Source organism: Brucella pseudogrignonensis, assembly GCF_031454375.1.
Taxonomy (GTDB): domain Bacteria; phylum Pseudomonadota; class Alphaproteobacteria; order Rhizobiales; family Rhizobiaceae; genus Brucella; species Brucella pseudogrignonensis_A.
Window position 1 is genome coordinate 57,672 of record NZ_JAVDQT010000004.1, and the last position, 57,671, is coordinate 115,342.

The window sequence follows — 57,671 nt, forward strand, 5'->3', positions numbered from 1 at the left end:
CACCAACTGGTATCACTCGCGCCGGGCAATTGCGAGTTTTCGCGCGGCCTGTCCGCAAATGCATTTTATCTCTGCCCCTATTGGCGACGATCAGGGGCAAGCGAGTTTTCCAACAACACGCGCGGATGTTGAGCTTGTCGCAAAAGAATATGTGAAACTCGGTTGGTATCTGGCTTCGGGTCGCATCTCCCCATCAAACCTTCTGAAGGATGCGACACCGCCTGATGCATCCAGTGTTTGCACACTCTCGGGAGTGAGCCGATGAACGTCTCTCTTACATGGATTTTTGTCGGGCTGGTTGCATGGTTTCTGGCGGGTGGATTGCTGTTTCGCGCAGAGCGCATGTATCAGTTTCCATTTCTGGCAGGCGTAATGACATTCGGCTTTCTGCTGCCACAGATCCCAGCTTTGATGTACGATCAATTTTTGCCATCAGGCGCTTATGCCAAGACGATGTTCATGGGCATTCTTTCGCTCTCGATGCTGGCACTTGGCTGGCGCATGACAAAACGTCCAATCGGTTTTCTCAGCATGAGTTTCAGCGAGCGGCGACTGTTGTGGGCCGCGGCAGGATTGTCGGTCTTTGGCGCTTTTTTCTATTTTTTACTGAGCCGTTTGCCCGGTGACGTGTCAATCGGCACGCAGATGACAGGTATGCCGGTGGTCTATCTGTTCTTTGCACAGCTCATGCCCTATGGCCTTGCCATTGCGCTCCTTTGCTTCACACGCCGCCCGTCGTGGCTTGCGCTGGCCATCATCATTTTCGACCTTGTCTTCTATCTCGACCGCATTCTTGTTACTGGAAAACGCGCCGAAGCCATTCAGCTTGTGCTGATGATTTTGCTTCCCTTGTGGTTTTATCGCCGTCTGGTCGTGCCACGTATTCTTATGGCGGTGGGCATTTTAGGCGGGACATTTCTCATGACCAGCATGGGCGACTATCGGCAGATTACCCGTGCGGCATCTGGCTTCGTTCTCGATGACATCATGCAGATTGATTATGCAGCAAACTTTAATGAAACACTTGAACGCGGTGGTCTTGAAATGCGCAATGCCGTGTTGCGACTGGATGAAATCGACCGGCGGCTGGAATTTGATTATGGCAAGTTTCACTGGAACCGCGTGATCTTCACCTTCGTTCCGGCACAACTGGTCGGCTCAAAATTAAAAGAAGCGCTTCAGTTCGATACGCCCAAACCAAGCCGCGACTATAATCCGCTAACCGGCACGACAGAAACCGGACTGGTCGATGCATTTGGATCTTTCTGGTATTTCGGTGCTTTCAAGTTTCTGCTGCTTGCATGGATCATGCGACGGCTTTGGGAAACTGCCATGGCAGGCGAAATGCTTGGGCAACTTGTTTACATGCTTTCAATTGTGCCAGCTATGCATGCCATTTCCCACCAGACAGACTGGGTTATTCCGGTCTGGATTCACATGGCAATCTTCCTAATCCCGGTTTTATGGCTTTGCCGCCTACGCAACCGCTCTGTTGGCCTTCCAACCACTTTGCAGCGCGGCCCGACAGTTCCACAATTTTTGTAAAAGGATAAGATCAATGGCCACTGTATCACGATCAGATCCACGCATTGCAATAAGCGGCCGCAAGGAATCCTCCCGCCCGATGGAAGGCGGTGCAACCTTCACACTCAGCCATCGCATTCAGCGCCTTTGCTGGCAGATGACTTGGCTTTTGCTGGCCGCATGGACACCATCATTTCTCTGGCGCTGGCGTGGCACAGTCTTGCGGGCATTTGGCGCATCGATCCATAAAACCGCTATTGTGCGTGCGAGTGCACGCATCTGGTGGCCTGCAAATCTGGTGATGGATGCACATTCATCGCTGGGACCGGGGGCGCTTTGTTACAATGTAGCACCCGTGACGCTTGCGCCTTATGCGATTGTTTCGCAACGCGCGCACCTCTGCACAGCCGGACATAATATCGATCATCATGACTTCCCATTGATCGCAGCACCCATTCTAATCGGCCCCCACGCATGGATCGCAGCGGAAGCTTTTGTAGGACCGGGCGTCACGATAGGTGAAGGCGCCGTATTGGGCGCAAGAGGAGTGAGCTTCCGCGACATGGAGCCATGGATGGTCTATGCTGGCAATCCCGCAAAACAAATTCGCGCAAGACGCAGAACGGTCAGTTAAGCCGTCGCCGCGATGCTGAGGCCTTTTTGGCCAGAGACTGTTCCAGCTTTTGGTAGCTGCGCTTTTTGATAGGCGTCGATTGTCTGAAGAGCAATGCGCGGCCAGGTATAATTCTCACGCACAAGAGAGCTTCCAGCCGCACCCATCTTTGCTGCACGATCGCGGTTTTCCAAAACTTCGATCAACCCCGCTGCGACAGCTTGAGCAGAAACCACAGACACGACGCCTGCACCCGCTTGGGCTACTTCCGGGAAATGGCAGGCATCGGTGATAACCACAGGCACGCCACAAGCCAGCGCTTCTGTGATGGCAACACTGAACCCTTCCTGGCGGCTTGGCAGACAAAAGCAGGCGGCATTTTTCAGCGCTGCAATCTTTGCTGGACCATAGAGCCCGCCCACCATATGCACACGGCTTTCAAGACCGGCCTGAGCAATGCTTTGCCGAAAGCCAGCTTCGGCACCGCCATCCGGCCCCGCAACCACAAGGTCGATTTCAGGAAACAGGGGCGCGATTTTGCGAAACGCATCCGCCAGAATATCGAGGCCCTTTTTATAGTGCAGTCGCGATAGAAAAAGCACGAAAGAGCGTTCGGGCAATCCAGCCCGGTTATCTTCGCCACCCTCAACCTCATTCAAGAAAATTCCATTGGGGATGATGATCGACGGCGGTTTCAATCCTAGCGGTTGCATCAACTCGATCTCGTCCTGATTGAGCGCCTGAATAAAAGCTGCGCCGTTAAGCATTTTGCGAAAGCCAAGCTTGAGAGCGAGCTGCTTTTTCCAAGCTTTTTGCTGCATGCTCCACTGATCGAGCATCCCACAACAACATATGCAATAAGCCACATGATAGCGCCGGCAGAGCATGGATGCTCTTAACAGGTTGGTTTCCCACACGCCATGCATATGCACAAAATCCGCGTTACAAATAAGCGGCGCCATCGCCGCTGATGCGCGGCTACCCAGTAGCTTTTCACGCAAATCTGGCATTGGCAGCAAAAACGTCCTGACCTTATCAAAGTCAGGGATTTCTGCTGTTGCTTTACCCGCACGATGATTAACTTCATCGTCGCTGTAACTGACAATCGTTACATCATGTCCGAACGATGCCTGCGCCGCAGCAAGACGCACAACGACCGCCTGCGGGCCACCTTTGGCGGGATCAAAAGACCCAATCACATGAACGATGTTCATATAGCAGCCCCTGATGAATATTGCGCCAAAGCCTCAACCAATCGCTCACCATAACGTGCAACCGTAAAATCACGCGCTCTTTCGCGTGCATTTTCGCTCATGCGCGCAAGCGTGCCGGGACTGCCGGAAAACTCGCGCAGAATTTGAACTGTCTCATCAACATCGCGGATGGGAACGATATAGCCATCAATTCCGTGGCGCACGACACTGCCGGTATTGTCGGTGCAAATAACCGGAAGGCCAGCAGCCAGCGCTTCATAACAAGCGGTGGCCGAACCCTCGCACAAAGACGGCAACAAAAACACATCCGCCCATTCAAATTGCGCACGCATTTCGCTGCGCGGAACAGGCCCAGTCAGATCGACACATTTGCTCAGTTTGTCCTGCGCCTGAGGCTGAATATCGATTGGCCCGACCATACGAAACTGCGCTTGACCAGCGAGTTTGCGCGCGACCTCGCCGACATAGGGCGAACCTTTTCGCAACCCTACAGCACCAACTGTCAGAACCCGCAAAGGCCCAGGAGTGCGTCGACGCTCACCGATCTGAAAACGATCATCCACACCATAGGGAACGACGACCACTTTTTCGGCCGCACAACCTGCTTCAATGACGTGATCCGCCACAAATTCTGACGGGCAGATCACGGCATCGGCAATCGCCCACTCGGCTTTTTCTCTGGCCGCGAAAGCATCTGCATTCTCATCATTCGCGGCAGATAGCTGCCAGCCCGGATTGAGTATCTCTTCTTCGCAAGCCAATTGATCAACCACACCACGCGGCGCAATCATTTGCTCAACAGCCGTCCATAGCCCCTCCTTTTTTGCAGCGCTCAAAACTTCAAAAGCTTCACCACTAAAAGCATAGACTCCACTCGCACCATGAAATCCACACGATGCAACAAGTTTACCAAATGTCTCGCCAGCCCAAATCGCATTAGCGGTCGATTTTGGTCCGGTCTGGTGCGATAGTCTGCGAGCCGCTGAATGAAGGCCAAAGGCAGGAAATGTGGTCATTCTGTCTTGCGGAATATCCTGTGGCCTGCGCCCAACAAGCCTACGCACAGAAGCGGGTAACATTGATGAAGGCAAAGCATTTAGCAGCCGCGGCCAGCCTTGCTGCGCACAAATATCGGTATAAAAATGCGCCAGCCTTTTATGACTGGCGAAGATGCGTGGCACCGCATAATGCATCCGCGCGCCCAATTGACTAACGACAAACGAACCCGTCATGACATTGTTTGCAGCCATCACATTTTCTCCGCATGGAACTGCCTGTCGAGGACCGGCATGACGCTCAACACACTTTTCTTGCCTATGCGTCCAACTGCTGACTGCCAGACCGCAGCCCCTATTTCTTTTGAATAGGCCGTCTCCATAAGATAGCGGGCATTGTTGCCCATGGTATTGCGGTTAATCTGCGAGTTTTTAAGCAACATTACCGAACTTACCAGCATCTCAACCTCGCCCGGACACAGTGACAAACCGCAGTGGAAATCACGCACCACATTTGCGATTTCGCCATCAGGGTCACCGATGAAAATCGTCGGGCGGGCCGCAGCGAGAACGCCATAAAATTTGCTCGGAACGATGCAATGTTCAAGCTCAGGCTTGAGCGACACCAAATGCACATCGGCTGCGCCAAGGCTCTCGGAAAGCTGCTCCACAGGCTGAAAAGGCTTCATGACGACATTGGTTAGTCGACGGCGTTTTATCTCGCGTTCGACATATCCGCGCTGCTGCCCTTCCCCAATCATCAGGAAGACAACATCCGGAATGCTCTGAAGCTGTTCTGCTGCATCGAGCACGGTCGTAAATTCATGCGCACGGCCAAAATTCCCCGAATAGCCAATGACAAATTTATCGCTCAAGCCCCATGCATGGCGCAACGCGTTCTCTTCGACGTCAATGGGTAAGATTTCGTTCTTATCGGCCCAGTGATGTACAACCGCCAGATTTTCCGGCGGAATCCCCTTGTCCTGTAAGAAGCTAGCCATACGCTCAATAGGGCAAATGGTCAGCGCTGCCTGACGCATCGACCAGTTGCGCAATGCTACCGCCAACCTGCCTGACGCGGCCTGATGTTTCATCAGCCCAAGCTCAATGGCTGTTTCGGGAAACAAGTCCATAACCCAGTTTACCAGACGTGCACGGCGAAACCGGATGGGCAGAGCCGCAGAAACCGAAAGCAAAGGCGGGTCTGTGCAGACCACGCAAATGTCATCTTTTCTCACATGGGCAGCAAACCATGCCGCAGCGGAGAGGTGGAATGTGGCGTAATCAACTGCGCGTCCAACAAGCTTTCCGCGACCAAAACCCGATGTCCAGATACGCTGCACATCGACACCGTCAATTATCTCACGCGCAGGCAGTGCCTCGCGGCCTTTCTCGTGATAGCTGCGGCTGGCAAGAACTGTTGTTTCGATACCTTCGCGCACAAGCTCATGCGCAAGGCTTGTCACCATCCGGCTCGTCGCTGACTGATCGGGATAGAAATACCGGTTTGCAAGCACAACACGCATGATCTTTGGCTCCCCGTAGCTTTGGTTACTAACAGCATGGCGGTACCTGCTCCCATACTGCAAGAAGCCCAATGGCATAGGGAACGCAGACAGCGGGCGAGATGCCTACCTCTTTGGGTGAAACAGCGCATATCACGCGCGTTCTCATTCTCATCCTAAGTAGAATAAAACGCGCGATGCTTACCGTTTTGAAGCCGTTCTGTTGCGCGCTCAAATCGCTATCATGAGCCTATCGAATTCTGGCCGGAGGCAAGACCTTGCAGGAAAAGACAGCTCTCATCATTGGCGTGACAGGACAGGACGGCGCCTATCTCAGCGAGCTACTGCTCAACAAAGGCTACCGCGTACATGGGCTTAAACGGCGTTCCTCTTCGTTCAATACCTCGCGTATCGACCATCTCTATCAAGACCCGCATGATGAAGACATAAGGTTCAAGTTGCACTTTGGTGATCTGACCGATGCCACCAATCTTTGCAGGGTTATTCAGGAAGTCCGCCCCGACGAGATTTATAATCTCGGTGCGCAAAGCCATGTTCAGGTAAGTTTTGAGACACCGGAATATACGGCCAACACCGACGCACTCGGCACCCTTCGACTGCTTGAATCCATGCGCATTCTGGGCCTCGGCGATAAATGTCGTTTCTATCAGGCCTCAACCTCAGAACTGTTTGGCAATAGTTCGCCGCATGCGCAAAGCGAGCAAACGCCATTTGCGCCTCAAAGCCCTTATGCAACAGCTAAGCTCTATGCTTATTGGACCACGGTGAACTATCGTCAGGCCTATAATTTCCATGCTTCAAACGGCATTTTGTTCAATCATGAAAGCCCGCTACGTGGCGAAACATTCGTAACGCGCAAAATCACCCGCGCGGTAGCAGCCATTGAAAGAGGACTGCAAGACAAGCTACGGCTGGGCAATCTCAATGCACGGCGCGATTGGGGCCACGCACGCGATTATGTCGAGGGCATGTGGCGCATTTTGCAAGACGATGTTGCCGACGATTATGTACTTGCTACCGGTGAAACCCATACGGTTCGCGAATTTGTCGAGCATGCTTTCAAAGCTGTCGACAAACAGATTGAATGGCACCGCGATGGCGTCGATGAAGTCGGTCTTGACCGAAAATCCGGCCAGTGTCTGATTGAAATAGACCCGCGTTATTTCCGCCCCAATGAAGTGGATTTCCTTTTGGGCGATGCTTCCAAGGCAAAGAAGCGGCTTGGCTGGCAGCACACGACTGGCTTTGAAAACCTTGTCACCGAAATGGTCGATTGGGATATGCGAAACATCATGCGAGAGGCAGGACGCAATGATTTCTATGGCTGATGCAATGCCTGCGCCTGTTTATTCGTTATCCGGCAAGAAAATATTCGTTGCAGGTCATACCGGCATGGTGGGATCAGCGATTATAAGACGGCTTCAATCCGAGGATTGTGCCCTCATCACCAGTTCGCATCGTGATCTCGATCTGACACGTCAGAGCGAAACCGAGGAGTTTATCGCGCAGCACAAACCCGACGTGATTATTGTTGCGGCCGCCCGCGTCGGAGGCATTCTTGCCAATTCGCAATATCCGGCAGACTTCCTTTACGACAATCTCGCTATCGGCATGAATATTATTCGTGCGGCGTATCTGTCGAATACAGAACGCCTGCTCTGGCTGGGTTCCAGCTGTATTTATCCACGCGATGCCGCTCAGCCGCTTAGTGAACCCGCACTCCTCACAGGACCGCTGGAACTCACCAATGAAGCCTATGCCATTGCGAAAATTGCAGCGCTCAAATACGCGCAAGCCTGTTCACGGCAGTATGGCAATCACTTCATGACAGCAATGCCGACAAACCTTTACGGCCCGAATGATAATTTCAATCCGGATACATCGCATGTTTTGCCTGCATTAATGCGTCGTATTCACGAGGCCAAACTCAACGGCTCTGACCACATCACGCTTTGGGGCAGCGGCAAACCATTGCGCGAGTTTCTGCATGTCGATGATCTTGCCGATGCCTGCGTGCACCTATTGCGTTTCAACGATAGTATTGAACCCGTTAATATCGGTTCTGGCGAAGAGATTTCGATCCGTGACCTTGCTTTGACAATAGCCGATGTCGTTGGCTTTGAGGGCTGGTTGGAATATGACCTGAGCAAGCCGGATGGAACGCCACGCAAACTTCTCGACACATCAAAAATGCGCGCACTGGGCTGGAAACCTAACATTCGTCTTAAAGATGGAATTGCAGAGGTTTACAGTGTTTGGGCCAACGAAAATGCTAACTCCGTGGCCGCTTAGAAGCTAAATTTCCTTATAAAAAAGGCGCTTCATCAACTGAAGCGCCTTTTGGTTAAGTTGAATTAAAATCACATGCTTATGATGGCGATCCGGTTAATTTACTCATATCCAGCTCAACGCGCAGAATGTCACCGGGTTTAATTTCGGTGCGTTCGTTGGCGACAATCTCCTCAAACGTTCCTTTGACATTGCGACTGATGGTAAAAACCAGCTTTTGACGCATATCAGAAGACGAAATATTGCCTGAAGACTTGGCAATTTCTGCCATAGTCTGAAGCTGCGCATTGGCGCGCAGTTCCATGCGCGCAATATTCAGATCCAGTTCCTGCAAACTCGTTGCCGCTTCGCTTTTGCGAACTTCCTCCAGATTGGCGATGCGCTGTTGAACAGCCAATTGGTTTTGCCTTGCGCGCGCCAGAAACGATGCCAGTTCCAATGCATCACGGCGAGTTGCGGAAAGATCGCGTTCCATATCACGAAGGTTGGATTTTGCAGCTAAACCACGATCCACCAGTGACTTACTTGAATCGACATTTTCTTGTAGCAGCTGAATTTCGGCGTCATGAAGCTTCATACTCTGCTGAAGCGTCTGAATTTCATCGCCATAACTGGCCGCTTGTGCTTCCAGCGCCTGCCGTTCTGCGGCCAGATTATTGCGACGCACATTGAACAGCGTCTTTTCACCTTCCAGCATATGCTGGCTTAGGGCATTGGCCTGTTTATTGGCGGCGGGCTGATCCGGCAGGTCATATTTAAACTCCGTGCCGTTCAACTCTGCCTGCAACCGAACACGCCGAATATTAGTAGTTGTGATCTGCATTTGCAGATCAGCATATTCCTGTTGAGCCGTGATCAACTGCATTCCTGCGGTTACGGCTGGCGCCTCGCCTTTGCCTGCGCCTCCACCTAATGCCATGAGTTCGAGCGCGACCATTCCCGGACGAAACTCGTATTTACCCGGCGCTTTTACATCGCCAACAATGAAAACCGGCGCATATTGATTGATTGCAGCCGTCACGGTTAGTCCTGGAATATGCTGGGAAAGCGAGGCCGCAATCTTTTCACTGATCTGCGGCGTCGTGAGGCCGCTGACGTTGATATTGCCAACCACCGGATAGCCGATATTGCCGTCCACATCAACCGGATAAAGCCCCGTCAAAGATGGCTGACCATAAACTGTGACCTGCAAGACATCATTCGGACTGATGCGATAGGCCTGAGTTTGAGCCGGTATTTGTTGTTGTGCAATTGCTCCATGGCCTGCACCAAACATAATGAAGCCCGATAGCATCGCCGTCCTGAAGCGCGACATCAAATGAGAGTGCTTTGATTGTTCTGACATTTTGCCCTCTCATGCCTGATCTTCTGCGTTGGCCGCAGACCGATTGCGCAGATTCAATTTTGAACGCAGGAATGCTTTGCTCTTTCTCGCCATAGGCCTGCAATAAGCCAAAGCAATATTGAGCCAGCTACGATAAGAGGTTGAAAACTGGTTGACGACAGCAAGTGCTGGTTTGCGTCCCATTAAAGCCATCGTCTGGATAAGCGCATGGTTTGCATAATGGTCTTTCTGGTCGGGCTGCACGACCAGAAGTGTCGTGTCAGTCGCACGCGACAGCAGAACGGTCCGCTTGTCCTCCATAGCTGCCGGCAGATCGACGAGAATGATCTTATGATCGACGCGAAGCTGAACAATCAGATCCAAAAGCCACTCACCTTCCTGACGCTGATCACCCGGCGTTATAATATCGATACCCGAACCATGATCATGGATAAGCGTCGCGCCTGAAAGCTGACGGTCAGGTAGCGCAAAGCCATCCTCATTCACCGGCAACCCGAACGCTTCTGATAATCTGGAATGCCGGTTGGTCGCGTCGATGACGGCGACTGCAACGCCGGAAGCTGCAAATTGTTGCGCAAGCGCTGTAATCAGCAGCGTTTTTCCCTCATTTTCAGTGAGTGACACCACCGAGAGGGCGAGTGAATCGCGGCCCCGCGTGAGCACGCGCAAACGATCATAAACCGACTTGATTGCGCGCCCAAAAGGGCTGGTTGGATCGAGCCCACGATTAACAAGCAGCGGCACAGTCAGGTGATTTGATAGTGGGAGCAATGTTGCCGCCGGAATCCCCGGCAGTGCAAAAGAAGCAGTTTGTGCCGGGCGGATTTTGTCGAAAGTTTCTCTCAGGACAGTGCCTAACAGTGAAACCATGGCGCCCAAACCCAAACCAAGCAACAGCCAGTTTGCAAGATTAGGACTGGCTTTTGCCGTCGCAGGTTCTGCGGCCGAAATCATTTGCGCTTCTGGCACAGCAATACCGTCCTGCTCTATCAATTGCTTGTAGCGCGTGAGATAGCTTTCATACACCGTGCGGCTGGCATTGGCTTCACGGTCAAGCTGCACAGCACTTACCTGTGCCTGATTGGCATCCCCCAATTCAGCCTCAGCACTTTTCAGCGCAGCTTCAAGACCTGTGCGTCGTTGCAAAGCAATCTGAATTTCATTGCTGAGACTTTTGATGATTTCGTCAACCTGTGCGGTAATCTGCTGTTTAAGAGCCTCACTTTCGGCCATGAGCACGGGAATTTCAGCACTCTTCAAAGCACCATTAGATCGCAACTCATCAAGTTGACGCTCAACGCGTGCCTGCTCGTTTTTCAGCGATTGTATGGCAGGCGAAGCGAGCACTTCCGTCAATGCTGGTGCTTCATTATTGGTTTTTAGCTGCTCAGCAGTGCGCAACCGCGCTTCTGCAAGTGACACTGCGCCCGTTGCAGCAACAATTTCAGTATTCAGAGCCGCAACACGTTGCGCCTGAAAACTGACCTGCCCTGGATCACCTGCAAGGCGCGACTTTTGCCGGAAATCTTCGGCGGCTCGTTCAGCATCTTCAAGGTTCTTGCGCAGAGTAACAAGCTTTTCGCCGAGCCACTCGCTGACACGGCGGGCCGCCGATTGCTGCACATCGATCTGATGGTCAAGATAGGCCGTAACGAAGGCATTGGCGACTTTTGCCGCATAAACCGGATCGGAAGCACGATAAGAAATGAATATCGTATAGGACCGGCCATCATTATTTACGCGAAGACGCGAAAGCAAAAGATCGATGCGCTGCCGTTCGCGCGCTTCAGCATCCACCCCACGATCGCCGCGTTGCTGTGCGGCTGTATCAGAAGCAGATGACAGAACTGTACGCGACCGGAACTCGGTCGGAACAAAGATATTCTCGGCCTGCAAAATGTCGATCACCTTGCGCGCCATCATACGCGAACTAATGATATCAAGTTCGGAGCGCAGGACCGGGCTATCCTGTGGCAAAGGCGTTATAGCGCTTTCATTGGGCAGCGCCTGAACACGGCGCATATCCAGCACGAGCACAGATTCAGAAACATAACTGACGGGCGCGGTAAGATAGCCCGCAAAACCAATGCAAGCTCCTGCAACCACTGGCACAATCAGTAGCATCCGTCTTCGCCTGATCGTTTCGAGCAGATCAGCCAGCGGCTGCCGCGCGTTTGCTGATGAAACGTCGGAGATAATCACTGAAAGTCTCCTTCAGAGCACATCCCGAAACGTGTGAAACGACTTTCGATATAGATGTGCGTTAGACAAGGATTTGTAACGTCGATCTCACCATGCAGACCAAAACGCGCGCTCAAGCATTTTCAGAGACAGAACCATTGTGTGGCCGTCTTACTGAATGTCGGAAAACGACGTTTCCGAAGGGAACAACTCATTGATAATACAAGCAACTTCTGTTCGGTTGGACGCCTTGAGCTTTTTCATAATGTTTCGGATATGAACCTTCACAGTGCTTTCACGCAGCTTCAGTTCATAAGCAATGATCTTGTTGGCTTTGCCGCGACGCAACGCATTAACTACTTCCGCCTGACGCTGGGTGAACATGCCCCCCAAGGGCTGAAGCCTGTGCGAATTGGGATCAGTGGCATGACGCAGCGCCAGCACACTGCTTGCCGGAACAAAGGTTCCACCCGCCATAGCAAGGCGTAATGCTTCCACGCATACATTCACATTCACCGATGTCGGGATATAGCCTTTGACACCGTAATCAAGTGCTTTGAGCACCTGCGAAATGTCTTCTTTATCTGCAAGGATAATAACCGGAGCCGGCGCACAATCATTAACAATGCGATTGAGGTAATTCCCCACCGCAGGGTCCGAAACCTTCTGTCCGCCGATATTGAACAGGACCGCGCCAACGGTTCGGCCGCGACGCTGATGTTGCCATTGTTCAAAGGAACTGAAGGTTGCAATCGACATCTCAACACTGTGATTTGTCAGCCCATGCGCAAGACATTCACGATCCAACGCACGATTATCGATAATAACAAGTAATGGCAACAGACTGTCGAAAGAATCCTCTGATTTGAAAGATGCATCTTTCGGCATAACGTGACTATTATTTTTTATTTCACTTGTTCTGCTGTTAAAATGCGGAGAAAAGTTCATTTTTTCGCCCTCGAAACCGATTTATGCGCATGATTCATTGCCTTCAATTCTCAACAATGAAGCGCGGCGGTTGCCTGTTTTCTAATTTTTCTGAGATATATTTATAACCCCGTAATCAATTCTTGTTTTTGCTTTTATTGATTAAAAGATTGCCCGAATTTTAGTGCAGTGTCATTAACCTAGATTAGGCAGTTATGTGAAATATGGTTTAGTAAAATACGAGAAACATACGCAATTAGTGGTAGAAATTACTACCTTGCCAAAATATCCACGCTCACTGACACTTATTAAGCGTGCAGACTTCTCCAAAACTTCAAAAAAATGAAGCGCCATAGAATCAGTCTCCAGATACTGTTCAGGCAGCGGCAGGGTAAGTGCCCATGATGGTGAATACTGACGATTCAAAAACGCTGCGCCACTTTCTGGAGAGCCCACCTATCCGTGCGGCCTTTGAGGAAAGCGATTATGCTATTCTCGGTGCACTTCCAGTTTCCGTAAAAACCTATGCACCCCATAGTGTCGTCAGCAGTCAGGGCGACTGGGCAAACTCACTCCATATCGTTAAAGCGGGGTGGGGCTGTATCTATCGTGATCTGGTTGATGGCGATCGCCAAATTCTGGACTTCCCAATGAAAGGCGATTTTCTTGGCTTCCGGACTGGAATCGGATTTAATTATTATACATTTCTATCCGTGACAGAACTCTCCGTCTTCGAGCTTTCTCTTGATCACCTGACCGAGTGTTTGGTGAAATCGCCCCGACTAGCAATGACCTTCATCGAACTTATGGCGCGACAACGCGCTATTCTTGTCGAGCATGTCATCAGCATTGGGCGACGCAGTGCGCTTGTTCGGGTCGCACATCTGTTGCTGGAACTAGGCCATCGTGCGCGTTTAAACGGCACCGGCAATGATGTATCTTTTTACTGCCCTCTCACCCAAACGGAATTGGGTGACGCATTGGGGCTAACATCTATTCATATCAATAGAATGCTACGCGAATTACGCAGCAATCACCTGCTGAGCTTCCGTAACAATATGGTCGAGTTTTTAAACAAGCCAGTTCTTACGCAAGTTGCAAGCTTTGACGAAGACTATCTGAGTATGGAAATTTTCCAGCGTTTTCATATGAACAGTCCGCCACATTGGTAAAAATAGCGGGATATTTTAGGGTCGAAAAAACGCCCAGAATGTTTGACAATAATAGTTAGTCGACAAGAGCGGGCGACTGGCTATGCTCGTCGCTGCGCCGAAGCTCGGATAACATCTGACCGTGGTTGATTAAATTACGCAGATCGCAATCAAGACAAGCAAGCCGCCCATCGCTCGTCTCAATACTCAAGTCAGCAATAGTGAAGTCATCAAAGGCCGCCACAAAAGAGCGCATTGCAGCTTGCAGCAGCATTCCGAAAGCCGAATTGGAACCAGCTTGCTCTGATGCCTGCGCATGATCTTCAAAACCGGGCTGTACCAATCGCAACACCGTGCCAACATTGATTGTATGCGCTGGCCGGGCCAGACGAATGCCGCCCCCACGCCCCCGTGTTCCAACCAAAAAGCCGTGGTGAATCAAGTCCGACACGATCTGCGCTGCGTGATCTTTTGTCGTTCCGGTCGCTTCTGCTGCATCGCGGGTTGTCACCGCATTATCGCCAGCGGCTCTTGCACAAAGCACGAGAAGTTCAATCGAAAGCTCAGCTTGTCTGGTAAATCGCATTGCAACAATCTTTACTTCATATCGTCGTTGATCTCAAAGCTCTGCGCGCCCCGGAGCCGCATCACCGATAAAGAAAACCATTCGCAACCAATGCCGACACAGTGAACCCTGGATTATGCTTCTGGTTTCCTGAAATGGATACGCCCATCCATCATCGCCGCAGCAAGGTCAAATCAGATCGCGGAAACCTTCGCGCACCAAGGCATGAACGCGGCGAAAGGCTGCTTCTGCACCGGCAACAACGCGTTCTTCTTCGGCATGGGTGAGGTCAATTGAATCAAGCGCTGCTGTGAAACTGCGCCAATGAAGGCCACGACCTTCTGGCGCTCCAGCGAGATGTCGGGCTCCAAATTCTTCAGAAAGGTCGAGCTTCAGCGCTTCTTTGAGCAAAAACGCTGCCCCAAGGTTTGAACCTTCGGCAACATAGAGCCAACCAAGAGCCGTTGGCAGATCGACTTCACTGGCTGCTGCGAAAGCCGGCTCACCATCATCAGCAGGAAAATCAAACCCAAGATCGCGCAAGTCCTGAGCAACCAGTTCAAAACGGCGGCGCCCCTTCAAATCTGGAAGCACTGCGTCGAGCTGCAAATCATCATAAAGCGCATCAATATCGCGGTGAAACTGGTATTGCACTTTTACAAACAGGGAATAGCGTTCACGGCTTGCGAAGGGATCACAGGCCATGATGCTCTGATCGAGACGCTCGTGAGTGCCAGTTGTGCGCGCCTTTAAGCGCTTGGAACGTGAAAGCACAATTGGCTTCTCTAATGTCGTAACGTCAGTCATATTTAGTCATTCCTGTTCTCGGGAAGATTTGCAGGCTGTTATGAGCCGACAACGCATCTCTAATTAGTAAGACGTTTGGGAGCAGCTTTTTTTGCATAATCAGAGCAAAAAAATCACTCTTTGACAAAATGTCGCACCTCCAGGTTAAATCCAATGATACTAAAGTGTCAGAGGTGCGAGGTCTTAAATCCAAAACGACGGTATTTTCGGTCTCAAACAAATCAAATGCGCCCGTCATAGAACCGCATTTTGGCTGGCATATTTGCCCTGTTGAAAGTCCGCTGCCGAAACCGGATAGCCAAACAGCCACCCTTGTCCAACTGCATCTGAATGCAGCTTGAGCACATAGGCCAATTGCTCGGGCTTTTCTATCCCTTCGACCACCAGCTTCAAATCGAGACGCCGTGCAATATTGCAGATATTCTCAACAATCTCGGCGCTGACCGCCTCGGTTCCAATGGCCTGTGTAAACATCCTATCCACTTTGATACCGTCGATAGGCAACTTTGCCAGATAAGCCAAGTTGGAATAACCCGTACCAAAATCATCAATGAAGAACTTATAATCAAGCCGGTTAAACGATGTCATTCCCTCGATGAGATGATTGTGGTGGGCTGTTGAGCGTTCCGTTATTTCTAATATGATTTGATGCGCCGACAGATCATGACGCTTCACCTCTTCATCAAGAAAATTACGCAATGACATATCCAACACGTCTTCAGCAGATACATTAATGCTGAGATAAAAATCCTCATTCGTTTTGAGCAAAGACTGCATCTCATTGAGCGCATTTCGTATAACCAGACGTGTCACATCGCCAATAATACCCATCTCCTCCGCAACTGGAATAAACACCTCTGGAGAGATCGGATTTTTGAGATCATCATATAAACGCGCAAGCACCTCAGCGCCCACGATTTTCTCGTCGCGCAATCGAACAAGAGGCTGATAGACGACATTAAATCGCTCAAGGGCGATTGATCTTTTGATCTGTTGCGGCAACGATGAATGCCCGCGCCGCCAGCGCACCGCAGCGATACCAAGCACGCCACCAACCACGGCACCCAGCCCCCCTATCGTCAACAACACGCCAATCGGTTGTTGCAACATGCTCACGCCAGACCGCCCAACAATAACGCATATATCGACATCATCAGAACAACTGGACACAAGCCGACGCGAACGCAAATCGTACCAAGCCAGTTTGTTGGGCTTAAAGGTCTGCAAGATACTTGCATCGCCAAATGAGCGATAGATATGCTGGCCATCATGGCTGATAACATAAGCACTTAAATTATCTTTCAGACGCTCGGAGTTCTCAAAGGCAAATGGCGATGTGAAGGTGATAGAAGATCCCTTCGCCAGCATGTCAACGCCATTGGAATGTTGGCCGATATTTGTAGCATTCACCCATAGTTGATGCCCATCCTTCACAATTTTATCAGAAGGCGGCAAAGGTTCAGGCTGCAAAAGCCGCCCCCACAAAGCGGTACATAACAGGTGATTGTCTTGTACGCGCCCGACATCACTCATAAAATGAGAGTTAAACGCAATGCGACGCATTGCTGTTAAATCATCATCAGAGCATATTTTGCTATCATGATTATTGAGGGCGGATAGTGTATTCTTACCGTCATTAGCAACGTCGATTGCATGCGAGAGAAGAGTATCGCGATATTCGTTTAACTGGGCATAGGAAAGGCGAACCAATTCAAGCTGCCCCAAGAAAATGGAAAACAATGCACCAATAATGACAGCCAGCGTAATAAACAGCCTGTTATTGCCATTACGAATGCTTAACATTAGAGCTAATTCCCTCAAGGTCAGGCTTACATCTCTTACATATACAAGTATCCAAATATTTAACCGGCGTCCTTAGTATTTTTCCTATTTATAAAAATATTTATCAGCGTGGAAAACATAGTAAATTCTGCGAAAAAATTCACCACACAAAGTAACCTTTTAACCACGGTTAAACAGTCGAAATAATGAATTTCTCACGGCTAACATATGCTCGCAACAGCGTTTGAAGTTGGCACCAAACACCCCAAATTTTGTTTTAAGACACATCCTCATCCCAAGTCTGTTGATATTTTTGAGGATACTAATCGCGCGATAATGGCAGCTTGCTACCAGCAAGATGCCGCTCAGTCAGTGCCCGCTCCTCAACAATCGAATAACGAAACCGGAAAAGCTTGGCGGGACGCCCACCAGTTTCACTATCGCTTTCACCCGTTTCCTCAACCAAATCCTGTTGCTCGATCAACCGACGAAAATTCTGTTTGTGAAGACGTAAACCCGCCAGCGCTTCAACCGTTCTCTGAAGTTGCAGAAGCGTAAAATTGTCAGGCATCAACTCAAAAACAACAGGGCGATATTTGATCTTGGCACGAAGCCGCGCAATAGCCGTTGCCAGAATACGACGGTGATCGGCAAACATATGTTGCCCATTTTCTGCACTCGCGATACCCGCCTCGCTTACAAGGCCAGCCTCATAAAGAAGCTCATAGCGCTGAAGCACAAGATCTTCATTCCAGCGCTCGCCGTTAAGCCCAAACGAAAATGCTGCACGCCTTAGCCTCTGCGATACAACTTCAGCAGATTTGGCTGTATGCGCCCATGCAGTGAGACGATCACTCAATTGATGCACGCCATCCGGCACGCCCTGCCTGTGATCTTCCCATGGCAAATAATCGTACCAGCCCCGCCAGCTCGCCTGATGAGAAGCCACATCCACCTCCCGAACAAGTCCGAGATAGCTGATTGAGATTATGCGCTCCCCCTGTCGATGGCGATCACGATCCGCAAATGTATAGAGCTGTTCAAGATAACCTACAGGATGCGCCGTTTCGGCCTGCACCCAGGCACGCAATCCAGATTGCAGAGATCTGTGCTCAGATTCAAACGGACCGGAAGGAAGAGCAATGCCTTGCCGAACAGTCATAATACGAGGCTGTTCGCCGGTAACTGCGGAAAGTGCTGCAATCAACTCCGTATGAGCAAAATCATCAGTCAATCAAGCGCTGCTTTCGTCAAAACTCTCTTATGTATAGTCTCCCAAACAATAAGGTATAGTTTTTCAATACGCTACCGCAGATAGCCATTCGAAACGCGGTTTTCGGCGAACCAGTGGTCAAAACTGATGGTCATGGTGTCACATCAAACCCAAACCATTTCATCGATAGTCGTTTAATTGTGCCATCCGCTTTTGCGCTATCAATCGCTTCGTTAAAATCCTTCAGCAATTGCGTATCGCTTTTTCTGATACCAACACCCACGCCCCGGCCAAGAACGCTGCCGAGATAGAATGGACCTGTAAGTGCAAGTTTTTCATACCCTGGAATTTTGGCTGTCGCGCTCAAAAATGCTCTGGAATTGACAACAGCATCTATCCTGCCACTCATCAAATCCAGAAGACCTTCTTCACCGGACCTGTATTCACGCACGGTAAATGCATCGCGAAAGTATGCTTGGACCAACGCATCATCGACAGTCCCTTTGGTTACGCCCACGATGGCACCAGCCAAAGCTGCGCGTACTTCTTTCACCGTGTTTTTAGCAATGCTGGGGTCTTGCGAGAGAAACAGGGTTTGGTTGGTTTGCGGTAAGTTCTGATAACGCCCCCCCTTGAGCGTGGCAAAAACCTGCGGGGTAAGGCTATAAGACGTTGAAAAATCGATAATCTGTTCGCGTGCAGCTGTCGCCGTCAGCCCAGCCATAATGACATCAAATTTGCCCGCATTCAGCCCCGTTATCAGGCCATCAAACGGCTGCGCTACAAACGTGCATTCAACTTTCATGTGCTGGCAAAGATATTTGCCAAGTTCGATTTCATAGCCGTCCAAGGTGCCATCTGGCCGCGTAAAATTGTAGGGACGCAGATAACCTTCCGTGGCAATAGATAGTTGCGCCGCAGCAAAGGTCTGCCCAGTCAGAACCAAAGACATAAGGCCAGTAACAACCGTAGAAGATAAAAGCTGAAAAAGTCTCATCACAAACCTGAAATAAATAAGGAATATATTTCAGATGTTTAGGTGATTTTTACAAACGCAATTTCTAGGGTACAAAATAAAACGCCGCCCAATGGGCGGCGTTTCAATAAGTTTACATCATTCAGATTATGGCGTTACGTCGAAGCCGAACCACTTTTCGGAAAGCTTCTTGATCGTGCCATCAGCCTTGGCGGCTTCAATGGCTTCGTTAAACATCGCCTGAAGTTCTGGCTCGTTTTTACGAATGCCGACAGCAACACCACGTCCAAGAATGCCGCCCTTGAAGAATGGGCCAGTCATAACGAGGTCTTCATTGCCCGGCTTCTTGGCAGCATCTGAAAGGTAAGCAAGCGAAGCAACAACCAGATCAACGCGACCGGACTTCAGGTCGAGATCGTGCTGGTCGGTGGTCTTGTATTCGCGGATGTCAGCCGAATCCTTGAAGTACTTGTCGAGAAGCGAAAGGCCAAGCGAAGCGGTCTGAACGCCAACAGTGCGGCCCTTGATTTCAGCAGCAACGTCGTCGATTGCCTTCTGAGAGGCAGCCTCATCCTTAGCAAGATAAAGCGTTTCGCCCGTGTGTGGCAGCTTCGCAAATGGGCTATCTTTCAGCGTGGCGAAAGTCTGCGGCGTCAGGCCATAGGAGACGGTGAAGTCAATGGTTTCTTCGCGCTTTGGCGTAGCGGTAAGGCCAGCCATGATCGCGTCGAACTTGCCAGCATTGAGTGCTGGAATGATGCCGTCAAAAGGCTGTGCAACCAGCGTGCACTCAACCTTCATACGTGCGCAAAGATCTTTGTAGAGATCAACTTCGTAACCGTCCAGCGTGCCGTCTGGCTTGGTGAAGTTATACGGACGGAAAGCGCCTTCGGTCGCAATCGTGATCTTGTCCCACTTCTTGCCCTCTGCATGAGCAGAAGCGGTTGTGAGAACCAGTGCCGAAACGAACAGGGCTTTGAACAATCCTGTGGTCTTCATTTGACTTACCTTATGACAGTTATTTGCTGACCCGCCTTTTGGCATAGATCAGCAATGTTTGAAATAATCAGGCTGCATTTTCGTGGCTGATAAACTTGCGGAAACGCTCGGACTTTGAATTTCCGAAAACCTCTTCAGGCGCGCCGTCTTCTTCGACCAATCCCTGATGCACGAAGACCACGCGATTGGACACATCTCGGGCAAAGCTCATTTCGTGCGTGACGACCAACATAGTACGGCCTTCTTCAGCAAGTCCCCGCATAACGCGCAATACTTCGCCAACCAGTTCCGGATCAAGCGCCGAGGTCGGTTCGTCAAACAGCATAACCTTCGGCTTCATGGCGAGTGCACGCGCGATTGCTGCGCGCTGCTGCTGGCCACCAGACAAATGTGCCGGATAGAAATCGCGCTTGTCTGCAATGCCAACCTTGGCAAGCAAAGCTTCCGCTTCTTCGACACATTCGGCACGCGAACGGCCCTGCACATAGATCGGTGCTTCAATGATATTTTCGAGAATGGTCTTATGCGACCAGAGATTGAAGCTCTGGAATACCATGCCGAGTTCAGAGCGGATGCGCGAGACCTGCTTTTTGTCTGCCGGGTAGGCTTCTCCCTTCGAGTTCTTCGCCATTCGAATGGTCTCACCCGAAACAGTCACGGTACCAGATGTTGGTGTTTCCAGCAGATTGATGCAACGCAGGAACGTCGATTTGCCGGAGCCGGAAGAACCAAGGATCGAAATCACTTCGCCTTCACGCGCTTCCAGGGAGATGCCCTTGAGCACTTCATTAGCACCGAAGCTCTTGCGCAGATTTTCGACTTTCAAAGCCACGTTCGACGTCACCGGGGATGTTGGAGACACAAGTTTACTCACGATGATTTTCCTTCGGTAGCGGTTTTGACAACGGGCTGGCGCAGATATGGCGTAAGCTTGTATTCAGCGAACATAAGTACGCGCGTCAGAACGAAGTTGATGGTGAGATAGATCGCGCCCGCAATCACGAACACTTCAATCGCACGATAAGATTCCGCGATCAGCTTGGCCGCAATGCCTGTAACTTCCATCAAGGTAATGATGGAGGCCAGCGACGTCGCCTTGACCATAGAGATCATTTCATTGCCATAGCCCGGCAGCGCCTGACGAATAGCGAGCGGCATCACGATGCGTCGGAAGCTGGTAAAGCGAGACATGCCGCAGGCTTTAGCCGCTTCGATTTGGCCACTTGGCACGGACAAAAGGCCGCCGCGGATGATTTCACTGGCATAGGCTGCATTGTTCAACGTCAGCGCAATGATTGCGCACCAGTATGGCTCACGCAGGATTGGCCACAGGAACGAATAGCGCACTGCCGGAAACTGGCTGAGGCCATAATAGATAATGAATATCTGAACCAGAAGTGGCGTACCGCGAAATACAAAAACATAAAGACGGGCGATCCAGTCGAGAACGGTAATCCCCGACAGACGCATCAGCGCAAAAAGCAAAGCCAGTATAGCGCCAAAGACAATTGAGCTTGCTGCAAGCTGAAGGGTCAGCGGCACGCCGCTGATCATCTGCATGAAGGATTCGGTATAGAACTGAAAGTTCATGATGCCCTCCGGACGCCGCGCGAAAAGTGGCGCTCAGCTTTTTGCAGAATGGTGCCGGAAACCGACGAAATCAGCAGATAAAGCGCACCGGCAATCAAGTAGAAATTAAACGGCAAGCCCGTCGAGCCTGCACCTATCTGAGCCTGACGCAGAATATCAACAACGCCGACAACGGAAATCAGCGCGGATTCTTTAAGTGCAACCTGCCAGACATTGCCAAGGCCCGGCAGCGCATGGCGAAGTGCCAACGGCGCAATGATGCGGCGGAATTTAAGCGCCTGTCCCATGCCACAAGCGGAGGCTGCTTCAAGCTCGCCCTTTGAAACGGCACGGAAGGCGCCACGGAAAACTTCCGTATGATGCGCACCGCACGAAATGCCAATTGCAAGCACACCAGCGAGAAATGCCGGAAAGCCGACAAAGCCCTGCGCGCCGAAGAAACGGCCAATCGCCGTTACCGCAGCACTGCCGCCAAAATAAAACAGATAGATCACCAGAAGGTCGGGAATGCCGCGAATGATCGTGGTGTATGCATCTGCAACACCGCGCAGCGTGCGCCCGCCGGAGATTTTGGCCCATGCTGCGAATACGCCAATGATCGCGCCAAGCAGATAGCCCAAAACGGACAGCGCCACAGTAACGAGCACCGCCATCATCAGCACATAGCCCCAGCCATCAGGCCCAAAGCTCAGAATATCGAGAAAAGCCTTCATGATGCCTCAGGCCGTGTGGGGGATAGGGAAATAAACGTCATCTTGTTTTCCGGGTATCTCTTTAGGCTGGTGCTTACTTATCAGAAACAGGCAAGGCTGGTTGAACATTATCCGGAATCGGATTCACAAAAACAGCACCATTCAACGTCTTTACATGATCTTGCTTGGCTTTATCGATCTGCTCCGGGTTGCGGAACAACTCTATCGCTGTGCTGCCCATAATTTTCGCCGCATGGGCCATGCCCTTATGCGCCGCAGGCAATTTACCCTGCGCCACCATCTGCCATGAATGAAGCGGCGTACCGATTGCGCAGGTTGCACCGCGCATCTGAACCGTTGGAACGACCCAGCTGACGCTCCCCACATCTGTGGAGCCAACAAGCGAGTTGTCGCCCTTATAAGGCTCATAGACACCTTCGCAAAGTGCAATTTCAGCATTTGGTTGAACACCGAAACGGCGAAATGCATCGGAGATGTCTTCTTTGGTCAGCGTTGCCTGAAAGCGCTTTGCGGTTTCGCGATCCTGATCATCAAAAACCGGCGGACCGAGACGATCCAGCTCTCGCTGCATCAATTGTTCCAGGGCTGGATTGCCAATGAGATTGGCATCACCGCTGACAATCTCGCTTTTGACCGTGGTTTCAGTCATCAGAGCCGCACCGTCGGCGATCTTTTTGACGCGCTCCAGTAGAACCTGCATCTGCGGCAAGTCGAGCGCGCGGATCAGATAGCGCACGCTGGCTTTCGCCTGCACGACATTGGGTGCAAAGCCACCCGTATCAGTGACAGCATAATGAATGCGTGCGGATGATGGCATATGCTCGCGCATATAGTTCACACCGACATTCATCAGTTCCACAGCATCGAGCGCACTTCGCCCCAGATGCGGAGCTGATGCGGCATGCGCTGCGCGGCCTGTGAAGTTGAAATTGATTTCGTTGCAAGCCAGTGAAACCGGGTCATTCACGCCCGCAAAAGGTGCCGGATGCCAGCAGAAGGCAATATCGACATCGTCGAATAGGCCTTCGCGCACCATAAAGCCCTTGGCTGAGCCACCTTCTTCGGCAGGGCAGCCATAATAGCGGACCCTACCCTTGATGCCATTGGCTTCGAGATAATCCTTGACCGCTGCCGCTGCCAGAAGCGAACCGGAGCCAAGCAGGTTGTGGCCACAACCATGCCCATTGCCACCCGCTTCAATCGGCTGCTCTTCCGCCACACCTGCAAACTGGCTCAAACCGGGAAGCGCATCAAATTCCCCAAGAATAGCGATGACCGGGCCATCTTCACCCGCCTCACCCATCACTGCTGTGGGTAGCCCTGCGATCCCACGCTGAACACGGAAGCCTTCGGCTTCAAGCTGCGCCGCATGCGCGTCGCTCGATTTATATTCTTCGTAATTCGTTTCCGGGTTATCCCAAACCGTATCGCTCAGTTCGAAATATGCAGCGCTTTTCGCGTCAACAATGTCCCAAATGTCGTGGTGATTTTTCAACTTGGCTCTATCGCTCGCGGCTCATGTTTTCGGACTTGCGGGAGAAAAGGCAGGTCAAGGACAGTAAGAGGACCAGGATCTAAATCCCCATTTCGCCGGATTTTTATGGCTGAAATGTCTGGTCTGACTTCCGTCAAAGAAGAGAGCGCTCCTCCCGAGCTGTACCTAGAGGTACTCCATATGAATGGCAACAGATATAAGTGAAATTGAACAAAACACACAGCTCAACCAACATTTTGGTTAGCAAAATTATCCATATTGATAAGAAGTCGCTGGCATAGCCGGAATCGGCTTTATCAAAAAAACCGTATGACGGTGTCATACGGCTTTCCAGGTTTAACTAGATCGGGCTTAGAAATCCCAGTCTTCGTCTTCGGTCGCAACAGCCTTCCCGATCACGTAGGAAGAACCGGAGCCGGAGAAGAAGTCATGGTTCTCATCGGCATTTGGCGATAGCGCCGAGAGGATTGCCGGGTTGACCTTGCAGGCTTCTGCAGGAAACAAAGCTTCGTAACCCAGATTCATCAGCGCCTTGTTTGCATTGTAATGCAGGAATTTTTTGACGTCTTCGGTCAGACCGACGCCGTCATAAAGCGCTTCGGTATAACGCACTTCATTGTCATAAAGCTCCAGCAACAGATCAAAGGCAAAATCCTTGATCTCCTGCTTCTTGGCTTCATCCAGCTTCTCAAGCGCGCGCTGATATTTATAGCCGATATAATAACCATGAACGGCTTCATCCCGGATGATCAGACGGATGAGGTCAGCCGTATTGGTAAGCTTTGCGCGGCTCGACCAGTACATCGGCAGATAGAAGCCCGAATAGAACAGGAAGCTTTCCAGAAACACGCTGGCAATCTTCTTTTTCAGCGGATCTTCGGCGTTGTAATTCTCAAGGATCAGCTGCGACTTCCTTTGCAGGAATTCGTTTTCCTCCGACCAGCGATAGGCATCGTCTACGTCAGGCGTCAGGCACAGCGTCGAGAAGATCGACGAGTAAGACCGCGCATGAACGGCTTCCATGAAGGAAATGTTCGATAGAACAGCTTCTTCGTGTGGAGTAGAAGCGTCATCCATCAGTGTCACGGCGCCAACCGCGTTCTGGATCGTATCCAGAAGCGTCAGGCCCGTAAACACACGGATGGTGAGCTGCTTTTCTTCCGCCTTCAGCGTTTCCCACGACTGGATATCGTTGGACAGCGGTACTTTTTCCGGCAGCCAGAAATTGCCGGTCAGACGGTTCCAGACTTCAAGGTCCTTATCGTCTTCTATCCGGTTCCAGTTGATGGCGCGCACAACCGCCGGCTTTTTGGCATTGTCTTTTTTAAACTGCATATTCATTTGTCTCTACCTTGATTGGGATCGGCGTGAGATTCTGGCTTTGGCGTGCCGAAAATGGTGGGGTTCGAGAACCGGAGCGCAGCGTACATAAAGTACGTGAGCACCGGCTCGCAGAACAACGCCATTTACAGGCCGCCTGAGCCTGAATATCAGCGATCCTAAAGGGCGCAGGAAACGCAGCCTTCTACCTGCGTACCTTCAAGCGCCATCTGGCGCAGGCGGATGTAGTAAATCGTTTTGATGCCCTTCTTCCAAGCGTAAATCTGCGCCTTGTTGATATCGCGTGTCGTCGCGGTATCACGGAAGAACAGCGTCAACGACAGACCCTGATCGACGTGCTGCGTTGCCGCTGCATAGGTGTCGATGATCTTTTCTGCGCCGATCTCATAGGCATCCTGATAATATTCAAGATTGTCATTCGTCATAAAGGCAGCCGGGTAATAAACGCGGCCAATCTTGCCTTCTTTACGAATTTCGATCTTGGAAACGATCGGATGGATCGAAGAGGTCGAGTGGTTGATGTAAGAGATCGATCCTGTTGGTGGCACGGCTTGCAGGTTTTGGTTATAAAGTCCGCCTTCCATGACGGCCTTTTTCAGTTCCTGCCAGTCTTCCTGCGTCGGGATTGCAATACCGGCATCTTCAAAGAGCTGACGCACCTTGTCCGTTGCTGGTTCCCAGACCTGATCGGTATATTTGTCGAAATATTCACCTGTCGCATATTTCGATTTCTCAAAGCCCTTAAACGAGCTGCTCTGTTCGACCGCAATGCGGTTGGAAGCGCGGACAGCGTGATAAGCCACCGTGTAGAAATAGATATTGGTGAAATCGACGCCTTCTTCCGAACCGTAGAAAATACGTTCGCGAGCGAGATAGCCGTGCAGGTTCATCTGGCCAAGGCCAATCGCATGGCTTTCGTCATTGCCACGGGCAATCGAAGGCACCGATCCGATATGGCTCATATCTGCAACGGCCGTCAGTGCACGGATCGAGGTTTCAATGGTCTTGCCGAAATCCGGGCTATCCATGGCAGCGGCAATATTAAGCGAACCAAGGTTACAGGAAATATCCTTGCCGAGATGCTCATAAGACAGATCATCATTGAAGATGCTGGCTTCGCTGACCTGAAGAATTTCTGAGCAGAGATTGCTCATGGTGATGCGGCCATCGATCGGATTGGCGCGGTTCACCGTGTCTTCAAACATGATATAAGGATAGCCGGACTCAAACTGGATTTCCGCCAGCACCTGGAAGAAATCACGCGCATTGATCTTCTTCTTGCGGATACGGCCGTCATCGACCATTTCGCGATATTTTTCAGTGATCGAAATTTCGGTCATCGGCACGCCATAGACGCGTTCAACGTCATAAGGCGAGAAGAGGTACATGTCTTCGTCGTTCTTCGCGAGTTCGAACGTGATGTCCGGGATTACAACGCCAAGCGACAGCGTCTTAATGCGGATTTTTTCGTCCGCATTTTCGCGCTTGGTATCGAGGAAGCGCATAATATCCGGGTGATGGGCATGCAGATAAACCGCGCCCGCGCCCTGACGCGCACCAAGCTGGTTGGCGTAAGAGAATGAATCCTCAAGCAGCTTCATCACTGGAATGATGCCGGAAGACTGGTTCTGGATCTGCTTGATCGGCGCGCCGGATTCACGGATGTTCGTCAGGCTGAGCGCCACGCCGCCGCCGCGCTTTGAAAGCTGGAGTGCTGAATTGATCGAGCGACCAATCGATTCCATGTTGTCTTCAACGCGCAGAAGGAAGCACGAGACGAGTTCGCCGCGCTGCTTTTTGCCTGCATTGAGGAAGGTCGGCGTTGCTGGCTGATAACGACCTGAAATGATCTCATCGACCATTTCGCGCGCATGCTGTTCATTGCCGCGTGCAAGAGCCAACGCCACCATGCAGACGCGATCTTCGTAGCGCTCGAGATAGCGCTTACCGTCAAACGTCTTCAGCGTATAGCTGGTGTAATATTTGAAAGCGCCGAGGAAGGTCGGGAAACGGAATTTCTTGTCATAGGCATGATCGAAAAGATCACGCACAAAATTGAAGGAATACTGGTCCAGCACTTCCCTCTCGTAATAGCCTTCATCGACCAGATAACCGAGCTTTTCACGCAGATTGTGAAAGAACACCGTGTTCTGATTAACGTGCTGAAGAAAATATTGCTGTGCTGCCTGTCGGTCACGATACAGCTGGATCTTGCCGTCATCGTCATAGAGGTTCAGCATGGCATTCAGCGCATGATAATCCAGCGATGTCTCCGTGGGCTTCTGCGGCTTACTGCCCGATGCAGCACCCGATGCCTGGGATGACTCTTGCTTTTCCGAAGCGGCGACCGTCTCGCGCTCACGGGTCAGGGTTGTGTCTGCCGTGTCCAAAATCGTTCCATCCCGTCTTTAACATTGCCAATGTCTTCATCCGTTCCCAACAGCTCAAAGCGATAGAGGTAGGGAACCTGACATTTTTCCGAAATTATTCGGCCTGCAAGGCCAAAGCCTTCGCCGAAATTACTGTTCCCGGCGGCGATAACACCGCGAATGAGGGATCGGTTATCCGCATCGTTAAGAAAGCGGATAACCGGCTTGGGAACAGCGCCTTTCGCTCCACCGCCGCCATAGGTTGGGGTCACAAGCACATAAGGCTCGTTCACCCGCAACAGGCCAGCATCGTCTTCATGGCTTTCCAGCGGAATGCGCTTTGAACGCATCCCAAGACGCATCACAAAGCGATGCGTGTTCTCGGAACGGCTGGAAAAATAAACGATCTGGCCCATGGCAAACCCTGACAGCGATTGGGCTTAAGCGAGCGAGCTGATCATATCCGGACGGAAACCAGCCCAGTGGGATTCACCAGCAACAACAACCGGCACCTGACGATAGCCAAGCCCCTGAACCAGATCATATGCATCACTGTCTGCAGAAATGTCGATGACAGCATATTCAATGCCCTGACGATCAAGTGCGCGGGTGGTGGCGGTGCACTGGACGCAGGCTGGCTTGCTATAGACGGTGACGTTCATTTTTTCCTCACTGGGGATAAGGGTTTTTCAGCAACAATCCGAAGCCGCATTGCACCGGATCATGGTTAAAAACTGAGATTTTATTGACTGCGTTTTACTGGAATGAACACGCAAAAAAACATCCACGCATTGCGGAATGCGTGTGACAAACACAAAACCGAGAGGCAAAACGCTCTTTGAGAGCGCGTGTCCTGTAAACTAGCCCGTACCGGGCGGACCGGAAATATTCGGCTCTAAATCAATCGACATGCTTTTCACCCCGAAGCTTTTGAGGGGATATCCAGGGCGGCAAAAGACGTGGCAAAACTTTGCCAACATTCTATCACGCACCAACCGACACCCCGCCCGTTGACGTTCTTGTTCAAGGCAGGTCTCCTGGCTCACGACTTAACGCCTTTGCCCACCTTCCCGGTTTAACCCAGTGGCATTCGGACATCGGCTAACCGCTTACAGTTGCGGGGGCAGCTACGGCTTAGCCACATCCATCATGGATATGGTGCACCGTATTCCCATCTTCGCTTTCAATTCTCACGAATCGCAAGAACCTTGAACACTAGATATAGTATCTGAAGTTAAAAACTCGTCAACGGATAGACGGATCAAATTTATTTAATCTTGGCTAAATTGAGACTTGCCTGTGAATAGCAGGGATAATGCCAGAGAAGTCTCGCCCATGCGCGATAAGCCGAGTCGCACAGATTTATAGCGGCTATCGACCTCAATGTCTGGCGACTGCTTGGTTCGTCCACATTTAAGAACGCTATAGAGAGATCGAATAAAACAAACCCGAAATTGCCTCTTCAATAATATTCATATAAATTGGAGTTAAATATCGGCACGTGTGAGCCATTCACCCTATTGATTGCCGTTATTTCAAATCAATTTGGAGTAAAAATTGCATAGTGAACAATCTATTTTAAAAACATCCATAGCGGTTACAATTTTTATTGCCGGTTTTGGCGTCGTCTTTGGCCTTTTGTCTGGTTCATTTTCAATTGTTTTTGACGGTGTTTATATGCTGGCCGATGCAGCGATGAGCGGACTTGCGCTTATGGTGGCTCGACTGATTACCTTGTCTGCACTTGCTGAACCGCCAAGCGGTAAATTGCGTGATCGTTTCACCATGGGTTTCTGGCATCTGGAGCCAATGGTTCTCGGCCTCAATGGTATTATGCTAACCGGCGTGGCGATTTACGCACTTATCAATGCAATTGGCAGCTTAATGGATGGCGGGCGCAGTCTCGAATTCAGCTATGCGATTTTTTATGCAGTGGTTGCACTCATCGCCTGCCTTGGTATGGCTTGGTTAGAGACGCGAGCCAACCGGAAACTTAAGTCAGATTTCATCGCTCTGGACGCCAAGGCATGGATCATGTCCGGCGGCATTACGGCAGCACTCCTCATCGCCTTCACGGTGGGCTATGCCATTCAAGGCACTCATCTTGACTGGATAACACCTTATATCGATCCGGCAGTTCTCGCGCTGGTTTGTATTGTGATTATCCCGATGCCTATCGGAACGATCAAACAGGCATTGGCCGATATGCTGCTCGTCACACCCCTCGATCTGAAGGAACACGTTGATACCGTTGCGCGGCAAGTGGTCGAACGACACGGTTTTAAATCCTATCGCGCCTATGTCGCGAAAGTGGGCCGAGGCAAGCAAATGGAACTCTATTTCATCGTGCCTCGTGACCAGCCCGCAAGGAAGCTTGAGGAATGGGATGCTCTGCGTGATGAAATCGGTAACGCGCTTGGCGGTGAAGGCCCGGATCGCTGGCTGACCATTGCCTTTACCACCGATGTGGAATGGGCTGTTTAAAAACGAATCCATTAGCGCCCGTCGTTTTTGCGAGGATTGTTGAACCGATTATCGTGCTTTTGGGGCCACAACAGCATGAGATCGTTCAATAACCACAACTACGCCGTTCCAATTCGCTAAAACAATTCAACGGTTTAAAAAATGTTTCAGTTTTACCACCGAAACGTGATCGCAGATTGCGTTGACTATTAACACTTCGTTAACCACAATTTGTTGCAATCTGTTACATAGCGTTATCGGCAAGGTGGTTACGAATTGAAGGCATTCCGGCAGACACAACAGCAATCCCTGAACACAGGGCATCGCACTGCCATGTCTCAAATGACGTCATTCTGGGGTCTGATGCGCGCCTATTGGGTGTCGGATCGCTGGAAAGAAGCCTGGGCTCTGACTGCTGCGATTTTCATCTTCACTGCCTTTATCAGTAAGACGACAGTTTGGGTGGCAGAGGCCTCCGGCCATCTGATGAATTCCATCGTCAACGTAAAAAGCGCGCCGGTTCAAAATCCTTTAATGGCCATTGCGCTCAATGCTGGCGTGTTGATCCTGCTTATGCTGGGCAAGGATGTGATCCTTGTTGGCTTCCGGCATCTTCTGTCCACCACCTTGCATCGCAAATGGCGTAAGTGGCTCAATGACAGCTTTTCTGACGCAATGCTTGATCGAAACCACACGCATTTTCATCTCCAGCAAGGCAAAGGTTCGAACCTTCCCGACAACGTAGACCAGCGCTTGCAGGAATCTATTAAGGGCATGACGGGTGGTGCCATCGGTCTTGTTATGGGCATTGTCGGCGTTGTGCTCTCGGCATTCTTTATCGGCCAGAAACTGCTCGAAATCTCAACCGAAGTCAGCGGCCTTGAGTTTCTCGGTTCTTATGGCGGTGCCGCCTTAGCGTTTGTTGCCATTATTGTTTATGTGCCAATTGGAACCTTCATCGCTGTAAAAATCGGCAGGAAGCTGGAGCAACTCAATCTCGGCATGCAAAAAGCGGAAGGCTCTTATCGTGGCGAATGGACAACGCTGCTACGCCGCAGTTTCCAGATTTCCGCATCAGACGGCGAAAGGGTTCAACGTTCGGTCAATAGGCGCCTTTACAAAGATGTAGACGGAACATGGAACCGCCTTAACCGCTTCGATGCCGCCTATCTCGCATTCTCTCAAGCCTATGGCTTCCTGTCCAATCGCATCATCGCCTATATACCGGGCATCGTGCCGTATATGAGCGGTGCTGTCAGTTTCCGCAATTACGTGACAGGCGCTGAACTGGTCGCCGCCATGATCAATGATTGCTCATGGTTTATTCAGGTTATGCCTGCAATCGCAAATCTGCGTGCGAATGCGGGTCGTGTCATGGGGCTGGCGCAGTCAATCGAAGCTGTTCAGGAACCGAGCGCATTCTATGCCAAGTCTGGCGTCAATCGCTTTAGCTTTGCAACGCAACATCAGCGTTTTGGCCTTTCAGTGCGCAATCTTGCGCTCATGCAAGGCCCGGATACGGAAACACCATTTCTACGCTCTGGCGTGATCAATATCCGGGCGGGCGACTGGGTCTATATGCGTGGTGAATCCGGTTCCGGCAAAACATCTTTCATCAAAGCGCTGAACGGCCTTTGGGCTTACGGAGCTGGTGAAATCACCTATCCTGAGAGTCAGAAAACTATTTACACACCACAGGAAGCCAAATTTCCGAACGTGTCATTAAAGCAGCTCATCTGCCTTCCTGAAGCTGAGAGCGAATTCAATGATCTTACGGTCGCTTCCGTCTTGCATGAGGCAGGACTTGGCGAGTTTATTCTACGGATGAATGACGAGAATGCTGACGGCTCAGCATGGGACATGGTGCTTTCAGGTGGCCAGAAGCAGAAAATCATGCTGGCGCGCCTCTTGCTGCACAAGCCGTCGGTTATCTTTCTCGATGAAGCAACGGGCGCACTCGATCCTGCATCAAAACTGCGCTTCCACACCGCGCTCAAGACACATTGCTCGAAAGCAATCGTCATCTCGATCATGCATGAGGAAAAGCTGCCAACGCTCGAAACCGGCGAAAGCGTCTATTCCCATGTTCTCGAGATACAAAATGGTTATGTATCGCTGAAGCCTGCTGATACAGCATATGAACCGCAAGCAGCACTGATAGCGGCGGAATAGACCTGCTCATCGCGCCATAAATATACCCAAAAATAGCTGCCTATTAGAATGATAGCTACTTTCAGCACGCTCTATAAACTGTAACATACTCAAAACACTATTTTCCGAATCCTGCCGATTTCTCTGACGGACAATTCAATGACCTATATTCCTGATGCTCGCCGATACGATTCCGCAACCTTTCGCCGCGTCGGCAAGAGGGGGTTGAAATTACCTCCTATTTCTCTTGGTCTGTGGCACAATTTCGGTGATACAACGACGCTCGATCGGCAGCGCGAAATTCTGTTTAAGGCGTTCGATCTCGGCATCACTCATTTCGATCTCGCCAATAATTACGGACCACCGGCGGGTTCTGCTGAAATCAATTTCGGACAAATTCTGAAACATGAGCTCGCAGCCTATCGCGACGAGCTGATCATTTCGACCAAAGCGGGCTGGGATATGTGGCCGGGACCATATGGTGCGGGCGGCGGATCACGCAAGGCGCTGCTTTCAAGCCTTGATCAGAGTCTGAAACGTCTCGGCGTTGATTATGTAGACATTTTCTACTCTCACCGCTTTGACGCAAATACACCGCTTGAGGAAACAGCCGATGCATTGGCATCGGCTGTTCGTCAGGGCAAAGCGCTTTATGTCGGCATATCATCCTATTCCGGCAATAAGACCCGCGAAATCGCGAAACTGCTTGAGGAGCGTCAGGTGCCGTTGCTGATCAATCAGCCGTCTTACAATCTGTTTAATCGCTGGATTGAAAAAGATCTGCTGGTCGCAAGTGATGAAGTCGGATCCGGCATCATTGCTTTCACACCGCTGGCGCAGGGCTTGCTAACCAACAAATATCTCAACGGCGTGCCAGAAGATTCGCGCGTCAATCGTCCGGGTGGTCATTTCCTGCATCAGGAACATCTTGCACCAGAAAACATCGAACGCGCCAAAGCTTTGAACGAGATTGCAAAGCGTCGCGGACAATCGCTGGCACAGCTCGCTCTTGCGTGGGTGTTACGCGATCAACGCGTTACTTCTGCACTGATTGGTGCAAGCTCCGCAAAGCAGGTTGAAGAGAACGTTGCAGCACTCAACAACCTTGCATTCACTGCGGAAGAACTCACCGAAATTGATCGCTATGCGGTGGAAGGTGGCGTCAACCTTTGGGAAAAACCATCTCACGACGAAGCGGTTTAAACAACGCTTCTACACCCTTCTTCGATGATAAAGCCCGAATGCAGATCCTGCATTCGGGCTTTATTTATAGCGCTATCGTGGTTCCCAATTGCGGGAACATGCACTCGACAAAGCGCGCCGCAGTTGGCTGTGGTTCGTGATTGGCAAGGCCCGGACGCTCATTGGCTTCGATGAAAACATAGTCGGGCTTTTCCGGTGACTTCACCATGAAATCAATACCAACCACCGGAATGCCGATTGCGCTTGCAGCCTTGCAGGCGGCATCGACCAGCGTTGGATGCACCGTGGCCGTCACATCATGGATAGTGCCGCCAGTATGAAGGTTCGCAGCCTTGCGCACTGTAATTTCGCGTCGGTCGTCAAGCACATCGTCAAGTGTAAGGCTTTGCTGCTCGAGACAGCGTTTGGTCTCAGCATCAATTGGGATGCGGCTTTCACCACCTGTTGCAGCCATACGGCGGCGTGACTGAACTTCGATAAGACGGCGGATGGTTGATTTGCCGTCACCGATCACCCGTGGCGGACGACGCACAGCGGCAGCAACCAGCTTGTAATCAATAATCACCAGTCGCAGATCTTCGCCTTCAAAACAGGCCTCAAGCAGTACCTGATTGCAGAGTTCGCGTGCCTGCTTGATGGCCGCGCGCAGGTCTTTCATGGTGGTGATACCCACTGAAATCCCGCGGCCCTGTTCACCACGTGCCGGTTTTATGACCAGCGTCTTGTGCTTTGTAAGAAAAGCTTCCAGCGTTTTATCATCTGCATCAGCCGCGATCTGCTCAGGTACGCTCAAACCGGCTTTTGCGACAGTGCGGCGGGTGACGGCCTTGTCGTCACAAATCGACATGGCGACACCGGATGTCATTTCAGAGAGGCTTTCACGGCAATGGATAGAGCGTCCGCCATGGGAGAGACGGAAGAAGCCGCCTTCCGCATCCGTGATATCAACATGCACGCCACGGCGAAGCGCTTCGTCAACGATGATACGCGCATAAGGGTTGAGCGCATCAAGTGAGTTGATCGGCTGGGCGAAAAACTTCTCATTGATCGCATTTTTGCGTTTGATAGCAAAAAGCGGCACGCGGCGAAATTTCAGCTTTTCATAAAGCCGGATTGCATTGTCATTGTCGTAAAGCACCGAGAGATCAACATGATTTAAACCACGCGCCTGAAAATGCTCGGCAAGCTTACGCACGAGCTTTTCACCAATGCCCGGCTGACGTGCTTGGGGATGCACGGCCAAGCACCAGAGCGAACCGCCCTGAGCAGGGTCATTGAACAGGCGTTGGTGATTGATACCCGTGACTGTACCAACAATTTCGCCTGTCGCATCATCCTGGGCCACGAAATAGGTAACAGCGCGGTTGTCACGCTCGCAAGAAAAGAAGTCAGCGCGCAACTGCACCATGCCACAGGCCGCATAGACGGCATTGATGCCGTCGGCATCGATCTCAGATATAGCACGGCGAATGGTGATGCCGCGCGTGCTGCGGTTACTCGCCCGATAGTTGGAAAGCTCCAGCCGATAGGTGTGCGACGGATCGAGGAAGATCTCCTGGGGCGCAAGCGACAGCAGCACATGCGGATCACTAACATAAAACAGGATATCGCGGCTTAGCGGCGCTTCTGCGCGCAACGCTTCAATGATCGCTTCGTTGCTTTCAAAAGTCTGCGCGAAAAGCAGGCGCCCCCAACCGCAATCAAGTACTGTATTGCGGTTGGCGTCGCGTTCGCCCTGTTGCGTCTGACCGGGCAGGTGTTCCTGATAAAAGCCAGCGCTTTCGGGTGTACGCAGCCGCGTCAGCCGGTGCGAGAAAGCGTTTCTGCCCCTTGCTTTCTGCCGCGCCATTTCAGTCCCACCTGTCTTTTTCATCTGAGGTTTATTCATCTCAGGCCGCCTCTTGTGTCTGAAGCCACATTTCAAGCAGTCCGACCTGCCAAAGCTCGGAACCACGAAGCGGCGTGATGTGCTCGGAAGGATTCGCGAACAACCGGTCGAGATAGTCGCGCTGGAAAAGTCCGCGTTCGCGCGCCTGTTGCGATGAAAGCGCATCACGCAGCATATCGAGATAGGGACCAGCGATATATTTAAGCTGCGGCACCGGGAAGTAGCCCTTCTTACGGTCGATTACCTCGCTTGGTATAACCTTTCGGGCCACATCCTTCAGAATGCCCTTGCCGCCATCGCGCAGCTTTTCTTCAGGCGGTATACGAGCGGCCAGTTCAACAAGTTCATGATCGAGAAACGGCACACGGGCTTCCAGTCCCCACGCCATCGTCATGTTGTCCACGCGTTTGACCGGATCATCGACCAGCATAATATTGCTGTCGAGGCGAAGTGCTGCGTCAACTGGCGTATCTGCACCATCGCGCAGCAGATGCTCGGCAATCAGTTCGCGGCTATAATCGCGTTCCGGCATCCATTCGGATGCAAGCTGCGTGGCGAGCACATCATGCGAGCGGTCACAGAACGCTTTTGCATAATCGCTGACCACATCTTTGGAGCCAACCAGCGGCGGATACCAGTGGTAGCCAGCAAAGACCTCGTCGGCACCCTGACCGGATTGCACGACCTTGATATGCTTGGAAACTTCCTTCGACAGGAGATAAAAGCCAACATTGTCATAGGAAACCATCGGTTCCGACATGGCGGCAATGGTGCCGGGAAGCGCATCCATCAGATCAGATGACGGCACGAAAATCTTATGATGATCAGTGCCAAAATGCTTAGCAATCAGGTCGGAATAGACAAATTCATCACCCTTTTCGCCATTGGCCTCCTCAAAGCCAACCGAGAAGCTCATGAGGCCGGCTTGTCCGGCTTCGGCAAGAAGACCAACAATCAGGCTTGAATCCACACCACCTGAAAGCAAAACACCAACCGGCACGTCCGAGATCATGCGGCGTTTGACGGCAACACGCAGCATATCAAGAAGCTGTTCCTGCCATTCTTCGCGGCTGATAGCACTGTCGCCAGCCAGACGGCTATGTGGCGGTTGCCAATAGATGCGGTCGCGAAACTCGCCATTAGCCTGATAAACGCGGATGGTGGCGGCAGGCAGTTTGCGCACGCCATTGTATATTGTGCGCGGAGCCGGAACCACGGCGTGGAAGCTCATATAATTATGCAGCGCTGCACGGTCGATTGACGTATCGACACCGCCCGCCTTTACGAGTGCAGGAAGGGTGGAGGCAAAACGCAGCGCGCCGCTTACTTCTGCCAGATAAAGCGGCTTGATGCCAAAACGGTCGCGGGCAAAAATCACACGGCCAGTATCGCGCTCATGGATGCCAAAGGCGAACATGCCGTAAAAGCGAGAAACGCATTCTTCGCCCCAGGCGTGCCATGCCTTGATAATGACTTCCGTGTCGCCATCGGAAAAGAAGCGGTAGCCTTTGGCTTCGAGTTCAGCGCGCAATTCGCGGAAATTGTAAATGCAGCCGTTGAAAACAACGCTGATGCCGAGATCTGCATCAATCATCGGCTGCTGTGATTTTTCCGACAGATCGAGAATTCTCAACCGCCGGTGTCCAAAGCCAACATTGCCACGTACAATAATGCCAGCTGCATCAGGCCCTCTGGGGGCGAGAACGTCTGCCATTTTCGAGATTGCCGAAACCGACGGTGTCGCACCGTCGAACCTGACTTCTCCGCAAATTCCACACATAAAAAGGGTCGAAACCTCCATTGTAATCTATAAAAAAGGAGGCCGTCGCGTGAGTTTTGGCGGCGGCCTGCATAGTTGCTAATGCATGTGCGCCGGTATGGTTCCGAAATTTATGTGTTTTGTGGATTGTCGCCCGGCTTGAGTTCCTGCTCGGCTGTTTCCGATGTTTGATGGGTGAAGCCCTTCACACCCCTGGTTGTTTCTTCAGCGTCGCGTTTAATCTCAACGTCACTCATCGCATAATGAACGGTCAGTTTGGCGATGGACGTCAGAGCACTTGCATGAATGCGCTCATAACCATGTGAAGCATCAACACCAAAGGTCAACAGCGCTGTGCGAACGTCGTGACCAGCCTCAACCGCCGATGCTGCATCGGAACGATAATAGCGGAAGACGTCTTTCTGCACCGGAATGTCGTGCTCACCACAAAGCGCGTAAAGCTTCTTGGTCAGATGATAATCGAACGGGCCGGTCTGATCAGCCATGGCGAGAGTTACGCCGAACTCAGACGAGTTCTGGCCGGGAGCGGTTGTACCGTTATCGATCGCCACCAGCGAGGCAATATCCGGCACGATTGCCGCAGATGCGCCAACGCCCACTTCCTCAGCGATTGTGAAAATCCAGTAGGTATCAACTGGCGTTTCCACTTTCAGCCGCTGCATGGCTTCAAGAGAAGCCAGCATGATTGCAACGCCTGCCTTGTCATCCAGATGACGCGAAACGATGAATCCGTTATCGATGAATTCAGGCATAGGGTCGATTGCAACAATATCGCCTACATCGATGCCCAGCTCAATCAGGTCTTCCTTGTTACGCGCCAGCGCATCAACACGCAGCTCGATGTAATTCCAGCCAACCGGCAGCGTATCTACTTCTTCATTGAACGTATGGCCGGAGGCTTTCAATGGCAGAATAGACCCGCGATAGGTGCCTTTGGATGAGAAGATCGAAACGCGGGCACCTTCAGCAAAGCGTGCCGACCAGTTGCCGATTGAAACAAGCTCAAGCCGACCATTGGGTTTGAGATATTTGACCTGCGCGCCGAGTGTATCAAGATGAGAAACGATAGCACGCGCTGGCTTTCTGGACTTGCCGCTGCGTCGTGCGCGAATTGCGCCGCGCCGGGTCAGCACCACTTCAAGGCCGAGCCGCTCGAGTTCGCGTGCAACAAAATGCACCGCTTCATCCGTAAAACCTGTAGGGCTTGGAATTGCCAGTAGGGCTGATAGTTTTTCAAGAAGATAATTCTGATCAATCGCTATTTGGGTCATGCGCAACAATCTATTGTCGCGTTTCTGTGCGTCAACCGCTGCAATTCATTTATAATAGTTACCAATATTTTTTTAATATAATTTACTTATTCTAAATATAAACTTCAATTAATTTTGTTATTTTTTAATGGAAATAGGTCTATACTGTAAATGAAGTTTCATATTTTAAGGATTGTAAAATGAAATTTGAAACATTGTTTTCAAGAAGGTCATTTCTAAAAACTGGAGTTGCTTTAACAGCAAGTTATCCGACATTATCGATGGCCTGCGCCTGCGAAAAGAATACGGCTTATGCGAGTGAAGAAGTTACAGACGCTGTGACCACTCTTGATTGTTCAATTGTGCCGGGCGAATATCTAAGCAAGGGCAAACGATATCGTATGCTGGTCTCCGACAATCCTTGGCCAATTATCGTGCGAGAAGACCTTGCCGCCGCGAAAGATGGTCGCGATACACGTCGAAAGCCATTAGCGGCTTTTGCTCATTTGACAGACCTGCATGTCATTGATGCGGCATCACCAAGTCATGCAGCATTCATCCGTCAATATGGCGGCCTTAATGGCGTGATCGACGGAGCGCCGCTATCAAATGCCTGGCGCCCTCAGGATACACTGACATTGCAAGTGCTCGATGCTATGGTCCGGCGCATCAATAGTGTCCGGAAGGGGCCTGTCTGCGGACGCGATTTTGACTTTGCAATTTCCACTGGAGACAATGCCGATACCCGAGCAAAGCATGAGTTACATGCTGTGGTCACCACTTTAAATGGCGGCGTAACCTCAATGTCAGCTACGGATGCGCCTTATATCGGCATTCAGGACAATGTCGCTACCTCACCCGAAGTATATGACGCTTATTGGCATCCTGAACCCGTTACCGGCAACCAAACAGATGATCTTTGGAAACGCGCTTACGGCTATCCTGTCATTGAAGGCTTTCTGGGGCATATTAGCCAGCCTATCACTACACAGGGGCTGAACATGCCCTGGTACACAGGGTTCGGCAATCATGATGAGCTGGACTTTGGCGTGTTCTCCAGCGGGAATTTTAGCGCGTTCGTTGCGGCAATGGCGGTTAGTGATCGCATCCCTGTTGCACTACCCAGCGGAATGCAAGTCATTGATTTCATGGGTGAGCTGGTTCAGGGCGATAAAGCCCAACTCAGCCAGATGCTTTCGAAATTACCGTCACGACCAGTGAAATCATCCCCACTGCGTAACCCTTTTACGAAGTCTGAATTCATTCAGATGCATCTTGATAATGATGGTCCACACGGCCCGGCTGGGCATGGCTTTTCTCAAGACAATCTGGACAAGAAAAATGCTTATTACCGCTTCCAAATGGCAGATGGCGTAACCGGGATTATGCTGGATACGACCAATACGAATGGTGGCCCTGACGGTTCGCTGGACATTGATCAAGCCAAGTGGCTGGAAGACCAATTACAATCTGTTTCATCAAGTTATTATGCTGCCGACGGCACGCGCGTAGAAACGAAAAACCGCAATCAACTCGTTACGCTTTTCTCACATCACAACTCGATCACTTTCGACAATCTTAAACGCGCTCCAGCAGGACAGCCAGATGTGGAGCGATTGGGGTCTGACGCATTCATAGCGCTTGTCTCACGCTACCCAAATGTCATTCTCTGGGTTAATGGCCATACGCATTGCAACCGTATATGGAACCACTACAATCCACATAATCCGATGAACGGCCTATGGGAAATCAATACAGCTTCCCACATTGATTACCCGCAACAATCACGCACAATCGAAATTGTCGATAATGCAGATGGAACTCTGTCGATCTTCGGGATCGTGATCGACCACTCTTCACCGGAATCCATTGTTCGGAGCGGACCTCAAACACAGGCATCACTTGCCGCTTTGAGTTTGGAATTAGCACTCAATGATCCCGCTCTTGATCGGGCATTCCGACTAGGCGTACCGGAAGACCTGAATGTGGAATTGGTGATCAACAAGCCGTTCAGTTAACCAAATCTGCCAGCTAAAGCCCATCAGGTTTGGGCTTTAGCACCTTGCCAGCCTCACCCCCGGGGCTGGCAAAAAAACAAAAGAGAATGTGAACCGTTCATCCTAGCTTTCTTCATCAACCGCTTTCACCAATTCGGACAAGACGCACGGGCCATTTCATAGCGGTTCGTGGCATTTTTGCTCGTTTAGCTCGCACAATAATTATTACATAAAACGCAATATAATCACAATTATTGTAGCAATTGTTATCAATTATCAATCCGGCTAATTTGGGTTCAACGAGATCACAGGGCACAACCAAACGATCTCAGCCAACAACAGACAAACCCAAATCAAACGGAGATAACCATGTCCAACAAGCTCGAAGTTCTCACCCCATCCAACAGCCAGATCATTTTCATCGATCATCAGCCGCAGATGGCTTTCGGCGTACAGTCCATCGATCGTCAGGTTTTGAAGAATAATACTGTTGGACTGGCAAAGGCCGCCAAGGTTTTCAATATTCCGACCGTTATCACCACCGTTGAAACCGACAGTTTCTCAGGCCAGACCTATCCGGAACTGCTCGATGTTTTCCCGGACGCACCACTTCTCGAACGCACATCGATGAACTCGTGGGACGATCTGAAAGTCCGCGAAGCGCTCGCAAAGGGTGCAGCTGAAGGCCGCAAGAAGATCGTGGTTTCCGGTCTCTGGACCGAAGTTTGCAACACCACTTTCGCGCTCTCTGCTCTCAACGACACCGATTACGAAATCTATATGGTCGCCGATGCATCGGGCGGCACCTCACTGGAAGCCCATAATTACGCGATGGATCGCATGGTTCAGGCCGGTGTTGTTCCTGTAACCTGGCAGCAGGTGCTGCTTGAATGGCAGCGCGACTGGGCACACCGTGAAACCTATGATGCCGTGATGAACATCGTGCGTGAACATTCAGGTGCTTATGGCATGGGCGTCGATTATGCCTACACGATGGTGCACGGTGCAAAATCTCGTAGCCAGCACACAGGCCCACGCCTCGAGCCAAAGCCAGCCCTTTAATTCAAGAACGGCCCGGCACAAAAGCCGGGCCATCTTGAAGCCGGTATGAATGTACAATCATCCATACACGGCGCATGATATTTGCAGCCAAGCTGCACACCCAAATCCATCCCCCTTTCAAAGCATCTGAATTCTGAAAAGGAAACAAGATGACCGCCGCCACTCCCCCCAAACAGGATAATGCATCCGGCCCATTGAGCTTCCGCGTTTTCAGAGCGCTTTGGATCGCAACCATCATCTCCAATATCGGCACATGGATGAACGATGTTGGCTCTGCATGGCTGATGACTTCCCTCTCGCCAAGCCCAATGTTTGTGGCGCTCGTACAGGCCGCAACAACATTGCCGATGTTCCTGCTGGCATTGCCCGCCGGTGCCATGGCCGACATTGTTGATCGCCGCAAACTGCTTCTCGGCGCACAGATTTTGGGTCTTCTCGGCGCTGCAACACTTGCAATGCTCACCCTCGCTGGCCTCACAACTCCGTGGGTATTGCTTGGTGTGACCTTCGTGCTTGGCATATCGGCAGCACTCAGCGCCCCTGTGTTTCAGGCGATTGTTCCAGAACTCGTTGACAAGCAGGCTTTGCCTGATGCAGTTGCGCTTAACAGTCTCGGTGTCAATATTTCCCGTGCCATCGGCCCTGCATTAGGCGGCGTCATTGTTGCACTGGCAGGCATTCCAGCCGTCTTCGCACTCAACGCTGTCTCCGTCATCGCAGTTCTCGGCGTGATCTTCTTCTGGAAACGCAAGCCGACCGAATCTGCTCTTCCGCCTGAACATTTCTTCGGTGCTCTTCGCGCAGGCTATCGCTATGCACGTCACTCGGCTGCAATGCGTCTTGTTCTGATCCGTTCAGCTGGTTTCTTCCTGTTCGGCAGCGCGTTGTGGGCCATGCTTCCTCTGGTTGGCCGCCGCGAGCTTGGTCTTGATGCCGCTGGCTATGGTGCTCTTCTTGGCTGTATGGGTGCAGGTGCCGTACTTGGTGCGCTTATTCTGAAGAAACTGCGCAAGAACGTTGCTGCAAACACTATTTCCGTCTGGGCAACTCTCCTGTTTGCCTTTGCAACCCTCACACTGGCACTCGTACCGAATGCATGGATCGGTGGCGTTGTCATGTTCCTTGCTGGCCTTGCATGGATCGGCATGCTGACCTCGCTCAACGTCGCAGCACAGATGGCTGCACCGGGCTGGGTCAAGGCTCGTGCCCTCGCTGTTTATCTTCTGGTGTTCCAGGGCGCCATGACCGGCGGCAGCATCATCTGGGGAACGATCGCATCACGCTTCAATGTCACAACCGCACTTGTCGTTGCAGCCGTTGCTTTGGTTATCTCTCTGGTATTGGCTCGCATCTGGCAGCTACCAAAGGACTCGACCACCGATCTCGCACCTTCAAACCATTGGGCAGAACCAGTTGTTGCTGTTCGTCCTGAAGGTGATCGCGGTCCTGTCCTGATCGAAATCGAATACAAGATCGAACCACAGCGTCTTGCGGAATTCACCGCAGCTCTGCGCAAGTTCAGTGCAGTGCGGTACCGTGATGGCGCAATCCGCTGGGATGTGTGGGAAGATGTGGCAGAACCCGGTCGTGTGGTCGAAGCCTTCATCGTTGAAAGCTGGATCGAACACCAGCGCCAGCATGCCCGTGTCACCCATTCAGATCAGCTTGATCAAAAGACGTTGAACAAATTCCACCTGGGTGACACACCACCAGTCGTAAGGCACATGCTCAAGCCAGTTTAAAGATATACTGTTGTGAACTGCATGTTTTCTTAAAAAGATATCCAAATGAAATTGGAATATGCAAGACTAGCTGTCATCTTGATCATAGACTGAGCGGATAGAGTATAGAAAACCTGTCCGCTCTGTTCAGAAACTACCACTACGACTTTCTGCCTCCCGACCCATCAAACACAGTCACGCATGAAAGGACCATCATTATGACCGATAATGTCAAATCCCGCCGCTCCGCCTCACTCAAAACACCAAGTGGTTTCCCAGAAGAAGCCGTGAAGGAAATTTCCGGCGGCATCAGCGCACTTCTTGCGGATGTGTTTGCCATTTATCTCAAGACGAAGAATTTCCATTGGCATATGTCTGGCGCACATTTCCGGGATTACCACCTGCTTCTGGATGAACAGGGTGATCAGATCTTTGCAATTACCGACGATCTGGCCGAACGCGCGCGCAAGCTTGGTGGCAACACACTTCGCTCCATCGGCGACATTGCGCGTCACCAGCGCATCCTCGATAATGATGCGGAATTCGTACATCCACACGAAATGCTTGCTGAACTGCGCGATGATAACAAAGCTCTGGTCGAGAGCATGCGTATTCTGCACGAATTGTGTGACGAATATGGTGATGTGGGAACCGCAAGCCTGCTCGAAAACTGGATTGATGAAGGCGAACGCCGCGTCTGGTTCCTGTTCGAGACCCTGCGTGGGACGAACGGCTGATCAAAACTATCGACACTTTTAAGAAAGGGGCCATTGGCCCCTTTTTTTGAACCGCCGATCCGTGCGCTCTAAAGCTAACCCTATACTCAGGTATAGAACATCGAAACTCAGGTGTATGGTTTTGCACTTATAGTACGGTTACGAACAGCGCCCCATCATCGCAATATCCTCCCATCACCAACACTGTTCAACGATTTTACGGGAGATCGATGATGTCAACATTCGCAGCTAACGCTCACCACTATCAGCCAAACCTTCCGCTTGATGCTTTCGCAAACGAAACATCAATAAAAGTATCTGCCCTGCTGTTGAATGCTGTAAAACTTCTCGAAAAAGATGAGACCATCGCGATTGATCTGCTTCATCAAGCATCAAGCCTGCTTGGCAATTCTTCAACGCATGGCAAAGACGTAGAAGACAGGATTGTTGTTGGTGGACTGGCACCATGGCAGATCAAACGCGTGCGCCGTTTTATTGATGAACGCATTTCTTACACGGTATCTCTCGATGATATGGCGAGCCAGGTTAAGCTCAGCACCAGCTATTTCTCAGCCGCGTTTAAGAACAGTTTTGGTGTCTCGCCACATAATTATGTGATCCAGCGCCGCGTCGAGTTTGCCAAGGATAAAATGCTCAACAGCAAAGCGCCACTGTGTGAGATCGCTCTCGATTGCGGCCTTTCTGATCAGGCACACCTATCACGTGTTTTCCGTCGCATGACCGGCACAACCCCAAGTGCATGGCGCCGTTTTCAGACCCGCCCAGAAATTACCTCCAATCTCGCAGTTGCTGAGATTTACTAAAGCATGTTTCGATCAAAATGGATCAGATACCTCCCATCCTCAGATGTGAACAAGAGCCGTCAAATGGACACTCAAAACGATACCGCACAAACAACAAGTACGGGCCTTAAAAAGCTTTCTTTATTCGCAATGGCAGTTGCGGGCGGGATAGCGGTCGCAAATATCTATTACAACCAACCGATGTTGGGGATCATAGAAGCCGACTTCCCCAACGACCCCATGACAGGTCTCGTTCCAACCGCCACACAATTGGGCTATGCAATAGGCTTATTCTTTCTGTTGCCACTTGGCGACATCCTCGAAAGGCGCAAGCTGATCATTGGTCAGTTTATTCTTTTAGCAGTCGCACTGCTTTTAGCGGCGATGGCACCATCAGCGTCTGCATTGGTCATTACTTCACTTATCGTAGGGGCATGCTCAACTGTTGCGCAACAGATTGTCCCTTTCGCAGCATCGCTTGCATTGCCTGAAAAGCGTGGTGCAACCATCGGCACTGTTATGGCTGGTGTTCTTTCGGGCATATTATTCAGCCGGGCGCTATCAGGCTTTGTCGGACAACATGCTGGCTGGCGCGAGATGTTCTGGATTGGCGTGCCGTTAGCGCTTTTCGCTGGCGCTTTAATGTTCTTCACATTACCAAAACACCATAAAAGCTCCGGGCTTCGCTACAAAACGGCAATCCGCTCCCTTGCGACGATATGGAATGAACACAGTGCCTTGCGTATCGCGGCACTCACTCAAGCTGCACTTTTTGCGGCTTTTTCTGCATTCTGGACCATTCTCGCACTTTATCTGCAAACGCCAGAATTTAACATGGGCGCGGGAGTTGCCGGGCTTTTCGGTGTCGTTGGCGCTGTGGGCGTATTTGCAGCCCCTTATGCGGGGCGCATTGCTGATAACAAAGGCCCCGCTTTTGTCGTGTTAATGGGTACCATTCTCACACTGATTTCCTGGGCAATCTTTGGTCTCTGGTCATCGATTATCGCCCTGATAGTTGGCGTCATTGTGCTCGACTTCGGCATTCAGAGCGCACTTGTTTCAAACCAGCATATTATTTATGCGCTTGATCAGGAAGCAAGAAGCCGCCTCAACACGATCTTCATGACCGCAATGTTTTTTGGTGGAGCGATAGGCGCTGCACTTTCCACATGGGCATGGAAACACGGCGGCTGGTTCGACGTATGCTTGCTTGGCGGTGCACTTGCATTGGCAGCACTTGTGATTCAAATCTCCACATTTCGCAAACGATAAGCCAGCACCCAACGAATAAGAAAACAACAACAAGAAACGCCGATCAGTTCAGAACTGATCGGCGTTTTTATATGAGCGTCTTTAGTCTTTAAGAGTTTAATGCATCTTCGAGATGCGCAAGCAGTTTGACGACATCGACAGGCTTCCCGAGAAAAGCAAAAGCACCACCATCCATCGCCGCATTGCGTGTGCGCTCGTCTTCATAGGAAGTCATGAAAATCATAGGAGGGCGTGCGGCGTGCTTGTTAAGAACGGCCTGCAACTCAATCCCCGTCAGTCCGGGCATCTTCACATCAACCAGCATACAGTCAATGTCTGACTTTGCGTCATACGCAAGGTAATCTTCAGCAGACAAAAAGAGACGGCTTTCATAGCCGCAACTCTTAACGAGATCGTCGAGAGCCTCACGAATACCGTGATCGTCATCAACAATTGCAATGGTATGAATATGCGATGCGGACAAGATATTGGACCTTGATATACTAAATCTGGTTTATGCTAACTCTGGCGCACAATCCCGAAAAGTTTACCCATTCATATGCGCTCTATGAAAACTTATGCGCCCGCGGAAAGCAGAAATATACCATACTTAGATACAGGTCACCTTAGCGTTTCGCCAATCAATTCGGCCTTGCGAACCAGGTCGGCAAGCGATCGAACGTCCATTTTGCGCATAACATTGCCGCGATGCAGTTTAACCGTCACTTCGCTGATACCAAGATCAAATGCGATCTGCTTATTCATCTTACCCGTCACCACAGCATCCATAACCTCGCGCTCACGCGGCGTAAGGGTTTGCACCAGATCGGCGACTAACTGGTTTTGTGCGGCCTCCTGCCTGCGCACTGTATCGCGCTGCACGGCAGAGCTGACGGCATCAAGCACATCCTGCTCCTTGAACGGCTTAGCAAGGAAATCAACTGCGCCCGCTTTCATAGCGCGCACAGTCATTGGAATATCTCCATATCCAGTCATAAAAACCACAGGCAACGCAATGCCAGATTTCTCAAGCTGCCCCTGAAAATCAAGCCCACTCATGCCCGGCAAACGCACATCAAGCAAAATACAACCGGGCCGATCAGCTCTACCATTCTGGGAATATCGCGCCATGAAGCCGGCTGCGCTTTCGTAAGCCTCTGCTTCAAACTGCATTGATAGAAACAGATCGCTGAGCGACTCCCGCATTGATGGATCATCGTCAATAATGAATACAACTGGCTTGTCATTTTGCGGTTGCGGCTTGCGTAAGTCAGGCATCGTGCGCTTCCCAGCTGATTGGCAGGCGCAGTTCAAACTCTGCGCCCCCAGTTATATAATTTGTACCAGTCAGAGTACCACCACTCGCCTCAATCGTGCTGCGTGAGATCGAAAGCCCCATACCCATACCCGCAGCTTTGGTTGTGTGAAACGGCATAAAAAGCCGCTTCAACACGTCCTGATCTATGCCGGGGCCATTGTCGCGCACTCCAATGAGAGCGAGCCCATTATCAGTACGGTCAATCGTAATTGTAATGACTTTCGATGGAATACTGGAGACTTCCATGGCCTGAATTGCATTCGAAATCAGGTTGATCATCACTTGTTGCAACTCAATCCGCACGCCTTCGATGGAAGGCCAGCGCCAGTTGTTGATAATCGTTACCTGCGTGGTGCTGCGCTGCAAATCATGTTCCATGAGAGCAATGGTTTCGCGCACCAGGTCAGCAAGATTGATCTGTTGAACTTTCCGCTTGGCACGGTTCAACATATTACGCGTATTCTGCATAATTTCGCTCGCGCGGTCGCTGTCTCGGATGATCCGTTCCGCTGATCGCCGTACTGCACTCAAATCCGGTGGATTACGATCCAGCCATCGCAACACGGTCTGCGCATTAAGCATGATGGCGCCCAATGGCTGATTTAACTCGTGCGCAAGAGAAGCGGATAAGGCACCAACAGTCGCTGCGCGTGACGCTTTTGTCAGTTCGGCCTGAGCTTCGACCAGCGCCTTTTGTGCCAATTCACGCTGCGTAACATCAACCATGCTAATGACAACACGGTTAAAAGCTGCCGGATCAGCGGGAAAACTAATACTCAGCAGAACAAGCTTTTCTTCACCCGTTTGCGTTCGCAACTCGGACTTGTCTTCAAAAAAACGCCGCTCATCAAGCAGCGCCTGCAATACGGGAATGAATTGATAGTCCTGCGGTAAAACGAGAGCATCATGGACCGATGTCTCATCTTTATTGGTGCCCAGAAGCTCAAAAGCGGCTTCATTGGCAGCAACAGTCGTCGCCATATGAATGCATTGAGTTACAAAATCGGGGTGCAACTGCGCATAGGCCGCAACATCCGTAACACCGTCTGCCTTGAGCTTCATCATCTGGTGGCGAAGCCGGGAATAGTCCCGCTCGAAAAGCGCTACTCGCGTGCGATCAAAAATAGAACGGTAGCGTTCTTCACTGTCTTGCAGGGCTGTATGGGAAGCGAGCAATTGCTCGCGCGAGGACTTATTTCTCAGAATAAGCAGCGTCGTCACCAGGATGGCGGCAACAGCGACAGCAAGACGGATAGTGGTTTGAAAATCCGGCTCGGGGCCATGGGTAGCATAATAAGAGACGATGGTGAAAACGAAACAAGCTATACCACTGATTATAAGGCCGGTCCGTCCGGTAACTTCGGCTGCCAGCAGCAAGACAATGGTATAAAGAACGGCAATTGCGCCTTCGATATCGGTGAAGGTATCAACGTAAAAAACACCAAGCGCCAGCGTTAGTGCTGCAAGCCCTAACGCCAGATGATTGCCTCGTTTATGCAAACCCTCTGCATAGCTGGACATTCGTCATTTTCCCCACATTCGCGTGGCTAAGACCATAGACCAATTCTGACAATTGCAAACCTATACCTAGGTTTGGGTACAGCCTTCTCAACGATATCTGCAAAACAAAACGCCGCTTAAATGCCAGACCTTAAACCTTCATCTATCTCACGCAGTATATCGACCAGTGCATTAAACTCGCATGGACCATCATAGCGCATAGAATTGATGAACAAACTTGGCGTGCCATTCACACCGCTACGAATGCCGCCGGAAAAGTCTGTCTGGATCTTGTCGTCAAACTGGCCTTCAAAGGCTGCGACAATCTGAGTTTTGTTAAGCCCAAGGACTTCGCCATACTGGAAAAGCCTATCATCGCTTAAACCTCTCTGATGCTCATATAACATATCATGAGCTTCCCAAAACTTCCCAACACTTGCCGCCAATTCGGCAAACTCTGCCGCATGCAGCGCATGGGGATGCATTTCGGTCAGCGGGAAATTCCGGAAAACGAAACTCAATTTGTCACCCATCGCTTGCTGAACAGCCTTCAGAACCGGATAGGCTGCGCCACAATAAGGGCATTCATAATCACCATATTCTACAAGAGTTAAACGGGTCGATACTGGGCCAGATCTATGATCTGCATCACTTACCGGAATTGTAAGACGCGACATAATCATTCCCTTCAATCAATTCTTGGATTTCAGATCATCGAGCGCAGCAAGAATACCGTCAGCGCCAGGATTTATGCCAAGCAATGACACATAGCTCCAACGGACCACACCTTCCGCATCAATGACGAAAAGCGCGCGTTCTGCGATACCTTCCTTTGGCCGATAAACGCCGTAACGCTTGGCAACCCCGCCCTTGGGCTCAAAATCAGCAAGCAGAGTGAAATGAAGATGACGGTCCGCTGCAAAAGCTGCGTGGCACCACACTCCATCGACCGAGACACCCAAAAGCTGCGCACCGTGACGGTGAAACTCCGGCAAAATCTCATTGTAAAGACCCATTTGGTCGCCACAAACAGGGCTCCAGTCAGCCGGGTAAAAAGCCAGTATCACAGGCGAACCCCGTAAATCTGCCAGCGAAACCGTCTGGTCGGCGGTTGCTGGCAAACGAAAATCGGGCGCACGCGTTCCCGCAGGCAGCGCCTGCACAGGATAATCTTCAAGCATTATAGGTCTCCCGGCGTGTTACCGGCTATAACTTCAGCTTCTGAAAGAAGCTTCAAACGAAGCATTTATTGCCGGCATATATTGTCTGTGCCTATGAGATTAGGCGCGTCGGGAGGGCTGCGAAACAAGCAGAAAGTCTGTTACTGCTATACGTTGGTTTAGGGTGGTGAAAGCACATTGCGAGAAGCGAAAACCCGTTTTTGCAACAGGATGTGCGTTAAAACGACAATACTTTAAGAGCGATGCTCACGACTACGGCGCTTCCATGGCCATTCGCCATCAATTTCCGCTTCAAGCGAAAAGCTGAGGAAGGTTCTGATCAGAACGATAAGGCCCAACAAGCCAACACTTTCCCATGTGAGTGGAGAAATGATCGTAGCGATGATGTCTGCACCAATGAGAATTTCAAGGCCAAGCAAAATGCCACGGCCCAAATTTGCGCGGTAACGCGTATAAGCATTTTCGCCCGAAACAACGAACACATCTTTACAATAGACGATGGTTGCCACAGCCACGCCAATGATGATGACGGCAACACCGAAAAACTCCAGTGCAGAGGCCATTGGCTCCAATATCGGCGCAATCAGACTTACAAATTCGCCGCGTTCCGCACCCGCATTCATCATATCTATCCCCTGCCCGCTAACGGCCGACAAAAACTAACGCTAAAAACTTAACAAAAAGGCGACAGGTATACCTGTCGCCTTTCGTGGAGCAGCCATTCACTAGCGCGTATCAGCTTAAGCCTGAATGAATGCTAACAGGTCGGCGTTCAATACATCGGCGTGGGTCGTCAGCATACCATGCGGATAGCCCGAGTAAGTCTTGAGTGTACCGTTTTTGAGCAGCTTGATTGACTTCAACGCGGCATCGGCAATCGGCACGATCTGGTCGTCATCGCCATGCAATACCAATGTTGGAACACTGATAGCTTTGAGGTCTTCCGTCTGATCGGTTTCAGAAAACGCTTTGATGCCTTCATAATGCGCCACTGCACTGCCTGTCATACCCTGGCGCCACCAATTCTGGATCACCCCTTCCTGCACAGTGACACCGTCACGGTTGAAGCCATAGAATGGTCCGGCAGGAACATCGCGGAAGAATTGCGCGCGGTTGGCGGCCAAAGCCGAGCGGAATCCGTCAAACACGTCGATAGGCAGGCCTTCCGGATTGGCTTCAGTTTTGAGCATCAGCGGAGGAACAGCAGACACCAGAACCGCCTTGGCAACACGACCTGCCGGCTCACCATACTTGGCGACATAGCGGGCAACTTCACCACCGCCAGTCGAGTGACCGATATGCACCACATTTTTAAGATCAAGCGCCTCGACAACCGCAAAAGCGTCGGAAGCGTAATGGTCCATATCATGACCTTCAGAAACCTGCGCCGAACGGCCGTGACCGCGGCGGTCATGAGCGATAACGCGATAGCCTTTCGAGAGGAAAAACAGCATCTGCGCGTCCCAGTCGTCTGAGCTCAATGGCCAGCCATGATGGAACATGATTGGCTGCGCATCCTTCGAGCCCCAATCCTTGTAAAAGATTTCGGTACCGTCTTGTGTGGTGATGAAGGCCATGGTGTTTTCTCCTTGAGATGAGCGATTTGTTTGAATGACTTTGAGCAAGGGCAAGCCAGATAGATCTGAGCTTTGCTATTACGACACTGGGGAGTGCAAAGAGTTTCGACGATTGAAGAGATAGCTTACGCGCCATCTTGCTTCTTGAAGATTATGCCTTTCTTTGCATCAGCTTTCGGTTCTGCGTGTTGTTCTATGAGTGGATATTGCGCCAATGCGAATTCACAAACAATTGCAATAATAATTGTTATTCTATTGCATAAAATGCAATTATCATCAGGCGATTAGCCATGCCCAGTTCGCGTGCGGGCAGAAACGATAAAGCGCTTCAAATATGATTTTTTTAAGCGGCGCCATCTTATGGGCCAAAAAGAAATCAGGCGCCAATGACGGCGCCTGAACAGTTGTTATTTCTAATAATTTTAATCAGACGGCCCAGCAGGCGCAGCCGAGCGCTCCGAAGAAGCCTTTGAGATCGCCGATTGGCAATTGCGAGCCCCATGCTGCCGCATGGTCGTGTCCATGAACACCACAATTGCTGGCGCAGCCGCATGTGGAGATTGCTGTGCGGCGAAGGCTGTTTTTGCCAGCACCTTCCGGCTCGCCCCATGCTGCATAGCCGCCGAATTTACGCACCGGCGACCAATCAGGCATCGCAGGCGGAATTGAATTTTCATCCAGATCCTTGAAGGCATTCGCCCCATAGACAACCTTGCCACCAACCATGGTCAGATCTGACGTCAGGAATGAAATTTCGTCTTCGCTGCAATTGAAGAAGTCTTTGTCTGGCACCACCAGATCAGCAAACTGGCCTTTCTCAATGCGGCCTTTTTTACCCTCTTCATTGGAGAACCATGTGACCTTTTCCGTCCACATACGCAGCGCCGTTTCACGATCAAGACAATTACGGCGCGGATAAAGCTGCATACCGCCAACCGTCTTGCCGGTAATCATCCATGACAGCGAAACCCAAGGATTATAGGACGCAACGCGCGTCGCATCCGTACCCGCCGAAACATTGACACCCTTCGAAAGCATTTTCCCGATCGGCGGTGTCGCTTCGGCAGCCGCATGCCCATATTGCTCGACGAAATATTCGCCCTGATAGGCCATGCGGTGCTGCACAGCGATACCGCCGCCAAGTGCTGCAATACGATCAATCGAGCGGTCCGAAATGGTCTCGGCATGATCGAAAAACCAGTTCAGGCCTTCAAGCGGAATGTCCTTATTGACCTTTTCAAACACATCAAGCGACCGGCTGATGGTTTCGTCATAGGTTGCGTGCATCCGCCATGGCCAGCGGTTTTCCGCCAGAATCCTGACAACTTCTTCCAGATCGTCTTCCATTTCAGGCGCCATATCCGGGCGTGGCTGACGAAAATCTTCAAAGTCGGCAGCAGAAAACACCAGCATTTCGCCCGCGCCATTGTGACGGAAATAGTCATTGCCCTGCTTATATTTCACCGAAGAAGTCCAGTTGAGGAAGTCTTCTTTCTCTTCCTTCGGCTTCTGCGTGAAAAGATTATAAGCAAGACGCACAGTCATCTGGCCTTCATCAGCCAGTTGTTGAATGACTGCATAATCATCAGGGTAATTCTGATTACCGCCGCCAGCATCAATCACGCCGGTCACGCCAAGACGATTGAGCTCGCGCATAAAGTGACGGGTCGAATTGACCTGATATTCCAGCGGCAGCTTTGGACCTTTGGCGAGCGTCGAATAGAGGATGCCTGCATTGGGCTTGGCAAGCAGCAGGCCGGTCGGGTTGCCATTGGCATCACGCAGGATTTCGCCACCCGGAGGGTTTGGCGTGTTCTTGTCATAGCCGACAGCACGGAGCGCTGCACCATTGAGCAGCGCACGATCATAAAGATGGAGCAAAAAGACGGGCGTATCGGGCGCAATCGCATTGATTTCTTCAATGGTTGGAAGACGCTTTTCGGCAAACTGATGCTCAGTAAAGCCACCAACCACACGCACCCATTGCGGTGCGGGCGTTACGGCCACCTGCCGCTTTAGCATGTCCATCGCATCGGCCAGCGAGCGCACCCCATCCCAGCGCAACTCCATATTGAAGTTGAGACCACCACGCACAACGTGGGTGTGATTATCAATAAGGCCCGGCAATGCACTGCGACCTTTCAGGTCTACCTTGCGGGTCGTCGCGCCTGTGTGGACAAGCACTTCTTCATCAGTGCCAACGGCAATAAAGACGCCATCCTTAATGGCAACAGCCGAAGCTATAGGATTTTTCCGATCAAGCGTCGTGAATTTGCCGTTAAAAAGAATGGTGTCTGCGATCATAAAATATGCCTTTTGTCGCTTCGTTGACGCAATCGGACTGAGTGCATTCGCGTAATCCACCCAGACATCTGAAACCTATATCTACGTGATTCAATAAATTTCTTGAAGGTTCCTGCTGTCATTTTGCATCAGCGATCTGAAAGCGGCCACCATTTTGCATCAATCCGCCTGCTACCGATAAACATACCGCCCGCACCCACATCATGCTGCGGAACAATAAAATTTACAAAAATATTGCTAGCAATGTTATTGGATGTAAATATATAAAATATACTAGCAATTTATTATAAGTATTTTGCAACAAAAATTAAGCAAACAATATATTGTGTACTTTAAAGCAAACGTTAAATAGTGCTAAAATTGACACAATATTTGGAATACGCGATGGCGATATTATAAATGATATTGCAATGACTCAGAAAATTTATTCAAAGACATACGGTCTGAATTTTTAAGGAGAGCAAAAATGAATATTAAAAGCCTGCTGCTCGGTTCCGCTGCATCGATCGTTGTAATGAGCTCCGCTTACGCGGCCGATGCGATCGTGGCGCCTGAGCCAGAATCCGTTGAATATGTTCGGGTGTGCGATGCTTACGGCGCGGGATATTTTTACATCCCTGGTACAGAGACATGCCTCAAAATATCCGGCTACGCCCGCTATGACCTAACCGGTGGTGATAATGTCTCTGGCCGCGGCTTCGTTAAGGATGGCAAACTCGATACGAGACGCAATACCTGGGATAATAAAGCCCGCTTCACACTTCGTTTTGCAACAGCGTCAGAAACCGAACTCGGCAAGTTGTCCACCTATGCCGAAACCCGCTATGATTGGGGCAATGGAGAAGAAGGTAGCTCTGGCTCCCTGCGTTTTGGCTATATCCAATTGGGTGGCCTTCGTATCGGACTTGACGAATCTGCTTTCGTGACTTTCCCTGGCTATTTGGGCAACGTGATCAATGATGACGTGATCCTTGCGGGCGGATATCGCACCACGCAGATTAGCTATACCTTTACTGGTGGAAACGGTTTCTCCGCTATCCTGTCGCTTGAACAGGGCAACAAGGAAGATACCGACTACGAATACGGCTATGATGGCACCATTAAGGATTACACACCGCATATCGTTGGCGGCCTGAAGTTCGAACAGGGCTGGGGTAAAATTGCTGCGGTTGCGGCATATGATGCCCGCAATGAGAAATGGGCTGGCAAGGTTCGTGCTGACTTCAATTTGACAGACCGCCTCTCCGTTTGGGCGATGGGCGGCTATAAATCAATGAAGGATCAATACATCTCTCAGTCGGACGCCGATGGCAATGCCCTTGGTTCCGTGCGTGCAATTAGCAGCTTCTATGGCACATGGGGCGGCGATTGGGCCGTCTGGGGCGGCACTGCATTCAAGTTATCCGAACAGGCAACCATGAATGCACAAGCGGCTTATGATGCAAGCAAAACCTTCGCTGCAACTGCAAACGTAGCTTACGAACTCGTACCGGGCTTCACCGTCACTCCAGAAGTCTCCTACACGAAATGGCAGGATAATAAGTCCTACCTCAAGGGAAAAGACGCCTGGCAGGGCATGATCCGCTTCCAGCGTAGCTTCTAAGCAGATGCAATAGTGAAGTCAGAAATCATATTACTGACTTCACGCAATACATAATGCAGTTATTTTTGATTAATTAAAAAAATAATGACAACTAATAATACTTAATATTACGATTTTATTTTGTAAAAATAATAAAGATTAGCGGCGGACCTTTGGCCCGCCGCTTTTATACGATTTCACACTTTTCAGGATACGGGTTAAATTCCATTTGGTGCAAGATACGTCCGTAGGAAGCTACGCGTGCGATCATTCTGAGGATTGGTGAGCAAGTCTTTCGGCTTGCCTTCTTCCACCACAACGCCGCCATCCATAAACAGAATCTTATCTGCCACTTCTCCTGCAAAGCGCATTTCATGGGTCACGATCAACATCGTCATATGCTCAGCCGCAAGCTGCTTCATGACGAGATTGACCTCTTCAACCAGCTCCGGATCGAGAGCAGAGGTCGCTTCATCAAACAGCATAACTTTCGGCTGCATGGCCAATGCACGTGCAATGGCGACACGCTGTTTCTGTCCACCCGAAAGGCGCGATGGATAGACATCGGCTTTGCTAGATAGGCCGACTTTAGAAAGCAAATCCGACGCCAGTTCCCGTGCCTGACTTTTTGACATGCCTTTGAGCTTTATTGGCCCCAGCGTAATATTCTCCATCACCGTCATGTGCGGAAAGAGATTAAAGTGCTGAAACACCATGCCCATCTGCTGACGAACAGAGTTGATATGCTTTTCAAAAGCCTTGCCGGTCAGTGGCTGGTTAACCTGCACGCCATCAAGCCAGACTTCTCCACCGTTCAGCGTTTCAAGATGATTGATGGAGCGCAACAGCGTGCTTTTGCCTGAGCCGCTTGGTCCAATAATCGCAATAATCTGTCCGCGTGAGACGGATAGATCGATATTCTTGAGCACTTCAAGTGCGCCATAGGCTTTGCGGGCACCTTTAACTTCCACCATTGGGTTCAGGGCGCTCATCGCGTAACCTCCACTTTTCTTTCGATGCGCCGCAGGCCAGCTTCCATAACGAGATTGGCAGCATAATAAAGTACGGCGGCAGTCAGATAAAATTCAAACGGGCTGTATGTTTCACTGATCGCGATCTGCGCGCTGTGCACCAGTTCCGCAATCCCGATAATCGAAACAAGTGATGTGTCTTTCAACAAAACGATCATATTGTTGCCGATTGGCGGAATGGTATTGCGGATGGCCTGCGGGATTATGATGTAGCGCAAGGTCTGGCCACGACTAAGGCCGATTGAACGTGCGCCCTCCGTCTGCCCCGGATCAACCGTAACAATACCGGCTCGGAAAACATCGGCATTATAAACCGCAAAATGCAGACTCAGTGCAATGATCCCGGCAAAGAGCGCTGGAATATCGACGCCAACCTGAACAAGCCCGTAATAGATAAGATAAAGCTGCAACAGCAGCGGCGTTCCCATGAAAAGCCACATGAAGAAGCGGATCGGATAGGCTAGGATTTTCGGCGCATATAGCACGACGAGCGCGAAAAAGATGCCAAAGACAAAGCTGAGAACGCTGGATGACACGGCCAGAACAAGCGTCCACCATAATCCGGCGAGAAGCAGTTCTGCATAGGGAGGAACGATAGTGAAGTCGAGAGCTGGCATTTAATCCTCCCTCAACGTGGCGCAAAACGTTTGTCGAGAAGATCGACAATCATAACGACGACATAGACGATGAGCATGTAGAGAACGGCAGTAACCGCAAATATCTCGAAGGGTTTATATGTGGAGCTGATGAAGCGCTGCGCCGTGTACGTAAGCTCCACGACCGAGATTGTCGAAACCAGAGCCGAACCTTTGACAAGAGCTACAGCATTGACGCCCAGTGGGCGGATCATCAGGCGAGCAGCCTGCGGCAGCACAATCAGCCGAAGCGTGCGTTCACGATCAAAGCCAATAGAGCGGGCGGCTTCTGTCTGCCCTTTATCAACGCTTGAAATTGCACCGCGAATGGATTCAGCCATGTAGGCTGCAATGTTCAAGCCAAGACCAATGACGCCAGCTGCGTATGGCTCAAGTTCCAGACCGATCTGCGGTCCACCAAAATAAAGGACGAACAACTGAACCAGACAGGGGGTGCCACGAAAGATGCTGACATAGGCACCGGCCAAAGAACGAAAAACGATATTATTTGACAGGCGACCAGCCACCAAAAGACCGGCAATCACAAAGCCCAGCAGAAGAGCGAGTACAGAAATCTGCACCGTGACCCACGCAGCCTCCAGAAAGAACGGGAGGACGCGCTGCATTAACGCTAGATCCATAA

General features: G+C 51.0%; 50 protein-coding genes and 1 riboswitch (1 of these 51 only partly in view). Of the genes, 16 read left to right on the forward strand and 34 right to left on the reverse strand.

Going from position 1 to position 57,671, the window contains the following annotated elements:
• The 3 genes in view from J2782_RS13590 to J2782_RS13600 are tightly spaced (at most 13 nt apart) and all read left to right on the forward strand, a layout consistent with a single transcriptional unit that may run on beyond the window.
• Positions 1-265: the end of a YdcF family protein gene (locus J2782_RS13590; RefSeq protein WP_404989647.1), read on the forward strand. The gene continues 353 nt to the left of window position 1, outside the view; the window shows 265 of its 618 coding nt (coding positions 354-618); its start codon lies off the left edge, out of view; it ends in the stop codon at positions 263-265.
• Positions 262-1,545 carry a hypothetical protein gene (locus tag J2782_RS13595; RefSeq protein WP_310013452.1) on the forward strand — a complete coding sequence of 428 codons (1,284 nt, stop codon included), beginning with the start codon at positions 262-264 and terminating at the stop codon, positions 1,543-1,545. Before J2782_RS13590 ends, J2782_RS13595 begins: the two co-directional genes overlap by 4 nt.
• 13 nt (positions 1,546-1,558) lie before the next feature.
• Positions 1,559-2,158, forward strand: a complete 600-nt coding sequence (locus tag J2782_RS13600) for an LbetaH domain-containing protein (protein WP_310013455.1) — start codon at positions 1,559-1,561, stop codon at positions 2,156-2,158.
• Here J2782_RS13600 and J2782_RS13605 read toward each other — a convergent pair.
• The 3 genes from J2782_RS13605 to J2782_RS13615 are packed head-to-tail and all read right to left on the reverse strand — an operon-like array spanning position 2,155 to position 5,872.
• Positions 2,155-3,351, reverse strand: coding sequence for a glycosyltransferase (locus J2782_RS13605; protein ID WP_310013456.1), 1,197 nt, complete (start codon positions 3,349-3,351; stop codon positions 2,155-2,157). The genes J2782_RS13600 and J2782_RS13605 overlap by 4 nt on opposite strands.
• Positions 3,348-4,583 (reverse strand): glycosyltransferase family 4 protein, encoded by a 1,236-nt coding sequence (locus J2782_RS13610; RefSeq protein WP_310013878.1) that lies wholly within the window; start codon positions 4,581-4,583, stop codon positions 3,348-3,350. Before J2782_RS13610 ends, J2782_RS13605 begins: the two co-directional genes overlap by 4 nt.
• A 17-nt stretch (positions 4,584-4,600) precedes the next feature.
• Positions 4,601-5,872 (reverse strand): glycosyltransferase family 4 protein, encoded by a 1,272-nt coding sequence (locus J2782_RS13615; protein ID WP_310013458.1) that lies wholly within the window; start codon positions 5,870-5,872, stop codon positions 4,601-4,603.
• A gap of 257 nt (positions 5,873-6,129) precedes the next feature.
• Here J2782_RS13615 and gmd point away from each other — a divergent pair, with 257 nt between their 5' ends.
• Together gmd and J2782_RS13625 are read left to right on the forward strand one after the other, a co-directional pair.
• Positions 6,130-7,200: a GDP-mannose 4,6-dehydratase gene (gene gmd, locus J2782_RS13620; RefSeq protein WP_310013459.1), complete on the forward strand. Its 1,071-nt coding sequence runs from the start codon at positions 6,130-6,132 to the stop codon at positions 7,198-7,200.
• Positions 7,184-8,164, forward strand: coding sequence for a GDP-L-fucose synthase family protein (locus J2782_RS13625; protein ID WP_310013461.1), 981 nt, complete (start codon positions 7,184-7,186; stop codon positions 8,162-8,164). Before gmd ends, J2782_RS13625 begins: the two co-directional genes overlap by 17 nt.
• A gap of 76 nt (positions 8,165-8,240) precedes the next feature.
• Here J2782_RS13625 and J2782_RS13630 read toward each other — a convergent pair whose 3' ends face one another.
• The 3 genes from J2782_RS13630 to J2782_RS13640 all read right to left on the reverse strand — a co-directional run bounded on the left by J2782_RS13630 (position 8,241) and on the right by J2782_RS13640 (position 12,575).
• The gene (locus J2782_RS13630) at positions 8,241-9,437 is read right to left on the reverse strand and encodes a polysaccharide biosynthesis/export family protein (protein WP_310013880.1); all 1,197 of its coding nucleotides are present in this window, start codon (positions 9,435-9,437) and stop codon (positions 8,241-8,243) included.
• Between the two features lie 78 nt (positions 9,438-9,515).
• Positions 9,516-11,708 carry a GumC family protein gene (locus J2782_RS13635; protein WP_310013463.1) on the reverse strand — a complete coding sequence of 731 codons (2,193 nt, stop codon included), beginning with the start codon at positions 11,706-11,708 and terminating at the stop codon, positions 9,516-9,518.
• A gap of 150 nt (positions 11,709-11,858) precedes the next feature.
• Positions 11,859-12,575 (reverse strand): response regulator transcription factor, encoded by a 717-nt coding sequence (locus J2782_RS13640; protein ID WP_310013464.1) that lies wholly within the window; start codon positions 12,573-12,575, stop codon positions 11,859-11,861.
• A gap of 440 nt (positions 12,576-13,015) precedes the next feature.
• Here J2782_RS13640 and J2782_RS13645 point away from each other — a divergent pair, with 440 nt between their 5' ends.
• A complete protein-coding gene (locus J2782_RS13645) occupies positions 13,016-13,786 on the forward strand; it encodes a Crp/Fnr family transcriptional regulator (protein ID WP_310013466.1) in 771 nt (256 codons plus the stop codon).
• A gap of 55 nt (positions 13,787-13,841) precedes the next feature.
• Here the strand turns inward: J2782_RS13645 and J2782_RS13650 are convergent, their stop codons facing one another.
• The 14 genes from J2782_RS13650 to nrdH form a co-directional block, all read right to left on the reverse strand.
• Positions 13,842-14,351, reverse strand: a complete 510-nt coding sequence (locus J2782_RS13650) for an Rrf2 family transcriptional regulator (RefSeq protein WP_310013467.1) — start codon at positions 14,349-14,351, stop codon at positions 13,842-13,844.
• 168 nt (positions 14,352-14,519) lie between these two features.
• Entirely contained in the window at positions 14,520-15,137 is a 618-nt protein-coding gene (locus J2782_RS13655; protein ID WP_310013469.1) for a biliverdin-producing heme oxygenase, read from the reverse strand.
• A 234-nt stretch (positions 15,138-15,371) separates the two neighbouring features.
• Positions 15,372-16,940: an EAL domain-containing protein gene (locus J2782_RS13660; protein WP_310013471.1), complete on the reverse strand. Its 1,569-nt coding sequence runs from the start codon at positions 16,938-16,940 to the stop codon at positions 15,372-15,374.
• A gap of 301 nt (positions 16,941-17,241) precedes the next feature.
• On the reverse strand, positions 17,242-18,153 hold the full coding sequence (locus J2782_RS13665) for an NUDIX hydrolase (RefSeq protein WP_310013473.1): 912 nt from the start codon (positions 18,151-18,153) through the stop codon (positions 17,242-17,244).
• A gap of 130 nt (positions 18,154-18,283) precedes the next feature.
• Positions 18,284-19,129: a transporter substrate-binding domain-containing protein gene (locus J2782_RS13670; protein WP_310013474.1), complete on the reverse strand. Its 846-nt coding sequence runs from the start codon at positions 19,127-19,129 to the stop codon at positions 18,284-18,286.
• Between the two features lie 126 nt (positions 19,130-19,255).
• Positions 19,256-20,107, reverse strand: a complete 852-nt coding sequence (locus J2782_RS13675) for a transporter substrate-binding domain-containing protein (protein WP_310013476.1) — start codon at positions 20,105-20,107, stop codon at positions 19,256-19,258.
• A gap of 67 nt (positions 20,108-20,174) precedes the next feature.
• A complete protein-coding gene (locus J2782_RS13680) occupies positions 20,175-20,981 on the reverse strand; it encodes an ABC transporter ATP-binding protein (protein WP_310013478.1) in 807 nt (268 codons plus the stop codon).
• The gene (locus tag J2782_RS13685) at positions 20,978-21,697 is read right to left on the reverse strand and encodes an ABC transporter permease (RefSeq protein WP_310013480.1); all 720 of its coding nucleotides are present in this window, start codon (positions 21,695-21,697) and stop codon (positions 20,978-20,980) included. Before J2782_RS13685 ends, J2782_RS13680 begins: the two co-directional genes overlap by 4 nt.
• Entirely contained in the window at positions 21,694-22,410 is a 717-nt protein-coding gene (locus J2782_RS13690; protein WP_310013481.1) for an ABC transporter permease, read from the reverse strand. The genes J2782_RS13685 and J2782_RS13690 overlap by 4 nt, the downstream gene beginning before the upstream one ends.
• A gap of 73 nt (positions 22,411-22,483) precedes the next feature.
• The gene (locus J2782_RS13695; protein ID WP_310013484.1) at positions 22,484-23,905 is read right to left on the reverse strand and encodes a M20 family metallopeptidase; all 1,422 of its coding nucleotides are present in this window, start codon (positions 23,903-23,905) and stop codon (positions 22,484-22,486) included.
• A gap of 351 nt (positions 23,906-24,256) precedes the next feature.
• Positions 24,257-25,246 (reverse strand): class 1b ribonucleoside-diphosphate reductase subunit beta, encoded by a 990-nt coding sequence (gene nrdF / locus J2782_RS13700; RefSeq protein WP_310013485.1) that lies wholly within the window; start codon positions 25,244-25,246, stop codon positions 24,257-24,259.
• Between the two features lie 158 nt (positions 25,247-25,404).
• Positions 25,405-27,636, reverse strand: a complete 2,232-nt coding sequence (gene nrdE, locus J2782_RS13705; protein WP_310013486.1) for a class 1b ribonucleoside-diphosphate reductase subunit alpha — start codon at positions 27,634-27,636, stop codon at positions 25,405-25,407.
• Positions 27,612-28,031, reverse strand: a complete 420-nt coding sequence (nrdI, locus tag J2782_RS13710) for a class Ib ribonucleoside-diphosphate reductase assembly flavoprotein NrdI (protein WP_310013487.1) — start codon at positions 28,029-28,031, stop codon at positions 27,612-27,614. The genes nrdE and nrdI overlap by 25 nt, the downstream gene beginning before the upstream one ends.
• 24 nt (positions 28,032-28,055) lie before the next feature.
• Positions 28,056-28,277, reverse strand: a complete 222-nt coding sequence (gene nrdH / locus J2782_RS13715) for a glutaredoxin-like protein NrdH (RefSeq protein WP_250041769.1) — start codon at positions 28,275-28,277, stop codon at positions 28,056-28,058.
• A 348-nt stretch (positions 28,278-28,625) separates the two neighbouring features.
• Positions 28,626-28,841: riboswitch (cobalamin riboswitch) on the reverse strand.
• Positions 28,842-29,172: 331 nt separating this feature from the next.
• Between nrdH and J2782_RS13720 the strand changes: the two genes are divergently transcribed.
• From J2782_RS13720 to mgrA, 3 genes are all read left to right on the forward strand, one after another.
• A complete protein-coding gene (locus J2782_RS13720; protein WP_310013490.1) occupies positions 29,173-30,099 on the forward strand; it encodes a cation diffusion facilitator family transporter in 927 nt (308 codons plus the stop codon).
• Between the two features lie 312 nt (positions 30,100-30,411).
• On the forward strand, positions 30,412-32,250 hold the full coding sequence (locus tag J2782_RS13725; protein ID WP_310013492.1) for an ABC transporter ATP-binding protein/permease: 1,839 nt from the start codon (positions 30,412-30,414) through the stop codon (positions 32,248-32,250).
• Positions 32,251-32,388: 138 nt separating this feature from the next.
• Positions 32,389-33,432, forward strand: a complete 1,044-nt coding sequence (mgrA, locus tag J2782_RS13730) for an L-glyceraldehyde 3-phosphate reductase (protein ID WP_310013494.1) — start codon at positions 32,389-32,391, stop codon at positions 33,430-33,432.
• A gap of 64 nt (positions 33,433-33,496) precedes the next feature.
• Here mgrA and ngg read toward each other — a convergent pair whose 3' ends face one another.
• From ngg to J2782_RS13745, 3 genes are all read right to left on the reverse strand, one after another.
• Positions 33,497-35,305 (reverse strand): N-acetylglutaminylglutamine synthetase, encoded by a 1,809-nt coding sequence (ngg, locus tag J2782_RS13735; RefSeq protein ID WP_310013882.1) that lies wholly within the window; start codon positions 35,303-35,305, stop codon positions 33,497-33,499.
• 16 nt (positions 35,306-35,321) lie between these two features.
• On the reverse strand, positions 35,322-37,100 hold the full coding sequence (locus J2782_RS13740) for an N-acetylglutaminylglutamine amidotransferase (protein ID WP_310013497.1): 1,779 nt from the start codon (positions 37,098-37,100) through the stop codon (positions 35,322-35,324).
• 110 nt (positions 37,101-37,210) lie between these two features.
• Positions 37,211-38,371, reverse strand: a complete 1,161-nt coding sequence (locus J2782_RS13745; RefSeq protein WP_310013498.1) for an osmoprotectant NAGGN system M42 family peptidase — start codon at positions 38,369-38,371, stop codon at positions 37,211-37,213.
• A 179-nt stretch (positions 38,372-38,550) separates the two neighbouring features.
• Between J2782_RS13745 and J2782_RS13750 the strand changes: the two genes are divergently transcribed.
• The 6 genes from J2782_RS13750 to J2782_RS13775 all read left to right on the forward strand — a co-directional run bounded on the left by J2782_RS13750 (position 38,551) and on the right by J2782_RS13775 (position 45,921).
• Positions 38,551-40,368, forward strand: coding sequence for a TIGR03767 family metallophosphoesterase (locus J2782_RS13750; RefSeq protein ID WP_310013500.1), 1,818 nt, complete (start codon positions 38,551-38,553; stop codon positions 40,366-40,368).
• A 348-nt stretch (positions 40,369-40,716) separates the two neighbouring features.
• Positions 40,717-41,409, forward strand: a complete 693-nt coding sequence (locus tag J2782_RS13755; protein WP_310013501.1) for a hydrolase — start codon at positions 40,717-40,719, stop codon at positions 41,407-41,409.
• A 149-nt stretch (positions 41,410-41,558) separates the two neighbouring features.
• The gene (locus tag J2782_RS13760; RefSeq protein ID WP_310013502.1) at positions 41,559-43,151 is read left to right on the forward strand and encodes an MFS transporter; all 1,593 of its coding nucleotides are present in this window, start codon (positions 41,559-41,561) and stop codon (positions 43,149-43,151) included.
• A gap of 197 nt (positions 43,152-43,348) precedes the next feature.
• On the forward strand, positions 43,349-43,867 hold the full coding sequence (locus J2782_RS13765; protein WP_310013503.1) for a Dps family protein: 519 nt from the start codon (positions 43,349-43,351) through the stop codon (positions 43,865-43,867).
• A gap of 209 nt (positions 43,868-44,076) precedes the next feature.
• A complete protein-coding gene (locus J2782_RS13770; RefSeq protein ID WP_310013505.1) occupies positions 44,077-44,670 on the forward strand; it encodes a helix-turn-helix domain-containing protein in 594 nt (197 codons plus the stop codon).
• Positions 44,671-44,733: 63 nt separating this feature from the next.
• Positions 44,734-45,921 carry an MFS transporter gene (locus J2782_RS13775; protein ID WP_310013506.1) on the forward strand — a complete coding sequence of 396 codons (1,188 nt, stop codon included), beginning with the start codon at positions 44,734-44,736 and terminating at the stop codon, positions 45,919-45,921.
• Positions 45,922-46,009: 88 nt separating this feature from the next.
• On the opposite strand, the gene J2782_RS13780 is transcribed toward J2782_RS13775, so the two are convergent.
• The 8 genes from J2782_RS13780 to J2782_RS13815 all read right to left on the reverse strand — a co-directional run bounded on the left by J2782_RS13780 (position 46,010) and on the right by J2782_RS13815 (position 53,780).
• The gene (locus J2782_RS13780) at positions 46,010-46,384 is read right to left on the reverse strand and encodes a response regulator transcription factor (protein WP_310013508.1); all 375 of its coding nucleotides are present in this window, start codon (positions 46,382-46,384) and stop codon (positions 46,010-46,012) included.
• 137 nt (positions 46,385-46,521) lie between these two features.
• Entirely contained in the window at positions 46,522-47,178 is a 657-nt protein-coding gene (locus J2782_RS13785) for a response regulator transcription factor (protein WP_310013510.1), read from the reverse strand.
• Positions 47,171-48,739, reverse strand: a complete 1,569-nt coding sequence (locus tag J2782_RS13790; RefSeq protein WP_310013512.1) for a PAS domain-containing sensor histidine kinase — start codon at positions 48,737-48,739, stop codon at positions 47,171-47,173. Before J2782_RS13790 ends, J2782_RS13785 begins: the two co-directional genes overlap by 8 nt.
• A 116-nt stretch (positions 48,740-48,855) precedes the next feature.
• Positions 48,856-49,395, reverse strand: coding sequence for a DsbA family protein (locus J2782_RS13795; RefSeq protein ID WP_310013514.1), 540 nt, complete (start codon positions 49,393-49,395; stop codon positions 48,856-48,858).
• Between the two features lie 15 nt (positions 49,396-49,410).
• On the reverse strand, positions 49,411-49,899 hold the full coding sequence (locus tag J2782_RS13800) for a peroxiredoxin (RefSeq protein ID WP_310013516.1): 489 nt from the start codon (positions 49,897-49,899) through the stop codon (positions 49,411-49,413).
• Positions 49,900-50,132: 233 nt separating this feature from the next.
• Positions 50,133-50,522, reverse strand: coding sequence for a DUF1622 domain-containing protein (locus J2782_RS13805; protein ID WP_310013884.1), 390 nt, complete (start codon positions 50,520-50,522; stop codon positions 50,133-50,135).
• 117 nt (positions 50,523-50,639) lie between these two features.
• A complete protein-coding gene (locus tag J2782_RS13810; RefSeq protein WP_310013517.1) occupies positions 50,640-51,476 on the reverse strand; it encodes an alpha/beta fold hydrolase in 837 nt (278 codons plus the stop codon).
• 426 nt (positions 51,477-51,902) lie between these two features.
• On the reverse strand, positions 51,903-53,780 hold the full coding sequence (locus J2782_RS13815; RefSeq protein WP_310013519.1) for an amidohydrolase: 1,878 nt from the start codon (positions 53,778-53,780) through the stop codon (positions 51,903-51,905).
• Between the two features lie 466 nt (positions 53,781-54,246).
• Here J2782_RS13815 and J2782_RS13820 point away from each other — a divergent pair, with 466 nt between their 5' ends.
• Positions 54,247-55,383, forward strand: coding sequence for a porin (locus J2782_RS13820; RefSeq protein WP_310013520.1), 1,137 nt, complete (start codon positions 54,247-54,249; stop codon positions 55,381-55,383).
• 197 nt (positions 55,384-55,580) lie between these two features.
• Here the strand turns inward: J2782_RS13820 and J2782_RS13825 are convergent, their stop codons facing one another.
• The 3 genes from J2782_RS13825 to J2782_RS13835 are packed head-to-tail and all read right to left on the reverse strand — an operon-like array spanning position 55,581 to position 57,669.
• On the reverse strand, positions 55,581-56,354 hold the full coding sequence (locus tag J2782_RS13825) for an amino acid ABC transporter ATP-binding protein (protein ID WP_310013521.1): 774 nt from the start codon (positions 56,352-56,354) through the stop codon (positions 55,581-55,583).
• Entirely contained in the window at positions 56,351-57,010 is a 660-nt protein-coding gene (locus tag J2782_RS13830) for an amino acid ABC transporter permease (protein WP_250043917.1), read from the reverse strand. Before J2782_RS13830 ends, J2782_RS13825 begins: the two co-directional genes overlap by 4 nt.
• Before the next feature lie 11 nt (positions 57,011-57,021).
• A complete protein-coding gene (locus J2782_RS13835) occupies positions 57,022-57,669 on the reverse strand; it encodes an amino acid ABC transporter permease (RefSeq protein WP_250043919.1) in 648 nt (215 codons plus the stop codon).
• Between the last annotated feature and the right edge of the window lie 2 nt (positions 57,670-57,671).

What these genes read in the sequence shown, in the direction of transcription:
- J2782_RS13595 (WP_310013452.1), top strand. Translation starts at nt 262, where the DNA reads ATGAACGTCTCTCTTACATGGATTTTTGTCGGGCTGGTTGCATGGTTT.
- J2782_RS13600 (WP_310013455.1), top strand. Translation starts at nt 1,559, where the DNA reads ATGGCCACTGTATCACGATCAGATCCACGCATTGCAATAAGCGGCCGC.
- J2782_RS13605 (WP_310013456.1), bottom strand. Translation starts at nt 3,351, where the DNA reads ATGAACATCGTTCATGTGATTGGGTCTTTTGATCCCGCCAAAGGTGGC.
- J2782_RS13610 (WP_310013878.1), bottom strand. Translation starts at nt 4,583, where the DNA reads ATGACGGGTTCGTTTGTCGTTAGTCAATTGGGCGCGCGGATGCATTAT.
- J2782_RS13615 (WP_310013458.1), bottom strand. Translation starts at nt 5,872, where the DNA reads ATGCGTGTTGTGCTTGCAAACCGGTATTTCTATCCCGATCAGTCAGCG.
- J2782_RS13625 (WP_310013461.1), top strand. Translation starts at nt 7,184, where the DNA reads ATGATTTCTATGGCTGATGCAATGCCTGCGCCTGTTTATTCGTTATCC.
- J2782_RS13630 (WP_310013880.1), bottom strand. Translation starts at nt 9,437, where the DNA reads ATGTTTGGTGCAGGCCATGGAGCAATTGCACAACAACAAATACCGGCT.
- J2782_RS13640 (WP_310013464.1), bottom strand. Translation starts at nt 12,575, where the DNA reads ATGCCGAAAGATGCATCTTTCAAATCAGAGGATTCTTTCGACAGTCTG.
- J2782_RS13645 (WP_310013466.1), top strand. Translation starts at nt 13,016, where the DNA reads ATGATGGTGAATACTGACGATTCAAAAACGCTGCGCCACTTTCTGGAG.
- J2782_RS13650 (WP_310013467.1), bottom strand. Translation starts at nt 14,351, where the DNA reads ATGCGATTTACCAGACAAGCTGAGCTTTCGATTGAACTTCTCGTGCTT.
- J2782_RS13655 (WP_310013469.1), bottom strand. Translation starts at nt 15,137, where the DNA reads ATGACTGACGTTACGACATTAGAGAAGCCAATTGTGCTTTCACGTTCC.
- J2782_RS13660 (WP_310013471.1), bottom strand. Translation starts at nt 16,940, where the DNA reads ATGTTAAGCATTCGTAATGGCAATAACAGGCTGTTTATTACGCTGGCT.
- J2782_RS13670 (WP_310013474.1), bottom strand. Translation starts at nt 19,129, where the DNA reads ATGAGACTTTTTCAGCTTTTATCTTCTACGGTTGTTACTGGCCTTATG.
- J2782_RS13675 (WP_310013476.1), bottom strand. Translation starts at nt 20,107, where the DNA reads ATGAAGACCACAGGATTGTTCAAAGCCCTGTTCGTTTCGGCACTGGTT.
- J2782_RS13685 (WP_310013480.1), bottom strand. Translation starts at nt 21,697, where the DNA reads ATGAACTTTCAGTTCTATACCGAATCCTTCATGCAGATGATCAGCGGC.
- J2782_RS13690 (WP_310013481.1), bottom strand. Translation starts at nt 22,410, where the DNA reads ATGAAGGCTTTTCTCGATATTCTGAGCTTTGGGCCTGATGGCTGGGGC.
- nrdF (WP_310013485.1), bottom strand. Translation starts at nt 25,246, where the DNA reads ATGAATATGCAGTTTAAAAAAGACAATGCCAAAAAGCCGGCGGTTGTG.
- nrdI (WP_310013487.1), bottom strand. Translation starts at nt 28,031, where the DNA reads ATGGGCCAGATCGTTTATTTTTCCAGCCGTTCCGAGAACACGCATCGC.
- nrdH (WP_250041769.1), bottom strand. Translation starts at nt 28,277, where the DNA reads ATGAACGTCACCGTCTATAGCAAGCCAGCCTGCGTCCAGTGCACCGCC.
- J2782_RS13725 (WP_310013492.1), top strand. Translation starts at nt 30,412, where the DNA reads ATGTCTCAAATGACGTCATTCTGGGGTCTGATGCGCGCCTATTGGGTG.
- mgrA (WP_310013494.1), top strand. Translation starts at nt 32,389, where the DNA reads ATGACCTATATTCCTGATGCTCGCCGATACGATTCCGCAACCTTTCGC.
- ngg (WP_310013882.1), bottom strand. Translation starts at nt 35,305, where the DNA reads ATGAAAAAGACAGGTGGGACTGAAATGGCGCGGCAGAAAGCAAGGGGC.
- J2782_RS13740 (WP_310013497.1), bottom strand. Translation starts at nt 37,100, where the DNA reads ATGTGTGGAATTTGCGGAGAAGTCAGGTTCGACGGTGCGACACCGTCG.
- J2782_RS13745 (WP_310013498.1), bottom strand. Translation starts at nt 38,371, where the DNA reads ATGACCCAAATAGCGATTGATCAGAATTATCTTCTTGAAAAACTATCA.
- J2782_RS13750 (WP_310013500.1), top strand. Translation starts at nt 38,551, where the DNA reads ATGAAATTTGAAACATTGTTTTCAAGAAGGTCATTTCTAAAAACTGGA.
- J2782_RS13755 (WP_310013501.1), top strand. Translation starts at nt 40,717, where the DNA reads ATGTCCAACAAGCTCGAAGTTCTCACCCCATCCAACAGCCAGATCATT.
- J2782_RS13760 (WP_310013502.1), top strand. Translation starts at nt 41,559, where the DNA reads ATGACCGCCGCCACTCCCCCCAAACAGGATAATGCATCCGGCCCATTG.
- J2782_RS13765 (WP_310013503.1), top strand. Translation starts at nt 43,349, where the DNA reads ATGACCGATAATGTCAAATCCCGCCGCTCCGCCTCACTCAAAACACCA.
- J2782_RS13770 (WP_310013505.1), top strand. Translation starts at nt 44,077, where the DNA reads ATGATGTCAACATTCGCAGCTAACGCTCACCACTATCAGCCAAACCTT.
- J2782_RS13775 (WP_310013506.1), top strand. Translation starts at nt 44,734, where the DNA reads ATGGACACTCAAAACGATACCGCACAAACAACAAGTACGGGCCTTAAA.
- J2782_RS13785 (WP_310013510.1), bottom strand. Translation starts at nt 47,178, where the DNA reads ATGCCTGACTTACGCAAGCCGCAACCGCAAAATGACAAGCCAGTTGTA.
- J2782_RS13790 (WP_310013512.1), bottom strand. Translation starts at nt 48,739, where the DNA reads ATGTCCAGCTATGCAGAGGGTTTGCATAAACGAGGCAATCATCTGGCG.
- J2782_RS13795 (WP_310013514.1), bottom strand. Translation starts at nt 49,395, where the DNA reads ATGTCGCGTCTTACAATTCCGGTAAGTGATGCAGATCATAGATCTGGC.
- J2782_RS13800 (WP_310013516.1), bottom strand. Translation starts at nt 49,899, where the DNA reads ATGCTTGAAGATTATCCTGTGCAGGCGCTGCCTGCGGGAACGCGTGCG.
- J2782_RS13805 (WP_310013884.1), bottom strand. Translation starts at nt 50,522, where the DNA reads ATGAATGCGGGTGCGGAACGCGGCGAATTTGTAAGTCTGATTGCGCCG.
- J2782_RS13810 (WP_310013517.1), bottom strand. Translation starts at nt 51,476, where the DNA reads ATGGCCTTCATCACCACACAAGACGGTACCGAAATCTTTTACAAGGAT.
- J2782_RS13815 (WP_310013519.1), bottom strand. Translation starts at nt 53,780, where the DNA reads ATGATCGCAGACACCATTCTTTTTAACGGCAAATTCACGACGCTTGAT.
- J2782_RS13820 (WP_310013520.1), top strand. Translation starts at nt 54,247, where the DNA reads ATGAATATTAAAAGCCTGCTGCTCGGTTCCGCTGCATCGATCGTTGTA.
- J2782_RS13825 (WP_310013521.1), bottom strand. Translation starts at nt 56,354, where the DNA reads ATGAGCGCCCTGAACCCAATGGTGGAAGTTAAAGGTGCCCGCAAAGCC.
- J2782_RS13830 (WP_250043917.1), bottom strand. Translation starts at nt 57,010, where the DNA reads ATGCCAGCTCTCGACTTCACTATCGTTCCTCCCTATGCAGAACTGCTT.
- J2782_RS13835 (WP_250043919.1), bottom strand. Translation starts at nt 57,669, where the DNA reads ATGGATCTAGCGTTAATGCAGCGCGTCCTCCCGTTCTTTCTGGAGGCT.